Origin of the sequence: Paenibacillus anseongensis (genome assembly GCF_009757995.1) — a bacterium.
Classification (GTDB): domain Bacteria; phylum Bacillota; class Bacilli; order Paenibacillales; family NBRC-103111; genus Paenibacillus_E; species Paenibacillus_E chondroitinus.
The window spans coordinates 230,687-286,156 of record NZ_WSEM01000015.1 but is presented as its reverse complement, the minus strand read 5'-3'; the positions used below and the strand labels follow the sequence as shown (position 1 = coordinate 286,156).

Sequence of the window (55,470 nt, the reverse complement as noted above, 5' to 3'; positions counted from 1 at the left end):
TGCAGAAACCGCGTGATCGGCACTTAATGGTGTGTTTACTTTCTTGACAGAAGTCCACACAGGGTCTTATTCAGCATAAAAGTTACAATTCTTGCGTGAAGAGGAACTACAGGGCCTTATTTCGCCCCGACAACCTAAATATCCACCATATCCATCAAAATAAGGGACCGCAGTTCCCCTCCTACCGTTCAAAGAGTTATTTTGGGCAAAATAGCACCCTGTAGTTCCTCCTGGCACACTAAAAGCGAACTCGCAGCAGAAAAAATAGGCTGACCACAAGGTTTATCTACCTGAGTGGCCAGCCTTTTTTATATTAAAACTGTAGGGAATTCTCGATGAATGCTTTTAACTCTGAAATTGGCATCCGCGTTTGTTCCATCGTGTCACGATCACGTACCGTTACTTGACCATCTGTCTCGGACTCGAAATCGTACGTGATACAGAACGGCGTACCGATTTCATCGTGACGACGGTATCTTTTACCGATTGAACCTGTATCATCATAGTCAACCATGAAATGTTTCGCCAGATCAGCAAAAACAGCTTGTGCGCCATCATTCAACTTTTTGGAAAGCGGGAAAATAGCCGCCTTGATCGGTGCAAGCGCAGGGTGGAAGTGAAGCACTGTACGGCTGTCGTCGCCTTCCAGCTTTTGCTCTTCGAACGCGTCAATCAACAGCGCCAACGTTACACGGTCCGCGCCAAGGGACGGCTCGATGCAATAAGGAACATAACGCTCATTCGTTTCTTGATCGATATAGTTGAAATCTTCACCGGAATGCTCCATGTGCTGTTTCAAATCGAAATCCGTACGATCCGCAATACCCCAAAGCTCGCCCCAACCGAACGGGAATTTGTACTCAATATCAGTCGTAGCATTACTGTAATGGGACAACTCATCTTCATTGTGGTCACGCAGGCGAAGGTTTTCACCTTTCGCGCCCAATGACAGCAGCCAGTTGTGGCAGAAGCTTCTCCAGTACTCGAACCACTTCATATCCTCGCCCGGTTTGCAGAAAAACTCAAGCTCCATTTGTTCAAATTCACGTGTACGGAACGTAAAGTTACCTGGCGTGATCTCATTACGGAAGCTTTTACCGATTTGGCCGATACCGAATGGCAGCTTTTTACGCATTGTGCGCTGTACATTTTTAAAGTTAACAAAAATACCTTGAGCAGTTTCAGGACGCAGGTAAACAACGTTGGAACTTGCTTCTGTCACGCCTTGGAACGTTTTGAACATCAAGTTGAATTGACGGATATCCGTGAAATCTTTGCTGCCACAATCCGGGCAAACGATGTTATGCTCGACAATCAGCTTCATCATATCATCGAACGTCATACCGTCTACGACGATTTCGATGTCTTTTTCAGCTAGTTTGTTCTCAATCAGCTTATCCGCACGGTGGCGCGCTTTACAGTTTTTGCAATCAATCATCGGATCGTTGAAGTTTCCTACGTGACCGGAAGCTACCCAAGCTTGTGGATTCATCAGAATGGCAGCGTCAAGACCTACGTTGTACGGGGATTCCTGAACGAACTTTTTCCACCAAGCGCGTTTGATATTATTTTTCAACTCAACACCTAACGGGCCGTAATCCCATGTGTTGGCCAAACCGCCATAAATTTCAGAACCCGGGAATACAAAACCTCTGTGCTTTGCTAATGCGACAACTTGATCCATAGTAACACTCATTGTTCATTCGCTCCTTCAGCTTATCAAAATGGGGCTAAGCCCTTAGACGTCCGTTTGGATATGAGCACGCAAAAAAAGCTCCACATCCAAAGGCATCAAATCATGCCTAGGGACGAGAGCCTTACGCACCCGCGGTTCCACCCTAGTTGATACACCTGTAAAAGCTTGTATCCCCTTTATCGTATCGGCTCCGGATAGCCTTTTCCTTGAGCTCCTGTCTGGGCTTTCACCGTCCCCAGCTCGCTGAACAAGAAGTTGTTCAAGTACTATTCATCCCTCACTGCCGCAATTGATCATTCAATTGGCTTTAGTTTACAGAAAAACCGACAAAAAATCAAATGCTTACCGCCTAATTCAAAAAAATTAATATAAATGCGGACGGCGGTCCTCGAAGACCGGAATTTTGGCCCTTACACGCACTACTTCCTCCAGATCAATCGTTGCATGTAAAATCGCTTCGTTCTCGTCGCCTTCCACAAGCACTTCGCCCCAAGGGTCAATAACCATGGAGTGTCCGAAGAAGCTCGTTGTACCGCTCGTTCCGACACGATTGCAAGAAACGACGTACATTTGGTTCTCAATCGCTCTAGCCATGAGCAGCGTGCGCCAGTGATGCAATCGCGGATGAGGCCACTCGGCAGGAACGAATAAAATTCTAGCGCCATCCAGCGCTAATTTGCGTGCCAGCTCCGGGAAACGGATATCGTAGCAAATCATTGCGCCAGCCGGTACGCCTTCAAGCTCAAACCGGCCTAGCTGGTCGCCGCTGTGCAGAAATTTCTCTTCGTCCATCAAGCGGAACAGATGAATTTTGGAATACTCCGCAATTTCCGCCCCTTCGCGATCAAACGCATAAATCGTGTTCAGCACACGGTCTTCTTTTTTATCGGCAATCGAACCGCCAATAATATTCACATGGTTCGCTTTGGCAAAATTGCTCAATAGCGATTTTGTCCGCTCGCCGTTCACATCAGCAAGCTGCTGAATCTCCGTTAAGGCATAGCCGGTGTTCCACATCTCAGGAAAAACGATAACATCCGGTTTCGGATCGTTTTGCACAGCCTCTTGGAGCAGCATCTCCAATCGGGCAAAGTTCCTATCTGGTTCACCGATCGTGATATCCATTTGAATGAGTGCCAAGTGAAGCTGTTTGGATTCTGACATACTGTAAATACTCCTTCCAGTGGGCGAAAATAGCCTTTTCTGTTATCCATCATAATCGAAAATCGCTTTGAACCCAAGTGCTGGCTTAAGACGGCCTGAAAGCTTTCGATTGACCTCTTGCTATGCTAAGCGTTTTCCAGCCTTGTTGGCTGGCCAAGTGTTTGCTCAAGAAAACAATTTGTCCCACATGATATCCATAATGAGAAACCTGGCGCTGAATGGCTTGAATGACCGTATGCTCTTGTCCGCGAATGCGAATGATGCGCAAAACATCCTCAGGTGTTAGGGAATGCAGGGCATCAAAAAGCACTTTCCATCCTTCCTCCCACAAAGAAAGAAGCTCCTCCCTCGAGTAACGACTGCTTTCGAATTCCATGTCGCGCTCCCGCGTCTCCTTTTCCCCGTCCGATGTTAGAAAATCGACCCAACGGGATAACATATTCCCATGCATGTGTTTGATCAACACTTCCAAAGAGTTCGACTCTTCATCCAAGGTTTGATAAAAATGCTCATCCGCTGCCTGCGCAAATGCTTGATCCGCCAGTTTTTTCATACTCTCAAAAGCACGAATCGACTCCTGCAAAAAAACTTGAGCAACTTGTGATTGGTCTGACATGGCTCTCATCACCTTTCCACAGCTTTTGAATTAACTGTATGATAAGACTAGTCCATTGTAAAATCGATTTTTTTCATCACTATGAAAAATAGATTAATCATGTTACATTTAGGTTATTAATTAAAATCCCGACCTCCGGAGTGTGAATTAAAGACGTGACTACGCTATCTACACAAACAAGTGCTTTCCCCATACAGCCTGCTGAACGTATGAAAGGTTTGCCTACCCAATTTTTCGCTACGCTCGTAGGCAAAGCGAATGAACAAATTGCATTAGGACATGATGTGATCAATCTGGGACAAGGCAACCCGGATCGCCCAACGCCGCCTCATATCGTAGCTTCGATGCAGGAAGCAGCCGCTAATCCTTTGTATCATAAATACCCGCCTTTCAGCGGTTTTCCGTTTCTGAAACAAGCGATTGCACAACGTTATAAAGAAGATCATCAGGTTGATCTAGATCCGGATACGGAGGTCGCCATTCTTTTCGGCGGTAAAACAGGACTCATCGAGATCGCTCAGTGCTTATTGAATCCTGGCGATGTTTGCTTAGTGCCTGACCCGGGATATCCCGATTATTGGTCAGGTGTCGCATTAGCCGGAGCGGAGATGGCTTTCATGCCTTTGCGAGAAGAAAATAACTTTCTTCCGGATTACTCGGCATTGAAGCAATCGGATTTGGATCGCGCGAAACTCATGTTCATCAACTATCCGAACAATCCGACTGGCGCTACAGCACCCGCTTCCTTCTATGAAGAAACGGTCCAATTCGCGCAGCGCAATGGCGTGGTCGTAGCCAGTGATTTTGCTTACGGTGCTATTGGATTTGACGGTGAGAAACCGATCAGCTTCTTACAGACGCCTGGCGCCAAAGAGGTTGGCATCGAGTTTTATACACTCTCCAAAACGTATAACATGGCTGGCTGGCGCGTAGGTTTTGCGCTGGGTAACAAGGAAGTCATCCGCCTCATCAACTTAATGCAGGATCATTACTATTGCTCCTTATTCGGCGGCATTCAAGTTGCTGCGGCAACGGCGCTTACTGCTTCCCAAGAATGCGTCAGCGAGCTTCGGGATGTTTATGAAAGCCGTCGTAATGCTTTGTACACCGCTCTCGCGAACATTGGCTGGAATGCCCGTCCTTCCCAAGGCTCCTTCTTCTCTTGGCTGCCGGTTCCAAAAGGACACACGTCGCAAAGCCTTGCTGATCTGCTTCTTCAGGAGGCAAAAGTGGTCGTCGCACCAGGCATTGGCTTTGGTACACATGGCGAGGGTTATGTACGTCTCGGCCTCTTATCTTCCGAAGAAAGATTAGCAGAAGCTGTACAGCGTATTGGAAAGCTGAACCTGTTCGGCTAGTAAAACTAGAGGCATCTGCTTCTTTACAAACACTTGTACCCCGTGCTATTCTATATAGAACCAAAAAAGGAAGTCTTCCAAAACTTCTATATCGCAATGTTATGATGGGAATAGTAGGAACGATCAGCACGTAAACAGAGAGTAAGCTCCACCGACTGAGAGAGCTTGCCGTGAACCGATTCCGAACCCGCCCCTGAACCGTCAACGATGAGTTGAACAGTCCCCTGCTGTTATCCAGGGAATCCAGAGTTGGGTGCAGCCTTTTTGGCGTGCGCCAATCTAAGGTGGTACCGCGGAAGCTACAGACTTTCGTCCTTATGTTATGAGGACGGGAGTCTTTTTTTATATCCATTATTTACATATTGCTCAAACAAAGGATGGGATCGTAATGACACAGCGCATCGTCGTGAAAATCGGCAGTTCTTCTTTAACTTCAGATACGGGTGGTTTAAATCCCGATAAAATCCGCTTTTTCGCATCGGAACTGGCGCAATTGCAGAAGGACGGCAACCAGGTCCTGCTCGTGACATCCGGCGCAGTAGCCGCAGGCTTTACTTCCCTTGGGTACCGCACGCGGCCCAAGGTGCTGCACGAAAAGCAAGCTGCCGCTGCCGTGGGGCAAGCACTGCTCATGCAGGCGTACCATGAAGCATTTGCGTCCCACGGTGTCAGCGTGGCGCAAATTTTGCTTACTCGGTACGACTTCTCCAACCGCAAGCGCGTCCAGAACGCGCTGATGACGATCGACGAGCTGCTGCAGCGCGGCGTCGTCCCGATTATCAACGAGAATGACACCGTCTCGGTGGATGAACTTAAATTCGGCGACAACGATACCTTGTCAGCCTTGGTGGGCAATTTGGTGAAGGCCAGCAAATTGATCATCATTACAGATATGGACGGCCTGTACACGGACGATCCCCGCAAGAACGCGAACGCTCAGCGTATCGATCGCGTAGCCGCCATCAGCGACGAGCTGTTCAGCTTCGCTGGTGGTTCAGGGAGCGCGGTCGGCACCGGCGGCATGCGCTCGAAGGTAGAAGCCGCCCGCATCGCGATGCGCGGGGGCGTGCCGGTCTTTATCGGGCGCGTGCTGGAGCCCGGCGATCTGCCCATTGCCGTCGGCGGCAGCGGCAAAGGCACGTACTTCGACACGGCGCTCAATAATCTGCCGGTGAAGAAACAATGGGTCGGCTTCCACTCGCTGCCCCAAGGCCAAATCCTCGTCGATCCTGGCGCGAGATCTGCCTTGATGAGCGGCGGCAAAAGCCTGCTTCCCGCCGGAATCATTGGAGCTACCGGGGACTTCCACCCCGGCGACGTGGTCGAAGTGCTCAGCAACGAAGGTTCGCTGCTCGGACGCGGTGTTGTCAACTACGCTGCATGGCAAATACAAGCAGCAGCAGGATTATCAACCGAAGAAGTCCAGAAGCGCGTCGAAGTGGCAAGAATTGAAGTCATTCACCGAGATGAATGGGTTCCGCTTGCTTAAATTGATTAATGAAAGTGAGGCACACCATTAATGAGACAACAACGCATGCTGATCCCGACTTTACGAGATGTCCCGGGTGATGCCGAAGTCGTTAGCCACAAGCTGATGCTGCGTGCGGGACTGATCCGCCAGTTATCCAGCGGTATTTACTCCTATCTGCCATTGGGGCTTAAAGCCCTTCAACATATTCAAACCATCGTTCGGGAAGAGATGGACGCCGCTGGGGCGCAAGAGATGCTCATGCCAGCGCTTCATCCCTCTGAATTATGGAAAGCTTCCGGCCGTTGGGACGTTTATGGGCCCGAATTAATGCGTCTGGAAGACCGGCATGGGCGTGAGTTTGCTCTAGGAGCAACCCATGAAGAAGTGATTACAACGATTGTTAAGGACGAAATTCAGTCCTATAAAAAGCTCCCTGTCACGCTTTATCAAATCCAAACCAAGTACCGGGATGAACGAAGACCTAGATTTGGCCTGCTGCGCGGACGTGAGTTTCTTATGAAGGATGCCTATTCCTTCGATCGGTCACAGAGCGGTCTCGATGAAAGTTATGAGAGCATGTACAAGGCTTATCATCGTATTTTCACGCGTTGCGGGTTAAATTTCCGGGCGGTTGAAGCAGATTCGGGAGCGATTGGCGGTACGGATACCCATGAGTTCATGGTGCTAGCGGACATTGGGGAAGATACCATCGTTCATTGCCCTTCCTGTCAGTATGCAGCCAATTTGGAGAAAGCGGTTGGCCAATTGCCGGCATTTGCTGATACAGCGAGCAAACAATCAGGCCAGCATGCCGAACCTCAAAAAGTGCAAACACCACAGGTAACCAGCATTAAACAACTAAGCGAGTTCCTTCATATTTCGCCAAAGCAAATCATTAAATCCATCGCAATTGAAGCGAACGGCGAACCGGCGATTGTTCTGCTTCGCGGTGACTGTGAAGTTAATGAGATTAAATTAAAAAATGCCCTGGACGGTACAGAATTCACTATGTTATCGGAAGCCGGCATCCAACAAATAGGTTCCAAAGCTGGATTCATCGGACCCATTGGACTCCAGAACGTCAAAATTATCGCAGATTCCTCTGTAATCGGTATGCAAGACGCTGTCATCGGTGCCAATGAAGTCGATTATCACCTCACGCATGTCCAGGTTGAGCGGGATCTTGCCGGCCTGGCATACTATGACTTGCGAAATGTTACCGAAGGTGAGCATTGTCTAACTTGCGGACATGAACTCTCTTTTGCCAAAGGCATTGAGGTCGGTCATGTTTTCAAACTGGGCACCAAATACAGCCGATCGCTAGGCGCGTCGTTCAGCGACGAAAACGGTGCTTCCGAGCCCGTCATTATGGGCTGCTACGGAATTGGCGTTTCCCGTGTGCTGGCCGCCATTATCGAACAAAATCATGATGAGCGAGGCATCATTTGGCCGGCGTCTGTTGCTCCCTTCGCTGTTCATCTCCTCACGGTTCATGTGCAGGACGAGATTCAGATGGAGTTATCCACAGAGATTTACAAATCATTGACCGATGCCGGCTATTCCGTCCTATGGGATGATCGTGAAGATCGTCCTGGCGTGAAATTCAACGATGCCGACCTGCTGGGCTTCCCGCTTCGAATTACGGTAGGAAAGAAAGCTGCCGAACATATCGTGGAATGTAAAGAACGCCGCAGCGGAGATCAGTATGAACTTACGGCTGAACAAATCATTGCGCATTGCCAAACTTTTTTTCAAACAGGAGGTCGATCTTCCCATGAGTGAAGTCGTTCAAAAGTCCAAATTAGCCAAACAAGCTGCCCAAACCATGGGCAATCTCACAACGGAACAGAAAAACGCAGCGTTGCTGCTTATGGCAGATGCCCTTGTTACTGAGCAACAATCTATTATTGAAGCAAATGCCAAGGATTTGGAGCGTGGCAAGCAGCTGGGCACTAGCGCTTCCCTGCTTGACCGTCTTGCTCTTAACGAGTCCCGGATTGCCGCCATCGCTGAAGGATTGCGTCAAATCGCTGAATTACCCGATCCAATCGGGGATACGCTCGAAGATTTTGAACGTCCGAATGGTCTTCGCATTCGCAAAATTCGTGTTCCGCTTGGCGTGATCGGCATCATCTATGAAGCTAGACCTAATGTTACCGTGGATGCCGCAGGATTATGCCTCAAAACAGGCAACGCCGTTGTGCTGCGTGGCGGCTCTTCCGCTCTATTTTCCAATGAGAAAATCGTCGAGGTTCTGCATGGCGCGCTAAACCGGTCCGCCATCCCGGCTGACGCCCTTCAATTGATCTTAAGTGCAGATCGCAGTTCTGTAGATGAAATGCTGAAACTGAACGGTCTCATAGACGTTCTCATCCCAAGAGGCGGACACTCACTTATTCAAAATGTTGTCAATAACGCCTCAGTCCCTGTCATTGAAACAGGAGCAGGTGTATGTCATACTTTTATAGACGAAAGCGCACAGCTTGAAATGGCTATCTCTATTGGGCTTAACGCCAAAGCTCAACGTCCTTCCGTTTGCAATTCGATGGAAACTCTGCTCGTACATGAAGCTGTGGCAGCCAAACATTTGAACGCCATTGCAGAAGCTTTCACAAGCGCCAATGTCGAGCTTAGAGGAGACGATCGTGCCAGGGACCTGGTCTCTAGCATGCAAACAGCTGCGTCGGCAGATTGGGGAACGGAATACGGAGATTACATTCTTAATGTCAAAGTAGTCAAAGATCTGGATGAAGCGCTTGACCACATTCGCCAATTCGGCACGATGCATTCCGAGTGTATCGTGACGGAAGATGCCGCCAATGCGGAGAGATTCCTGCAGGAAGTCGATGCGGCGGCGGTTTACCACAATGCCTCGACGCGTTTCACAGATGGCTTTGAATTCGGATTCGGTGCGGAAATCGGCATTTCGACTCAAAAACTGCACGCTCGCGGACCGATGGGTCTGCCAGCCTTAACTTCAACCAAATACCGTATCTACGGAAACGGTCAAATACGTCAATAGTTCATACAATTTGAGGAGGAATGTACGATGTCCACAACTTTATCCCAAGCCAAAATTGCTTTTGTCGGTGCAGGCTCCATGTCGGAAGCCATCATCCGAGGTCTGATCCAAACCAAAGTAGCCAATCCACAGCATATCTATGTAATGAACCGTTCTGATCAAGACCGGTTAGCCTTTCTTCGTTCTGAGTATGGCCTGCAAGCCACATCCGATCCTGCTACCAAAGAAGCTTACCTGCGCCAAGCAGATGTCGTAGTTCTTTGTATGAAGCCCAAAGATGTTGTGACCGCATTTGAGGATCTGAAGCCGCTTTTGAATGAAAATCAGCTGCTCGTATCCGTCATCGCCGGCCTATCCATCGCCAAAATGGAAGTTTTGCTGGAATCGAAAATGGCGATCACTCGCACAATGCCGAACACTTCCTCAACGATTGGATTGGGCGCTACAGGAATGAGCTTCTCCGCAAACGTGAATGATACATTCAAGCAGCTCGCAACCCAAATGTTCGAAGCGGTGGGCATTGTATCCATAGTTGAAGAAGAAAAGCTGGAAATTCTTACAGGCGTATCCGGCAGCGGACCTGCCTACGTCTACTATTTCATGGAAGCGATGATCAAAGCTGGTATCGAAGGCGGTCTAACCGAAGAAGATTCCCGCCAGTTAACACTGCAAACCGTGCTTGGCGCCGCTCATATGGTCCAGTATACCCAGGAAGATCCGGCTGAGCTTCGCCGTAAGGTAACATCCCCGAATGGTGCTACGCAGGCTTCCATTGAAGCGTTGGATCATTACCAATTTACCGAAGCTATTACCAAGGCCGTATTCCGCTCGGCTGAACGGGCCAAAGAAATGGGCGAGCAAATCGCGGCCCCAAGCCCAGTGAGCAAAACGTCCTGAATGAACGAGTTTTATTCTAGCAAAGCAGGTGAACATTTACGATGAGTGCATATTGTTTAGCCACATATCGGAGTTTCGATGAGAAAGCCGATTTTCATAAAAAAGCAACGGGCATCGCTGTCGGCCTGACCGTCGGCTCATGGACGGAACTGCCTGAGGCTCAGAAAGCGCAAATGGAAAAACATTTGGGCAAAGTGATTGCCGTGGAGGTTCACGAGCCCGCTCCTGGAGAGCCTATCAGTGCGCGCTATGCGGACATTACGATCGCTTATCCTGACGTCAATTTCAGCCGCGATATCCCTGCGCTGTTAGTCACTGTTTTCGGTAAACTATCCATGGACGGCAAAATTAAACTGATTGACTTGAAATTCTCCACTGACTTCCTTGCGGGCTTCTCCGGACCAAAGTTCGGGATGCAAGGCGTGCGCGACCTTCTCGGCGTGCATGACCGTCCATTGCTGATGAGCATCTTCAAATCCGTTGTCGGCTATGAGCTACCGGCTCTGCGCGAACAATTTTATTTGCAAGCGGCAGGCGGCGTGGATTTAATCAAGGACGATGAGATTTTGTTTGAAAATCCGTTAACTCCTCTGGAGAAGCGGATTGAAATTTGCATGGAAGCTGCAGCGCAGGCATCCAAAGAAACCGGCCAGAAGCTGTTGTACGCCGTGAATTTGACGGGCCCTACTTCGAAACTGGCCGCGCAAGCCAAAAAAGCGATCCGTGCAGGAGCTAATGCCATTTTATTCAATGTATTGGCCTACGGCTTCGACGTCTTGCATGAGCTAAGCGCTGACCCGGAGATTACGATTCCAATTATGGCGCATCCGGCCATGGCTGGTGCAACGTATCCTTCACCGCACTACGGAATCTCCCCTTCTGTGCTGCTTGGTAAATTAATGCGTCTTGCTGGAGCAGATCTGGTGTTATTCCCTTCTCCTTACGGTTCTGTGGTTATGCCAAGAGAAGAAAACCTGGCCATTAAACAAGTCCTATTAACAAATGATTTACATACCGATTACAGCTACAACGCTCCGGCCGACGCTCATTTGAAACTGGCTGCTTCGTTCCCTGTACCATCTGCGGGCATACACCCTGGCTTGGTTCCTCTCATTCTGAGAGACTTCGGTCACGATGTGATTGTGAATGCAGGTGGAGGCATTCATGGCCATCCGCTTGGTACAATCGCCGGAGGGCGAGCATTCCGACAAGCTATAGACGCAACACTGCAAGGGAAACACCTTCGCGATTACGCCCAAACACATCCAGAATTACTATCAGCTATTGACACTTGGGGGATTAGAGAATGAGTAAGGAACGCATCATTTTTTGCGATTTTGACGGTACGATTACCGTAAATGATAACATTGTGGCGATCATGAAACATTTTAACCCGCCAGGTTGGGACGCAATTGTGGAACGCGTTTTGAATAAAAGCATTTCTATTCGTCAAGGCGTCGGCGACATGTTCGCCCTGCTGCCCACTTCGCGCAAGGATGAAATTGTAGAGTATGCCATCAAGAATGCCGTCATCCGGGACGGCTTCAAGGAATTCGTCGACTATTGCAAAGAGAAAAATATCAAGCTATTAATTACAAGCGGAGGCATCGATTTCTTTATTTACCCGCTGCTGAAGCCTTTTCCGATTCCACATGAGAACATTTATAGCAATGCCTCCTCATTCGAGGGCAGCGTCATTGAAATCTTGTGGCCTAATAAGTGTGATGAGCATTGTCAAACGGACTGTGGCATGTGCAAAACAAGCATTATTCGTTCCTATGATGCCAATCGGTATGAGCGGATCATCATCGGGGACAGCATTACAGATTTCGAAGGAGCAAAGCTGGTCGATACGATTTTTGCACGCTCCCATCTTGTCGAGATGTGTGAGAAGCTGGGATACGCGTATTATCCGTTCGATAACTTCTTCGATATTATGAAGCAATTGGAGGCTGAACCTGTAGCATGAGTATTTTACTGGAAGAGAAACAACGCGCATTCGCTGAACTGCGTGAGATTAAAGCCAATTTAGCTGCAAGAGGCTGGTTTCCGGCGACAAGCGGCAATTTATCCGTTCGTGTAGGCGGCTTCGAGCCTGAACAATTCACTTTCGCCATTACGTCAAGCGGCAAAGATAAATCCGTGCAGACACCGGAAGATTTCCTGCTTGTTAATGAGAAAGGTGTTGCTACGGAAGCTACAAGCCTGAAACCTTCAGCTGAAACGCTGATTCATAGCGAGATTTATCGCTTAACAGGCGCTGGCGCTATTTTTCATGTGCATACCATTTTCAACAACTTGGTTTCAGAGCTTTATTGGGAGCGTAAAAGCATTCCTGTCGACGGCGTTGAGCTGATCAAAGCCTTCAACATCTGGGATGAAGAAGCTCAAATTGAGATTCCGATTTTACCGAACTATGCAGAAATTCCACGCATTGCCGCGCTCGTTGAAGATGCCATCGTGCCGCGGATCCCTGGAATTGTCCTGCGCAAGCATGGGATTTATGCATGGGGCGCGAATGCGTTCGAAGCCAAACGTCACTTGGAAGCATTCGAATTCCTGTTTGAGTACGTATATCGCTCTCATTTGCTGAATAAATAATTGGCTGATCTGAAGTTAACCAAAGAGGCTGTCTCCAAGGTCCGAAATGACCCAAGAGACAGCCTCTTCTATTATCTTGATTGCCTGAAACGTTGTGAATATTCCTTCGCTTGATCCACGGTGCCCACTCGATTGCGGCTCCATTCCAGCAGAATGCGGTCAATATATCGGAAATGGACCTTGCCGGCAAAAACAGCTTCCTTCAATGCCGTCATAATGAGCTCTTCCTTGTATTGATCCTTGTCTAACCATCCACTGATCGTTTCCAGCTCCATCGGTGTTAATGGACGTGCAAATTCTTTTTCGAACGTGGTGAAAATATTTCGGGCTCCCTCATCGGTTGGCAACGGCGTGCGCACAGCCGATAGTTTAGCCAGTTCTTGCTCAGCTACCTGTTTGGCTAACTTCCGGTAAAGCGGAGTCAGATTGTATCTTTCACTCCGAATCCCTGTCATTACTTCCATGTCTTCATCAATGGTAATGAATTGCTCATGAATCAACTTCTGCAAGCTGGCAATGACCAGATCAGGAGAAGCCGACATGCGGGATTGAATCTCATCCGGGGTTGGAAAATCGTACTTTTCTTTATCCAAAAAGGAAATGAGATGGATTAGCGTCATGACCTCGATTTCGCTTAACTGGAGGGCACGATAGTTCTTCAGCAGAAGAAGCGGTACCGCGACGCTGCCCTCCTGGAAGCTGGCCAATAGGACGGCCTCGATCTGCAGCTGTGTATGGAACGATTTACTCATCCGGTCTCCTTTCTACCTTTGGTTGATAACGGATTACGGATATAGACGATATAACAAACGTGGGAATGGAATCGTTTCGCGAACGTGATCCAAACCGCAAATCCAAGCAACGGTACGTTCCAGACCTAGACCGAAACCGGAATGCGGCACAGTTCCGTATTTCCGCAGGTCGAGATACCATTGGTAGGCTTCTTTCGGCAGATCATGCTCTTGGAAACGTTGTTCCATCAATTCCGGATCATCAATCCGCTGGCTGCCTCCGATAATTTCTCCATACCCTTCAGGAGCAATCATATCCGCACATAACACGACTTCCGGACGGCTAGGATCTGGTTTCATGTAGAATGCTTTAATTTCCGTTGGCCAATGTGTAATGAACACTGGTGTTTCATACTCTGCAGCAATAGCTGTCTCATGCGGCGCTCCGAAATCTTCGCCCCACTCGAATTCATGGCCGTTCTTTTGCAGGAATTCAACGGCTTGATCGTACGTAATACGCGGGAAGGAGCCTTTGATTTTCTCCAATTTGGACGTGTCGCGCTCTAAGGTTTCCAGCTCTTGCGCACAATTTTTAAGCACCGTTTGTACGATGTGAGATACGAATTGCTCTTGGACTTCAAGGTTTTCAGCATGGTCTACGAAGGCCATTTCCGGCTCGATCATCCAGAACTCAATCAGATGTCTTCTTGTTTTCGATTTTTCTGCCCGGAACGTAGGACCGAATGAATACACGCGACCAAGCGCCATCGCAGCCGCTTCCATATACAGCTGTCCGCTTTGCGTCAGAAAGGCATCTTCATCAAAATATTTGGTGTGGAACAAATTTGTCGTTCCTTCACAGGAGGATGGCGTCAGAATCGGCGGATCAACCAGATGGAAGCCACGATCATTGAAAAACTGCTGAACAGCTTGAATAATCTGCGCGCGAATGACGAGAACCGCACGTTGACGCGGGCTACGAATCCACAGATGGCGGTTATCCATCAAGAAATCGACGCCATGCTCCTTCGGTGTGATCGGATATTCTTCCGTTACTTGAATGATCTCAACGCCAGTAACATCAAGCTCAAAGCCGCCTTTGCTGCGCGTATCCTCTTTCACTTTGCCTGTTATGTACAGCGAGCTTTCTTGTGTCAGCTTGGACGCCGCTTCCCATACGTCTTCTCCGACTTCACTTTTCACTACAACACCTTGTATATATCCTGAACCGTCTCTAAGTTGTAAAAATTGAATTTTACCGCTAGACCGTTTCTTGTTTAGCCAACAGCCAATTGTAACTGACTCGCCGACGTGATGTTTTACTTCACCTATCGTACATTTCATACTGATTAAGTACCTCCTTGAGTTTTCGTGCAAACCTTCTTCAGCCGGGTTGCCCCTGTCGCTAATTTCGGCGCTTTTCTATTGTACACTATTTCAAGCAAAGATTCAGTGTGTCGTTGATTGAACCAAATGATAGGTGTCTCTGGCGATAACCCATTCTTCATTCGTTGGTATGACCAGCACCTGCACTTTGGCATTTACCGTTGAAATACGACGTTCCAGCCCTCTTCCTGTGCGGTTAGCGGTATCATCGAATTCCACGCCGAGATAAGTCAGATGCTCGCAAACTCGTTTGCGTAGCACTTCCGAATTTTCGCCGACTCCTGCTGTAAATATAATGGCATCCACACCATTCATGGCCGCGGCGTAAGCCCCGATGTACTTGCGCAGGCGATACTCGTACATTTCAAAAGCCAACTTGGCGTTTTTGTCCCCAGCCTCCATCGCTTCCGTGATCTCCCGCATATCGCTGGATAACCCCGAGATCGCCTGCAGTCCGCTGTGCTTGTTCAGCATGGACGAGATCTCACCCAGCGTCAGATCCTCCTTGCCCATCGCATAGGGCACGATGGCAGGATCCAGATCGCCGCTGCGCGTGCCCATCATCAATCCTTCGAGCGGGGTCATCCCCATGCTCGTATCCACAGACTTGCCGCCCTCTATAGCGGCGCAGGAAGCTCCGTTACCGATGTGACAGGTAATGAGCTTCAGCTGCTCCAAAGGGCGGCCCAGAAAGGCTGCGGCGCGTTCGCTGACGTAGTTGTGCGAAGTGCCGTGAAACCCGTAGCGGCGCACTTTGTGCTTCCGGTACAGCGCCATCGGTACCGGGTACAGGTAGGCCTGCGCCGGCATGGTCTGATGGAAGGCCGTGTCGAACACAACGGCCTGAGGAACATCCGGCATGTTCGCCTCTACGGCGGATATGCCGAGCATATGCGCCGGATTGTGCAGCGGCGCCAAATCAAAGAGCCGCTTGATCTCCTGCTTCACCTCGTGGTCCACGAGGACGGAGCTCTTGAAGCTTTCACCGCCGTGAACGACGCGGTGGCCGACGGCGTGAATCTCTGCGGTTGACGCGATTACGCCGTGCTCAGGATGAACGAGCAGCGCAAGCACCCTGCGGATCGCGGTGGTATGCTCCAAAATTTCACTGACCTCGTGAACTTCCGTTTTGTCCTTCGGTTCATGCAGCAGGATGGCGGTTTCCATCCCAATCCGCTCCACGCGGCCTTTGGCCAGAACCGTATCATCTTCCATATGAAATAGCTGATATTTGAGTGAAGAGCTGCCTGCATTAATAACAAGAATATTCATAGCCTGTCACCATCCTTGTCATAAAGGAAAAATCCTTCTCCCGTTTTGACGCCTAAATGGCCAGCACGAACCATTTTCTTGAGTAGAAACGATGGCCGATATTTGATATCCCCATAATCGCGGAACATTCCTTCAAGCGCATCATGAACAGCATCCAAGCCGAATCTATCACACATTTCTAATGGCCCGTATTTGAAATCATAACCGATCCGCATTGCGGTATCGATATCTTCTGCCGTTGCTACACCTTCGGATAATGTGTGCAGTGCCTCATTGATGAGCGTACAGATCAATCTCGACGTAATAAAGCCGGGTGATTCATTGACTTTAATGCCTTTTTTATGAATGAACTCATCTACAAATCTTCTCGTTTGTTCAAAGATTTCGTCGGATGTTTTCATCGCCCGGATGATCTCGACGAGATTGACTTTCGCCACCGGATGCAAGAAATGCAGGCCAATGACCCTTTGCGGATGGGTTGTGATGGCAGCAATTTCAGTTACGCTAAGTGTGGATGTATTCGTTGCTAAAATAATAGAAGGATCGCAGATTTGATTCAATTGGAAGAAAACATGCTTCTTGGCATTCAAATCCTCCGTAATGGTTTCTATAACCATGTCGCATGTCGCCATATCCTGCAGGGAATCCGCTTTCTTTATTTTAGTTAAAATGAGCTTCTTCTCCGCTTCCGTCAAAGCCCAGCGTTCGATTTGTTTATCTAAACTAACCTGGATTTGCTCGAGCGCGCGATCCAGCTTCTCTACTGTTTTCTCAACAAGCAATACTTCCAGGCCGCTGGCTGCAAGCATTTCAGAAATGCCTTGCCCCATTGTGCCACCGCCGACTACACCAATCGTTTTAAACATGCCAGATTTCTCCTTCTTTAAGGCTCATTCTTATCATTCACAACTGTAGGGCAATACAACCTAAGGAACCCACTCATATCATACAATTTTTACTTCCAGATTTCATTATCCGTCACAAAACCTTGCGGAACCTTTACGAGCTTTGACACAATTCCCCATAGAAAAAAAGGCTGTCCCGCAAGCAGCCTATTTCTCGCTACTTTTGTGGACAACCTCAAGTCTTATTCTCTATGCACTTTGTATAACTGAAGCATCAAATAACTTACGGAACGTATCGCCTGAAATGACTTCTTCCCCCATTAAAATAGCGAAAGAATGATCAAATACATTTCTCTGCTGCTCCAGCAGCGACTTGGTACGTATCATTAACGCATCAAGAATGGCTGTGTTCTCTTTCATCAGCTGATCCTTGGTAACCATTTCACGGTCAATGATTCCTAGCGACGTCAGGCCGGAATCCATCATATTGCGCACCATAGAAAGAGCTTGCTCAAAGTCATTCCGCGAGCCCGTGCTGCGTCCGCCATAGAAGATTTCCTCCGCCGCGGCCCCGCCTAAAGCGATCATAATTTGCTGCTCGATATAATCCTTCGTGTATAAATAATGGTCCTTCGGAGGATTATGACGCACATAACCGAGCGCTTTCCCGCGCGGGCTGACGGTTACTTGCGAAACCGAGCCAGGACGCACGAGCTCAGCGATAATAGCGTGGCCCAGCTCATGGTACGCAACGCGTTCTTTCTCATCCTGCGCGGTTTCCTTATCGGTCCGCTCACCCATCATAACTTTATCAATCGCGGATGCCAAATGGTGCTGTTCAATTTCCTTTTTATCCTCACGCATCGCATAAATGGCGCCTTCGTTCAGAACGCCTTCCAGCTGCGCACCCGAGAACCCGAACGTTTGTTCTGCGACTGTATCTAAAGAAACGCCAACAGCTAACGGCTTATTTTTCACATGAATATTCAAAATAGAAAGACGGCCTTTTTTATCCGGTAAATCAACCTCAATATGACGGTCAAAACGCCCTGGACGAAGCAGCGCACTATCGAGCATTTCTTTACGGTTCGTTGCCGCCATAATCAAAATACGCGGGGCGTCATTCGTATGAATACCGTCCATCTCAGTTAACAGTTGGTTCAGCGTTTGGTCATACTCGCGCTGTTGCCCTCCGTCACGCTTACCGCCGATAACATCAATCTCATCGATAAAAATAATCGCGTTATCCTTGCCTTCCTTCACTGCGCGGCTTCTTGCTTCCTTAAACAAATCGCGAACACGGCTTGCACCCACACCAACGTACATCTCCACAAACTCACTGCCTGAGGCTGCTAAATAAACAGAATTCGTATAATGAGCTGCTGCTTTTGCCATCAGTGTTTTACCGGTCCCTGGAGGGCCTGTCAGCAGAATCCCTTTGAGAGGACGAATGCCCAACTTCTTAATTTCTTCGTGTTTAATCAAAAAATCAAGAGCCTCGGTTAATTCTTTCTTCGCCCGGTCTTGCCCGCCAATCTCGTCAAACGTGAGAAACGCCGGTGTCCGAGTTTTGCTTTTACGATCGCCCCCACCACCGCCACCGGAAATACCAATGCCGCCGCGGCCTCTAATCATATAAAACAATGAAACGCCCAATACGCCGACAAATAAAATAGGGATAATGTTGACCCCTAAGAAAATTAAGAAAACTAGCAGTACCGGAATAGCGCCTATGCCAATCTCTTTATAAATTTTACTCATTCGGCCACACTCCCATCTGCGTGGATCTAGGAAGCATTATGAATTTAGTGGCATCGCCATCTGTCAATCGAATATAAACATAAGTTTGGTCCATTTCACTTTCAACTTTCATACTAGGCATATCAGAAGCATATTTTTGTAGCGTCGTTGGGATGTCTGCATAATGCTTGGTTTCCATGGCTTGCGCGACTTCAAATAAAGCTTTGGACCACCATTGATCAAGCTTTTCGGACGGATTATCTTTAATTTGAATATTTACTGTCCGTTTGCCAATAATCGATGCGCCATCTTTGTTAATCCGCTCAACAACCGTTCTTAAATTCGCATCCGCTTGTAAACTAACATCTATATCAACACGATCTTTGTCCAATTTCATCGTTGAACTTGTCACACCGGGAACTTTACTGATGATATCTGATAATGGGTTTTCCATAGCGAAACTTGTATACGCGAACCAGCCTCCGAATAATACGCCGGCAGAAATAATTACACTCAGTACAACAGGTAAGAGACGTAGCTTCATCAGTCAACGTCCCCCTTTCTCGATATATTATGTTGCGTTCAATTCCATACGAGTAGTATATCATGCGATATATACTGTGACCTTATGAAATGAGTGGAAACAAAAAAACTCAGCCTATTGCAGGCTGAGTCTGTATGTATCCAAATAGAGTCCATCTTTGAATTTATAATAATCGTAAAAATATCTTGTACCGCTATCGTCTGTCTTTTTATAAAAAACTTCCCAAACGTACTCTTGGCCAAGCTTCCCCGGCATGATACGCTCAATTTCCACACTCGGATTTTTCTTCATAACAGTATCTCGAATTTGGGCTTCCGTGAAGCCTTCAGAAGCCATCTCCGTGTGAACGTCCTTATCGGATACCCATACAATGACACCTTGTCCGAGCTTATCTTCGCCATAGACGATCCGAAAAGGCTCATCTCCATAAAAGAAATCCACTTTTGCCGCTTTCGTCATGATGCTTTTTTCAAAAGCAGTCTCTACCGCCATGCGTTTGTTATCCCAATGATCCTTCTGCACATTTAAGTAGAAGCGGCTGAGCACGACGCCAAGCGTCAATACAATAAACACGCCAAAAGTAATGATTCTCGTTCGCTTTGCACCCATCAGCGCCGTCACCTCCCTAACCAAATTGCCGGCACCTTTTTAACCAATTAATCGGTCAAAGCACAATTCAAATTCACGTTTGATTTTTTCTTCATCCATCGTTAAGCATTCCCCTTTGCGGACAAGCCAATTGCCGTCTACACAGACATCGACGACATCTTTGGCACAAGCGGAATAAACAACATGAGAAACAAAATCTGTTTTTGGCAGGAAATGAGGTTGATCGATATCCAGCGCGATAAAGTCCGCTTTCATGCCTGGCTGCAGTAGTCCTACGTTATCCAACCAAATGGATTCGGCCCCCATCTTCGTACCTAGCATCAATGCTTCAGCAGCGGGTACAGCCAGTGGATCACCAGAAACGCCTTTGTGAATCAGCGCGGCGAGTCTCATTTCTTCAAACATATCCAAATTGTTATTTGAAGCTGCACCGTCCGTACCAAGTGACACCTTCACCCCGGCACGAAGCAATTCAGGCACACGCGCTACGCCGGAAGCAAGCTTCAGGTTGCTTCCCGGATTGTGAGAAACGCGAACATCATATTGTTTGAGGACATTGATTTCTTCATCCGTTAAATGGACGCCATGCGCTACAAGCGTTGGTCGGCTGAATACACCGATCTTCTCCAGATGGGCAACAGGACGCAGTCCGTACTGATCTACATTTCCTTGCACCTCACGGCTTGTTTCCGACATATGCGTATGGATCGGCAAATTCAAATCGTGGGCAGCCTGAACGATTCGTTCAATATAATCCGGAGGACATGTGTAAGGCGCATGAGGAGACATCATCGTCGTGATACGTCCATTTGCAGCACCATGCCATGTTTTTGCAAACTCAGTGGCTTCTTGCAGCTTAGCCGTCTGTACATCAACCGGGCACAGTCCGATCACACCGCGGGCAAGAACGCCGCGCATTCCTGATGTTTCGACAGCCTTCGCCACTTCATTCATATGGTCGTACATATCGACAAAAGTCGTAGTCCCGCCCTTCATCATTTCCAAAATGGACAGACTCGTCCCCCACTTCACATCTTGGGCGGTAAATTTCGCTTCCATCGGCCACATTTTCTCTTCCAGCCAGATTTGCAGGGCTAGATCGTCGCCGTAACCTCTCAGCAGCGACATCGCGGCATGACCATGCGTATTGACTAAGCCGGGCATGTACAATTTGTTCGTACCGTCGATGATTTCGTCGTAGTTTTCCTTGGGTTCAGGAATTTGTTCACCGATATATGTAATCAGATCGCCTTCTATGACCATGCAGCCTTTGATTGATGATTTTCCTTCAATAGTAGAAATGAAATGACCGTTCATAATTAATGTTTTTTTCATACTAAAAAACCCTCTCTATGCTCATTCTAAGTTAAACACCGCTTTATAAACTTTACATCTTAAGGCTTGTAAAATCAAGGAAGTGTGCAATGTTAAGAAATTGTAAAATGTCACGGAATTTTCGTTGCTTTAGGTCCATTTGTTATGATATTTTTAATTTTGTGAGTTTTTTCAACAAGTTGGTCTGTTTATCTTATAAATTCGATCAAAATCTTGTACATATAGTAAATACTAGGAGGCATTTATGACCACGTTATTCACAAAAAAGAACGAAGTCGATTTCTTGCAATTGCTCATCCGCGCTGCAGAAAACGCACTGCAAACTGCACAGCTGTTCCGCACAGCCATGATGGGTGACAAATCCCCTATAGACTACGTTCAGTCCATTCACGATCTTGAACATGCTGGAGACTCCATCACTCACGAAATTTTCAAAGGACTCAATAAAGTGTTCATTACACCGATCGATCGTGAGGACATCATGGTTCTTGCCTCCAAAGTGGATGATGTCACGGATGGTATTGAAGCTACAATCGCTCGTTTTGACTACTTGAACGTCTCGCATACGGATACATATATGAAAGACTTCTCGGCTGTCATCGTGGATTCCTGCCAACATATGCTTGATGCATTCAAATTGCTTGCGAAGAAAAAATATATGCAAATCCCTGAACATACGGTTGCCATTAACTCCCTTGAGAATGACGGCGATCGCTTGATGCGTGAAGGAATCCGTCAAATTTTCATCACGCGCAAAGATGTTTACGAAGACTTTAAGCTAAAAGAAATCTATGAGCGCTTGGAAGAAACAACGGACGCTTGTGAAGACGTAGCCAATATCCTAGATAGCGTAGTACTTCGTTATTCATAAGACTTAACCGGTCTATGTGTACGAAGATAGTTTTCCGAATGGAAAGCTCTTAGGAGGAAATCATGTTAACTTATTTGATCGTAATTGTTGTACTAGCTTTACTTTTTGATTTCATCAATGGATTTCACGATACAGCCAATGCGATTGCCACATCCATTTCTACGCGCGCACTCAGTCCGCGGGTAGCTATTGCCATGGCAGCGACACTTAACTTTGTTGGTGCGATGGTATCCTCCAAAGTGGCCAAAACGGTCGGTGGCAGTATCGCAAACCCTGCCCAAATTGCCAATGGCGTTGAAATCGTAATCGCAGCCCTGCTCGCGGCGATTATATGGAACCTTCTGACATGGTATCTTGCGATTCCCTCCTCTTCTTCCCACACCCTGCTCGGAGCCCTTGCCGGTGCGGTAATCGCCGGTGCCGGTGTGCACGCGGTGAATTGGAGCGGTTTTACGCAAATCATTATCATATTGATTCTTTCACCGATCATTGCGTTCGCCCTTGGTTACCTCATTATGCTTTTAATCAAGTACATCGTCATTTGGTCCGGCAATACGTCCAGATCCAAGCTTAATCGCATTTTCAGGACTTTGCAGATTATTTCTGCCGGGTTGCTCTCCTACTCACATGGCGGCAACGATGCACAAAAAGCGATGGGTATTATTGTATTCGGTCTAGTCGCAGCCGATGTTCAAACGACGCTGGACGTTCCGCTTTGGGTTAAAATCTCAGCAGCACTAGCAATGGGTCTAGGAACTTCGATCGGTGGATGGAAAATCATTAAGACCGTATCCGGAAAAATTGTCAAAATCGAGCCGATTAACGGATTTGCATCCGATCTCACATCGTCACTCGTTATTCAATTCTCTACCCATATCGGAAAACCATTATCCACAACACATGTTATTTCCTCCGCGATTATTGGGACGGGCAGTGTCATGCGTTTCCATGAAGTTCAATGGGGAACCGTCAGCCGCATGTTGATTACTTGGGTCATTACCATACCGATCAGCATTGCGCTCGCTTACTCCATTTACTTCCTTATTTTCAGATTGATCTTCTAAATACAGAAAAACCGTCAGGGAATCCTGACGGTTTCTTTTTATTTCTTAATCTAAATAGTACGCCAAACTCTGCAGCTCCGTTGTGAAATCCGCATAATGCACGCGAACTTCCGGAGGAACCTTAATAATGACCGGCGCAAAATTCAAAATAGCTTCGATGCCGCAAGCAACAAACTGATTGGCCACATTTTGAGCTTCGCTCGCAGGCACCGTTATAATCCCGATTCGCACACCTAACTCCGATAAAACAGCCTTCATTTCCCCCATCGGTTGAACGGTCAAATTATTAATCGTCTCTCCGGCTTTGGAGGGCATCGCATCAAAAACAGCGACAATTTTCATATCGTTCCGCAGATAAGTATTATAATTGCATAATGCGCGGCCAAGATTTCCCGCCCCAACAAGAGCCACCTGGATATGCCGGTCCAGCTTGAGGATCTGTCTTATTTTTTCGATCAAATAAGCAATATCATATCCGATGCCTTTTTTACCGAACTCACCGAAATAGGCCAAATCTTTACGAATCTGGGCCGGATTCAGATCAAGTTTTTGACCCAAATCCTGCGAAGATACCGTTGCGACATTTTTCATGGCAAGCTCGTTCAGGAACCGTAGATAGATGGGCAGTCTGCGAACAACAGCTTCCGATATTTTTTGTGATTTCATTTCTACGCCTCCCCCATCCACTGCTCAATCCTTGGTAACATTTGTTCCGTTGTCATATGCTCGATTTTGGGTCCTGGCAGGGAGTAGAGGAAGTGCTTGCCATAGAAGGTTTCGATGACACGCGTATCGTAGATGATCACAATCCCTTTATCAGATGCGCGTCTAACTAACCGGCCGAAGCCTTGTTTAAATCGAATGACCGCCTGCGGCACAGAAAATTTCATAAACGGGTTCTCGTTCCGTTTCTTAATGTTTTCGCATTTAGCCTCAACGAGCGGATGATTCGGAGGTTGGAACGGCAGCCGGATAATGGCCAAGCAGCTTAGCGCATCTCCAGGAATGTCTACACCTTCCCAAAATGAACTGGTACCAAGCAGCACGCACATCTTATTATCCTGGAACATACGGGTTAATTTACTGCGATTGCCGCTGTCAACCCCTTGGCCAAGCACAGTAATCCCATAGGCTTTCAAGTAGTCTTTCATCCCGGCATAAATCTGTTTGAGCATCCGATTGGATGTGAACAAGATCAGCATTCGCCCTTTGGTCACGATAGCGACTTCACTTAGGGATTCAATGAGGGATGCAATGAAAACGGGATCCCCTGCCCCCTTAATCGTAGGAAAATCTCTTGGAATAACAACCAAAGCTTGCTCACGATAGTTAAAAGGAGAAGGCAATTGAACCGTTTTGAGCTTACCGCTCTCTTCATCCTGCGGAATCACTAGGCCCAATTGATCAGCGGAGTATTGAAAGGATTTGTTCACGGACAAAGTCGCCGAGGTCATGATGATGCTTTCTTTTGTCTCAAAGAAATGCTGCTGAAGCAAGCCGCTGACGTCCGTCGGTACTGAGATCAGCTGAAGCGACTTCGCCCTGGCGTACGTCCCTGCTTCCATCCAGTAGACATAACCATCATCCGCCATTTTCATAAAGAAATGAAGGGCATCTCGATGCTCGTAGAGCTCTTTCACGGTGCCGTTAAGATCCGTCACTAAGCCTTGGACCCCGAACACGTCCTGATGCTCCTTCACATCGCTTAACAATTTATCCAGCGTGCGAAGCAAATCATTCGCGTTCAGATAAATATTGTCTTCCATCGTCAGCAACTCGTGCCAATTAGCAGGCAATGTCTCCGGCTTCATACGCAGGACATACGTGGAATTCTCCGTTTGCGACGGATCGCTTTTGGACGACAGCAGCTCATAGAGTGATTCGCTCAGCCGGTCCCAATCCTCTTTGATTTGCACGATTTTTGGGAAAAGCCCATCAATCGTATGACTCCATGCCGCTGCCCGTTCCTGCTGCTCATCCGATTTCTGCAGCCTAAACCGAAGCATCGGCAGCTGGCCGCTCCGATTATCTTTGTAAAGCCAGGTCAAGGAATGATACATCGCTGAGGAATGCAACTCGATACCGAGATGTTTACTCGCCACTTCTTCGAAATGATGCGCCTCATCAATCACAAGGTGCTTGTAAGCCGGCAGGAGGCGGTTCTCCGCCTTCATATCGGTAAACAGAAGGGAATGGTTCGTGATGATCACATCAGCCGTGTTGGCGTCATTACGTGCGCGATGATAGAAGCACTTTTTGTACCATGGGCACATCCGGTTTAGACACGAGTCTGTATCGCTGGCTACCGAATACCAGAATTGAGCGCCTTTATTCCCAAAATGGATTTCCTCTTCATCCCCGTGTTCTGTTTCACTCAGCCAAACGACCATTTGTGCCGCTGTAATCGGATCCTCTTTGCCATTCTCGTAATCACGCGTTGTCAGTTTCGTCTCAAATTTGCGCAAGCACAAATAGTGACTTCTCCCTTTAAGCACAGCCGCCCTAAAAGGAACCGGAAATATCTCTTTCAGCAGCGGAATATCCCGCTCTCTGAGCTGCTCTTGCAGGTTGATCGTATGTGTGGAGACAACCACTTTCTTCTCATATTTGATGCCATAATATAGGGCTGGTATCAAATAACCAAGCGATTTCCCTGTGCCCGTTCCAGCCTCAATCATCAAGTGTTGATCGTTCTCCAGTGATTTCTCCACTTCGTAGATCATCTGCTCTTGCGATTCCCGCTCTTCGAAAATCTCAAACTTCTGCTGAAGCGCCAGCTTCAAGCCTTGATGAAATTGTTTGAAAGAAGCGCCTAATCCATCTTCATCCGAAGGGCCGCGGATGTCATCCTCTTCGCCCCAATCCGTGACATTCAGCGTAAATTGGCGGAAATAACGATTCGTATCCGTATCTATGCTCGTAATCGATTCTTTATATAAACATATTTCGTCCAAAAACCAACCCAAATCGCTGGAGCTATTTTCAAAAATATGCTGCAACCGCTGGACCGTAAGGAGAGGCAGTCCAATCAGCCTTTCCAGACATCTGATCCAGATTTCAGCAGTAACCTCTGCGTCGCTATCAGCCTGATGAGGCCGTTCATGGTCAATGCCAAACAAACCGGCTACCATACTCAATTGAAGACTGGAAATCGATGGGAATAAGATGCGAAGCATATCCATCGTATCCAGTACTCGGCCTGAGAATGGCGGGTACCCGGTTTTGGTCAGTCCCCTTTGCAAAAAAGAAACGTCAAATGCCGCATGGTGCGCCACAAGCACGCAATCAAACAAAAGTGGGAACATATCCGACATCACTTGATCAAGCGTGGGAGCATCTGCAACCATCTCATCCGTAATGCCAGTAAGTGTCGTAATGGAAGAAGGTATACCCATCCCTGGATGAACCAGAGAAGTATACCTGTCGATAATTTGAAATTGATCTATAATGACCAGTCCAACTTGGATGATCTCATCCGTAGGCTGACTTCCTGTCGTTTCAAAATCCAAAACTGCAAATTTCATGACGTGTATCTTCAATCCCTTCGTCCTGCACTTCTCCTAGCATACCAAATCTTATTAGGAAAAGGGAATACCTGATCGCCATATTGGTTTCAGGACTCGTCCAGATTGATGAGAGGCTCCATACATGAGGGGTCGGTATGGTACGCTTTTTGAAAATACTCGAAAGCTTTTTCTATATTCTGATTCTGCACCTGTATGACTCCCATGGCGTTGTAGGAAATAGCTTTCATCTTGGAATTATCCGTTAGAGGCAGGAGGAATTTGAAGTGCCTGTACGCCTCTCCAAACTCCCCTTTACGCAGATGCCCCATCGCCAAATAGACCCTTGCCAATAAAAAATCAGGCTGCCTGCGAATCAAGACCTCAAACTCCTTGATCGCTTGATCATACATATAAAGCTTGTAGTACCCTTGCCCCCGGACAAATTCATCCGTTTGTTTCCCGGACAGATCAAGATCCATCAGTTCTTTATGAAGGGTTTGGGTACTGATCGGTACGGCCCCATAGAACTTTCCCAGTTTCTCCTCAAAAAGCAGCCACGCCTCAATGAACTCATCACTCATTGTTTTCAACACTTGCAACTGTTCGTCAAGCTCCGCTCTTTTCTCCACATCACTATTCGGATATTCTTTTTGGATTTCTTCCAAAACCTCGTTCATTGTGGAAAATAAATGCTTAAACATTTGGCATCCCACCTTTGCTTCGAAAGCTTACCCTCATTCTTTGTAAACAGAGCCGATTTCATGCATGGAAAGGACCATCTTAAAGGATGGTGGAATGCTCCTCTTCTTTTAACAATTGGGCAACTTTATTATTTGCTCCCATGATCGCAACCGTTGGTTGATGCTTTTTGGCTTCTTCATCCGTCATCATGGCATATGTCATGATAATGACCGTATCTCCTTCTTGCACCAAACGTGCCGCGGCACCGTTCAAACAGACGACTCCAGTCCCGCGAGGGCCTGCAATGATATACGTTTCAAGGCGTGCACCGTTATTGTTATTCACGATTTGCACTTTCTCATTGGGCAGCATGTCAACAAGATCAAGCAAATCCTCATCAATCGTGATGCTTCCAATATAGTTCAAATTCGCTTCAGTTACGGTAGCGCGGTGGATCTTAGCTTTCATCATTGTGCGAAACATAAACTTCACTTCCTCAATTGTATAATGACATTATCGATTAGACGTGTTTTGCCGAATTTAACGGCAAGGGCAAGAATGATTGAATCAATATGAGTGCTGTTCTCAAAAGGTTCCAACGTCGGAAATGCAAGTACTTCCGCATAATCAATAACAGCTAACGGCGCTGTCGCGATATGGTTCCTAACCAGGCTTTCAAGCTCGGCGGCATTGAAGTTAGGGCGAGACTGTACGAATTCCTTTGCTTTATCCAAAGCTTGGGACAAGACTAACGCTTGCTTCCTTTCTTCGTCTGAAAGGTACACATTGCGTGAACTCATGGCGAGACCATCTTGTTCGCGCAGGGTTGGGCAAGGAACGATGTCGACCGGCAAATTCAGATCCTGCACCATCTGCTGTATGACGGCAACTTGCTGGGCATCCTTCAGTCCAAAAAAGGCTTGATCCGGCTGTACGATATGAAACAGCTTGCTAACCACAGTCGCAACGCCGTCGAAGTGCCCCGGCCTCGAAGCCCCGCAGAGCCTCGAGGTAAGCCCTGACACGGCAACTGTCGTACGTGTCGGGGTCGGATACATTTCACTCACAGAGGGCATAAAAACAAGATCAGCGCCGGCTGCTTCCGCCACCTCGAGGTCCCGCTCCGTATTGCGCGGATATCGCTCGAAATCCTCCCCAGGACCAAATTGCAGCGGATTGACGAAAATGCTTAAGACGACAAGCCCGCTCTGTGACCGCGCTTTGCGCAGCAAGCTGGCGTGACCTTCGTGTAAATAACCCATTGTAGGCACAAAACCTACAGATCCATCATTCTTACGTCGGTATTCCCGAATACGGGAACGCAAATCGGCAATCGATTGAATCACTTCCATCGTCTGGATCGCTTTCATGGCCGCTCACTACTCCTTATCGCCGTACAAATATTGAACTACATCATTATCCATGTGGAACGTATTTTCCTGTGTGGGGAACGTCCGCTCTTTCACTTCTTTTACATACTCACGAATGCCCTCACGGATAGTTTCCCCGATATTCGCGTAAGCTTTTACAAACTTTCTGGGCGCACTGTCAGAACCATACTGCAACAGATCATGGTAGACCAGAACTTGCCCGTCGCAGTGAACCCCGGACCCAATGCCTATTGTCGGGATCGATAACTGTTTGGAGATCCATTCGGCCAGCTCATCGGTAACCAGCTCCAGCACAATCGCGAAAGCTCCAGCTTCCTCAATGGCTTTCGCATCGCTAAGCAGCTTCTCTGCCTGCTCGGAACTGCGGCCTTGTACGCGGAAACCGCCGAGTTGATGAACGGACTGCGGGGTTAAGCCAAGATGGCCGACAACAGGCACGCCAGCCTCTGTAATCGCTTTGACCGTTGCTGCGATCTCAGCTCCGCCTTCCAGTTTCACCGCTTTCGCGCCACCTTCTTGCATTAAGCGGGCGACACCTTTGAGGGTAGTATCCAAGCTTCCGTGGTACGTAAAGAACGGCATATCCGCAACGATAAACGTGTTCGAAGCACCGCGTACGGCAGCACGTGTATGATAAACCATATCATCGAGCGTCACAGGCAGGGTCGAATCATACCCCAATACAACATTTCCCAGTGAATCTCCAACGAGGATCACGTCAACGCCGGCTTCTTCCGACAAGCGAGCTGACGGGTAATCATAAGCGGTTACCATCGTAATCGGTATACCGTCCTGCTTCATTTTTCTCATTCTGGCTGTTGTTAGCGGCTTTCGCTTTTCCATTTGTATCCCAGCTTCCTCATATAAAATAAAAAAACCTTTTAGCTAAGAGCTAAAAGGATCGCATGCAGAAAGAATCCAATGATTCTTCTGTCTCGGTCCCGTAGGCTCAGAGCAGAATCCAACCTCTTGTTTACTCATTATTTGGCTGAGTTGAACATGTTACTACGCTTGTATAGCAGCAAGTGCAGTTCCTTTAAGGATACCGCCTCGTTATTCAATTATACCAAATGTAGCTTCCAATTGATACCTCAACTTTTCTACCGCAGTTCAATATCGCCGGAATAAACTTTGATTCTTTCTCCGTCCCCTTTAATCACCGTTAACGCGCCAGTATCATCCAAAGAGTCTGCAATACCCTCAATTACACCCATAGGTGTGTGCGTGCGGATAGGACGCTTGAGCGTGACACTCAATGCTTCCCAAAGCAATCGGATCGGGGAGAAACCTTCTTGCAAATACAAAGCATACAGCTCTTCGAATTCTAAAAGAAAGGCTTGTACCAACGTTTCTCTTTTGATATCCGTTCCAGATTCAATCGCCAAGGAAGTTGCAACTGAACGCAATTCCTCCGGATAGTCTTCGACTTTCAAATTCACGGAGATCCCAATCCCGGCAATGACGTATTTCAGCCGTTCATCCTCGCCGCTGCTTTCCAGCAAAATACCGCTGACTTTCTTTCCTTTGATCAGCAAATCATTCGGCCATTTGATCCCAATGTCCACGCGGCATACTTTCTGAATCGCCCGACAGAGGGCGACTGCGCTCAGCAAGGTTAGTTGAGGCATGAAATACACTGGCACCTTTGGCGTCAGCACCAGACTCATCCAGATCCCTTTGCCTGCGGGAGAATGCCACGCACGCCCCATTCGGCCGCGCCCGGCTGTTTGTGCCTCGGCAAGCACAAGCGTGCCTTCAGAAGCCCCTGAAGCCACCAGGGCGTGTGCAATCGTCTGAGTGGAGTCTACTTCTCCGTACACATGCACTTTTTGCCCGAGCACTTTCGTCTTCAATCCTTGCAGCAGCTCGGTTACCTGCCATTTATCCGGTTTGCTCACCAACCGATATCCTTTACGAGGTGCTGCCTCAAATTCATAACCGGCGGCCCGCAGCTCTTCAATATGCTTCCAAATCGCCGTACGGCTCACATTTAATCTTCGGCTGATCTCCTCTCCAGACACATAAGCTTCCGGAGTCTCTTGAAATAGTTCTAAAATCCGCTCATTCATCTTTTTCACTCCAATTAAAGACTAGTTGGAAAAACAAAAGTAAAAAACCACGCGCACTGCTACTTTGCAGCACGCGCGGCTTGTAAAAGCTTTTCTCGCTCGTTCGGCAATTCGCCGAGCGCGGTTCGTTCCAGCAGGTCCTGCAGCAGCTTACCCATCCATGGGCCCGGCTGCATGCCCAGCTCTGACGCCAAATCCTTGCCGGATATGGCGAGTTCTTTCAGGCTGAAGCAAGGTACCTCGCTCAGCCACTCCTCCCCGCGGCGCACCAGCTCCGGCGCGGTGGTTTCAAGAAACAGCGCGAGCTCGCCGCGCTGGCCGGCTATGGGCTGCAGCGCACGCAGCAGCCGCAGCAGTACGCGGGCGGCGGCTATGCCGCGGCGCACCGCGCCAAGCTTCCAGACCCGCTCCAGCGGAGCAGGGTCTGCAGGTGAGGCGGCCACTGCTTCGCGCAGGGCCAGCACAGCCTCTACCGCGTCGCCGTCGGCGCGGGAGAAGGTCAGCTCCTGGAGCGCCGTGCGGACTACGTCCGCCGGCACCTCCAGGAGCATCAGCAGCATGGACCAGCGGTCATGCTGCTCTTCCAGCGCGCTGACCGCGTCCAGCGCGTCATCCCAGGCGAGCCAGCGCTCATAAGGCAGCGGAAGCTGCTTTTTGAGATGCGCCGTCAGGCGGCTCGCCAGAAGCAGCCGGACCGCCCGCGCAGGGGCTGGGCCGTCAATCATGCGCTGGAGCTCGCTGCGCACGCGCTCCATAGCGATGTGGCGCAGCAGCGGAGCTTGCTCGAGCAGCGCCTGCCACGTGCTCTCCTCGACCTGCAGATCATAGGTCGAGGCAAAACGAATGCAGCGAAGCATGCGCAGTGCATCTTCGCCGAAGCGTTCCTCCGCTTTGCCTACGCATCGGAGCACGCCTAAAGCGAGATCCTTTTGCCCTGCAAACGGATCGATCACTTCGCCTCCGCGGTCCATCGCCATCGCGTTCATGGTGAAATCGCGCCGCTTCAGATCCTCCGTCAAGTCGGAGATATAGGCGACGGAAGCCGGGCGGCGAAAGCCCTCATACTCCGCCTCCTGGCGGAACGTCGTCACTTCATACGTCCCCTGCTGCAGGATGACGGTGACCGTTCCGTGTTGAAGCCCTGTCGGCGCCGTCCGCGGGAAGATGGCAATCACTTGCTCCGGCAAGGCTGACGTTGCAATATCAATATCTTTAATCGGTCGATCAAGCACAGCATCCCGTACGCAGCCGCCTACGAGGTAAGCTTCATAACCTGCCTCCGTAAGCTTAGCCAGCACATAGGAAGCGCCACGATCTTCCCCCAAAATTTTTCCAGCATCCAACATGTTACTCCTAACCAGCGTACATCCTCTTATTGACAGGACGACGCTGTAATCCGGTGAGATTCCGGAAGTTCTCTTCCCAATACGCGATAATAAATTTCTTCATACTGCTGTGTGGTGATATCATTACAAAACGTGTATCTAGCACGGTCCAAACAATTTTGCACCACTTGCTCATACAGTACTTGGTTGCTAAGCAGGTTCACGACATGATCTGCCATCGCATCCGTATCGCCGACCTCGGCTAGATAACCGGTTTCCCCATGTGTAATCAGTTCTGGAATTCCTCCAGCATTTGAACCGATGGTAGGCACACCGCAAGCCATAGCTTCCAGGGCAACCAATCCGAAGCTCTCTTTCTCCGAAGGCAGAAGCATAACATCCGCCAGGGATATCACCTGGGAGACGTCATCCTGCTTGCCACAGAACGTAACCTTATCGGTAAGTCCCAGTTCCTTTACCTTGGCAATCATTTTAGACAAATCAGGACCTTCTCCGACAAACAGAAGCCTAGAAGGAATTCTCTTGCTTACATTCGCAAAGATATCCACGACATCCTGAACACGTTTGACCGGTCTGAAATTGGAAATATGAATGAGGATCTTCTCTTCCGGTCTGGCAAACTCCCCGCGAAGTTTCGTAACATCTCTCGGGTAATACACCCTTTTATCAACAAAGTTATAGGTCAAATCGATATCACGTTCAATATCCAGTAATTCCCTAGTTTCCTTAATTAAATCCTTCGATACTGCCGTAACCGCATCGCTCTCATTAATCGCATATTGAATTAAATCTGAAATGGATTGATCTTGGCCCAATACGGTAATATCCGTTCCGTGAAGCGTAGTGACGACCTTCAGCTTGCTTCCAACCATTTGTTTGGCAAGCAGTGCACACACGGCATGTGGAATGGCGTAGTGAACATGAAGCAGATCAAGCTCTTCCATCTTGGCCACTTGGGCAAGTTTACTTGCAAGGGAAAGATCATAAGGTGGGTAACGGAATACATAATACTGACTGACTTCCACTTCATGATAAAATATATTTTTATGGAATTTACCCAGGCGAAACGGCATGCTGTGCGTAATAAAATGAACCTCATGCCCTTTTTCGGCAAGCAGCTTGCCGAGTTCTGTTGCTACAACGCCTGAACCGCCTAACGTCGGATAACACGTAATTCCAATTTTAAGTTTATCGCTTTTACGTTTGTCGCTCATTTTGCACCTCTTTTCCAGATCAATCGAATCGATCAACCACCATAGGCAGTTTAGAAACAAAACCTTCTGCATACTGAAGCATCCGCTTTTGTCCCAATAAATGGTCACGGGCCACTACTCGTTCTACATAGCCTTGATTCAGCGGTGTCACTACGGTACCTTGCCCCGTTGTAAACTGCGAACGATAAGCGCTCAGCGCAGCCTTTTTGGTCTCATAATAATCGGTTACATTGACAATAAAGTCTGCTTCATACACATCATTTATAAAATAAAAATACATGTTCTCCACATGGACTGGATCAGACTCCGGCAAATATTTACGCAGTTTGGCATTAAAGACAGCTTCTTGAACAAGCGCCGAGCAAGCAATATGATCGGGATGGCGATCCTGCCAATAAGGAGCGAAGACGATTCTAGGTTTGTATTTTCGAATTTCCGCCGTAATTCGTTCAATATGGTCGGGTGTCACGAACAAACCACGATCCGGCAACCCCAGATTGGTTCGCACGGTCAATCCTAGCTGTTGTGCCGCTTGCTCCGCTTCTTCTTTCCTCGTCTCGACCGTCCCATTGGAGGACATCTCTGCATAGGTTAGATCACAAATACCCACCCGGTAGCCGAGTGAGGTATGCTTCGCAATCGTCCCGGCCATTCCAATCTCAGCATCGTCTGCATGTGCGCCAAAAATAAGAATATCTAATTGTTCACTCATCTTATTCAAGACCCGGTTTATATTTATGTACGAGTTCTCTCCAAGCAAAATCCCCGCGATCTAGAGCTTTAACGAGAATTTCCGCCGTGGCAATATTGGTGGCGCATGGGATTCCTTGAACATCGCATAAACGCAATAAAGCAATGATATCCGGCTCATGCGGCTGCGCCATTAAAGGATCTCGCAAAAAGATGATCAAATCCATTTCATTTTGAGCAACCAAAGCACCGATTTGTTGGTCACCGCCAAGTGGACCCGACATAAAGCGATGGACATCAAGCTTCGTATTATCCATGATTCTCTGTCCTGTCGTGCCTGTTCCATATAAGTTATGACCTGCAAAGACATGTTCATACGCCGTAACGAAATTGACCATCTCATCTTTTTTACGGTCGTGAGCGATTAGCGCGATATTTAACATTCTGACTTCCACTCCCCTAGGTCTTTCTTAATCTATAAAATGCTCAAATCCATAAATCATACCGCTATATGTCATTACTTTGCGAACAGCAATCGCTACTCCTGGCATGTAGGCAGCACGGTCATAAGAGTCATGTCTAATCTTAAGTGCCTGCCCTTGTTCAGCCATAATGACTTCCTGTTGAGCAAAAATACCCGGCAGACGTACGCTATGTATTCTAAACCCATTGTAATACCCGCCGCGCGAACCTTCAATCGTTTCTTCTTCTTTCGGATTACCCTGTCGGATCTCTTCTCTTACTTCAGAGATCAGTTCAGCGGTTTTCACGGAAGTTCCCGAAGGCGCGTCGAGCTTCTGGTCACCGTGATATTCGATAATTTCCAAGTGAGGAAAGTATTTGGACGCTTGCGCAGCAAATTTCATCATCAGAATAGCTCCAATGGAAAAGTTAGGAGCAATAATTCCACCGATTCCTTTATCCTGACACTGCTTGTCCAACTCAGCAATATCCTGCGGAGTAAAACCCGTAGTCCCCATTACGGGACGGATGCCCAACCGAATCGCTAAACTTGTATGCGAAAAGGCTGTGTGCGGACCTGTAAAATCTACTAATACATCCGGTTTGGATTCGGTTAGCGCAAGCTCCAAATCATTGCTCATTTTGACGCCGCATTCTTCAAATCCTACCATTCTTCCAAGATCAATTGGGCCTGAGGAGCGGTCTACCCCCGCCACCAATTCCATATCGGACTCCGTGAGCACGGTCTTAACGACCTCTCTCCCCATTCTTCCACTTGCCCCAATGACGGCTACTCGAATTTTACGATCCATGACGATGTTTCTCCTTTGTGTATGTTTCAGACTCTATTTTTCATCTTTTGCTGGTAGCGAGCAGCCTGCTGCTTGGCTAGTTCGTGATTCGGCTCCAGTCGAACGGCTTCCATAACCGTTTGATAGGCTCTCCCGTAATCATTTCGGAAAGCGAAGGCTTCCCCAAGTATTAGATAAGCTTCAATCGTCAAAGGATCGAGCACAATCGCTTCCTTCAGCAAGAAAATCGCTCGTTCTGCATGTTCGGATTCTGTGCTTAACTGCCTGCGAGCTTTATCGACTAATTCTCTTGCATGCAGTACTTGCAAATGATAACGGTACACTTGATTTTCTTGTTCCAACTGAGTAGCTATTGACGCGTGTTCAATGGCATTACTCAGCTTATTGCTTCTTCCATAAGTTATCGATAGTTTGTAGTGATAGGCAGCATTGTCGGGTTCTGCGATTATCGCTTTTTCAAACCATTCGATGGCTTTTTCGAAGTCTTGTGAAAGTATAGATTCGTACGCTTTCTGTATTTGATCTTCTCCATTCATCTGCCCATCCTCCTTATCGAAAGAGAGTCTCCCTTCAGAGGGGATGGTATAGTTTATGAAGCTTATGTAATTTCGGTGTTAATTTTAGTCCATCTACCCGCATCTCTCGTATTGAACTTATGCATGATTTTATCATGAGCTTCCGTCAAATCAATCCCCAGTGAGTTCGCGAAACAGATCGTAATAAACATAATATCGCCGAGTTCCAACTCAATGGAGTTGTCCGCTTCCGTGCTTTTTTTCGGTTTCTCACCATAAGTATGGTTCACTTCGCGGGCTAATTCTCCCACTTCTTCGGACATTCTTGCGAGCATAGCTAGAGGACTGAAATATCCTTCCTTGAACTGGGAAATATAAGTATCGACTTCTTTCTGTATATCTTTCAGCGTGCGTTCCGACATGTTCACCCTTCTTTCCTTCTTCTTCACCAAGATATCATTACTATGTTAAACTAAACAAGAAAAGTTGACAAATTTTTTTGACAGAACCGAAGTATGAGGTTTGGAGGAATCGAAATGATTTTCAAGGAAAGATTATCCGATCAATTTACAAATGTACTTGCCATTACGATTGGCACCGCAATTTATGCATTTGGTTTACATTACTTTGTCATTTCAAATGAGCTCATGGAAGGCGGCGTTACGGGTGTAGCTTTGCTGCTGAAATATGTGTTTAATGTTCCTCCATCTATATCAACCTTGGTATGTAATATCCCCTTATTTTATCTCGGGTGGCGTGTTTTCGGAAAAGGCCCGATGCTGTACACGATTTATGGCGTAGTTTCCTTGTCGTTTTTCCTTTGGGTGATGGAACAGCTCATACATAACAATTGGATAATCCCATTTCATACCACCCAGGATTACTTTCTGGCTACATTATACGCCGGGCTTACGCTCGGGACCGGACTTGGCTTAGTCTTCCGGTTCGGTGGCACAACAGGCGGTTCAGACATCCTGGCTCGTATCGGCAATAAGAAGAGGGGCTGGAGCGTCGGACAAGTCATCTTAATTATTGACGTTATCGTCATTGGATCTTCCTTTCTCTATTTGCCGAAGGAAAAAGTCCTCTACTCACTCGTAGCCGTCTTTGTTACTTCTCGCCTCATTGATTACATTTCCGAAGGCGCTCATGCTGCTAAGGCTTTTACAATCATAAGCGATCAAGCCGTGCCTTTATCTGAAGCTATCACAAAGGAATTAGACAGAGGCGTGACTTTGTTCCCTGCCAGGGGCGCTTATTCGGGTAACAACAAAGAAGTATTGTATTGCGTCGTGTATCGCCATGAAACAAGACGTCTTCGCGAGCTCATCCAATCCATCGATGCTCGCGCTTTTATCATCATTGGGGAAGTCCATGACGTGATAGGCGAGGGCTTCAAAACACAATAAAAAGGTTGAGCAGAATTGGCTATCTGCTCAACCTTTTTATTTTAATCGCCAAACTCCTGCTCCTGCGCTCGCGTGTTCTTGATTGGAACGATATGCCGACCGGATTGGTACATTCGCCAGCCCACGAAAGATAACACGCTAACGATGATCAGTCCAATCCCAGCAGACCAGATGATCGGATGCTTAGGATCAGTGATAGGGACGAAAGCAATGGCATCTTTATTTTTCAAAAATAATTCGTCCAGCACTTGGCCCAAATGTTCCAGTCCCGTTTCTACTTGACGACCAATCATCGGTTGGCTATTAATGTTTTTCCTTAAAAACACAATGACGGAGTCAAGTTTCTCGACAGAGGAAGCATCCCTGCTAATCAGTAATGATGGATGAATAATGGCGATATGCTGAGAAAGCTTACCGAAGTCCGCAATGCTCTCTTGCTGTTTGCCCGCTTTGACAGCTTGTGTCAATGCAGCCGTGTCATTTTGCAGCACTTTATAATATTGCAGCCACATGGGCTGATTTTTATGGGTTAGGGCATCCGTTGCAAGTCGAATTTTGGCTACAGCCATCTGAGCTTCTTCCGGTGAGTAGCTCGCGGCGCTATAGACTCTCTTGGCCTGTGTAATTGTTTCGGTAAGCGCATTAAGCCCCTCTACGGAGGTTATTCCTTCAAATTGTATCTTTGGAATTTGATCTGACATTTGCATCAGCTTATTCCGTGCCTCAAGCACTTGGCCATCCATCGTTTGCTTGTACATTTCATCAGCAATTTGATTCAAGAACTCAACCCGCTTCAACTGTTCCGGATCTACGGGTTTAGCAGCTTGTCCTATCGTGCTGGTGCTGGCTGCGCATGCAGAGCTTATACTTACGACTGCTGCCAGCAAAAGCGTGACCGTCAGTCGTTTAATTCCCCCGGTAAACATAAACATGGGACATCCCCTCCTTCACCATCATCATATGGAGGTTCGTCCCAATTTAGACCATCGGTTATGTGATTATCGTTGTTTCTTCTGACGCAAACCCAAACAGATGAAAGCTATCAAAATACCTATAACGCTTAAGCTGATTGTAAACCCTTCTATGGTTCTATAGTAGTTGTTTACAAGCACTTCAGGCAATCTGGGGAATACCCCTCGTTCATAATCCATGAAGTCGTTCCACAACGTCCAGCAGGCAACAAGCAGGATAGCCGGGATCCGGAATGTATACCATCTCACAAATAATAGCGCTTCCACTGCCATAGCCAAATGGGAGCACGTAAGCATCCAACCATCCCAGCCAACAGGAACTCCTTGCCAAGCGCCTGCCCAAATCATGGTTACTGCCCATACGCCATATTTAAATGAAGTGATAAGAGCAAAGGCTTCCACAAAGCCTCTAATGGCTTTATACACTTTCCCGGACCGGCTGCCTCTTGAACGATCTAAGATTAAATAACCGACCGACAAAGTGAAGAACAAACTGGCTGTCGGGCTATCTGGTACAAAATAGACGTACCAAAGTGGTTTTTCGGCTATGGTGTCCACCATTTGAAGCCAATACCACTCATAACCATACACAGTGCCAAGCAGATTCATAATAAAAAACAGCCACAACATCGTTTTGCTTAACAAAAAATCCCTACTCCAAAAATATGAAATGGACACGCCTTGATGCAAGTAAGCTCCTCCTCCGGTGATTTAAAAAAACCTGACCGCTTTCGCGATCAGGTTTCCCTATTTTATTGGGCCTTTTGTTTGGATAACCATTCAGTCAGCTTTGTGATATCGGCATCTGTTAAGCCTTTATCAATGTTGGCTTGATATTGTTTACCCATGTTCCCTTTACCGTTCTTAACAATGTTCAAAATCTCATCTTGCGAGTGCTTGTCACCTACGCCAAGCAATGCCGGTACGCCTGAAGCCGGCATCCCTTTAAGTCCAGCACCGTGACAGGACAAGCAAGTTGCTTTTTTGTAGATTTCAGCACCCGGATCATCTGCTGCTACGATAGCAGGAGCTTTCTTCGTATCCTTCGCCGCGCCGCCGCCAGCAGCTGCGCCTTTGTTCGCGTGCAATTCTTCTTCACGCTTGATGTGCTCAGGAATGATGTTTTTCTCTTTCAACTCAAATTGGTAGTGATCCCAAGATGTGTACGTCAGGTATGTACAAGCGATTAGAGATAAAATCATCAAGCTTGAAGCGATTGGTCTTCTGTAGAAGCGACGCTCTTTGCCTGTATCCAAGAAAGGAGCCAGCATCAAGCCACCGAACAGCAAACCAGGTACAACAACCGCTCCAAGTACTACGTAATCTCCGGATGTATACGGATATTTCAACAATTGATACATGAACAAGAAGTACCAGTCAGGCATCGGAATAAACGCTGTATTCTTAGGATCCGCAGGATAACCTAGCGGAGCCGGATCGGACATGACTAACACTAACATTCCGACTAGTACAACGACCCCTACCATCCACTCTTTTAACAAGAAGTTTGGAATGAAGGCTTCCGATTTTCCCGGATACGCAGAGTAATCGCGAGGGATTAATCTTTGTTCTTGTGTTTTCTTAATTACGCGGGAATCCCCAACGTAAACGATTTTCTCGTCTGACTTATGACCATGCGCCACGCTATTCGCCCCTCCCTAATTTATAGCGGTCCGGAAATACCTTGTTTGCGAATCATGAAGAAGTGTCCAGCAAGCAAAGCGAGCAGAACGCCAGGCAGGAAGAACACGTGAATGGCAAAGAAACGAGTTAGTGTTTGCGCACCAACGATGCTTCCGCCTTGCAGCAACGTTTCAATGTACGGACCCGCTAAAGGTACGGACGCTGCAATTTTCATACCTACTTGTGTAGCAAAGTATGCTTTGTTATCCCATGGAAGCAGGTATCCCGTAAAACCTAGACCTAACATAACGAAGAAAATGAGCATGCCTACTACCCAGTTCATTTCACGTGGTGCTTTATAAGAACCTGTGAAGAACACGCGCAGGGTATGTAAGAACATCATTACGATAACTAAACTAGCTCCCCAGTGGTGCATACCTCTGACGATAACACCGAAAGCTACTTTATGTTGTAAGTAGTCAACGCTTGCATAAGCATTGATGATATCAGGTGTGTAATACATTGTTAAGAACATACCTGATAAGATTTGAATGACTGTAATGAAAAACGTCAATCCGCCGAAGCAATACACGAAAGCGGAAAAATGATGAGCAGGGTTTACGTGTTCTGGAACCTCATGATCTGCTACATCCCTCCACATAGGCGTAATATCAAGACGTTCGTCAATCCAGTTGTATACGTTTTTAAACATCTGACTGTGACGCCTCCTTATACTCTTGTGTTAGCATGCAGTTGTCCCACATAAACGAACCCATTCTCAACTTTGGTTGTGTATTCATCCAATGGTTTTGGTGCGACAGCAAGGTTTTTACCATCTTGCGTATAGTGAGCACCATGACAAGGACAGAAATACTGATCTTTGTAAGCCGGGTTATCGTTCCAGTTGACCGTACATCCAAGGTGCTTACAAGTAGGATTCAATGCAAAGAGCTTGCCGCTGCTGTCTTTGGAAATCCACGCAACCAATTCAGCGTCACTTTCGTACCAACCATCCACTTGATGAACTTGGAACGTAAACGATTGTGGTACATTTGTAATTTTACTTTCTTCGACAACTTTAACCCAATCCGATTCTGACTTCTTCTGAAGCACAGGATCTACCGCAAACCGAATCATCGGAATAATGATGCCGGCCCCCATGAATCCTCCAGCGCCACCTAGGGTGTAGGATAGAAATTGTCGACGAGACATTTCGCGTTTAGTCCCGGGTTTCTTCCCATGCTGTTCTTCATTGTGATTGTTATGATCACTCATTCTCAGGTCTACCCTCCTACATTGGCCGATGTCCAACCCTCTCGGACGTCAGTTACCTCTATCACGTGTCGTTCGACATTACACTACATAACTAGGACATTACTAATAATATCCTACGACTACTAGGTCGTCAAGAATCCAGAACTCCTTTTGAGCCATTGAAAACTTGGCGTTTGGACAAATTTTAACGAAATTGTCACAACTTTTTGGCAGCCAATGTACGCCATTCCTTCCCTTATCCTGTGCAATTTTTTTTCCAATAATACGCTTACCAGCTAAAGTTAATCACTATGCTGCCATAAGTGCTGAACTTGCTTAGAAATACTGGCTTTGATCTGTTCGGCTTTGCTCTCCCACTGCTCCATGTCGACAGCGATCAACAAATCGGTTTGATCTGCCTTCCAGCTTGCAGCTTCCGTATGTATGGTCAGTACGATGACGTACCGGAATCCCATCCTTTTTAAATGAAGAGAAAGGGCTTCTAGCTGGTCCTTCATGCTCACCGCCGTCATATAATGAAGCGCCGGGTACGTTACTACCCTACCTTTGTATGGAATTTCGATGGTTTCCAGTGCATCTCGGAGCTGTTCCAACGCCAAGGTTACTTGTGCGGGGTCTTCGAATCCGGTCAACCCCGTTACTGGCAGCAAACATGTGTCCAAGTATGGTTTTAAATCGTACCATTCTTGCGCAGAAATCTCATTAAACTTCAACCGTGCTTCCCCCTCTATCTTTTACCAAAAATGCGTTTGCTATGTAGCAATAGCCATCGCTTCTTGTACACTTTAATCTGTCTGCAAATGGCTGTCAATTGAACTGTCGATCGAGCTGTCGAATGAACTGTTATTCAAGCTGTCCGTTTGTCCGCGCAACGCTTCAAGCGCTTCCTCCAAATCCTGCTGTTTCACGACCAGGTAAGGACTCTCCCATGTCCCATCCAGGTGAATATACTGAACATTAGCCGGCTTATACTCACGGTACGATTTGGTTAATGTGCGAAGTTCGTCTGCCGGGATGTCTGTTTTAATGGAACTTCCCATAATATCAAGCACTTTCCCCCACGCGGTTACTCCATTAAGTGAAGTTAATTTATCAAGTAATTCATTGAGCACAAATTGTTCTCGCTGATTCCGTTCCAAATCGGACGATTCCGCTGTACCCATATTCGATTTGCGGTAGCGAATATAATCAAGCACTTGTTTGCCATTTAAGCGCTGCGTGCCTTTATTCAAATTAATATTTGTTCCGTCACTCTCATCTTGGTATTTCATATCCATATCGACATCAACCGTCATACCGCCTAACTGATCGATAAGCTTGCGAAACCCATCAAAATTAATAACAGCCATGTGATCAATCGGAACTTGATAAATCTTGCTGAACAACTGCTTTGTCTCATCAAGAGCCGTTTCTTTGTTTTTATTATAGTTATAAGCATAGAAATAATTAGCTTTATGCGAGGTTTCTAAACCGGACTTTTCTGCTGATACCTCAAGGTCTCTAGGAATCGAGACTACTGTACCCTGATGCGTTACCGGATCAATACGAAAAAGCATCATGACATCCGTATTTAACGATCCTTCGCTACCTGACCGCTCGTCAATTGCCGTTAATAGCAGGGTAAGCGATTTCTCTTCCTTCTCTGTCGCATCGGATGTTTGGGACGTCTGCGATACAGGATAATTGCTTGTGTCGATTTCATTTGAAGCAGGCGCGATAGGAGCGGCTATTTGATCCAAGGCATGGTTCCATTTATTCATCAGAAAAGCGGCGTAGCCGGATGCTGCCCCGACAACGAGTAATGTAAATAGAAGAAACGATGATAAGACTTTCCGTTTCCGCATGGTTTTCAAGAGCTTTCTCATTTGTATTCTCCTTTTGCGTCGCAATATAGTCTAACTAATCGACGTATGGAGTAACAAAATAGTTCTTTTTTGTCGTCTTTCCAGCAAAAAAAGACATGTGAACTGGATTCACATGTCTTTCGTCCCTATTGTGGCTGCCACCACGATCATTATCCTGAAGTTTTCAGCATTTTAAGCTCAGATGTAAGAGCAAGGAATGTCGGTTGATCCCCTTTTGCTAACGCAAGATCAATCTCTTTGTAGAGATTCTGTTCTTTATATTTGCGAATGGCATCATCCCAAACCATTTCCGCGAAAAGTGCCAGCAGCGCGTTGTTAGATACATTCATTTTTCCCATGAGACCTACCTCCAAATGTGTACGCGGTTTGTCAGGAGCTTCTTTTTCGCAAAAACATGAAAGTCCGTTCCTAGGTGTCTGCCAACCCCTGTGTGCTCCTACTTTTATCATATTCAATCCGTACATTCGCGCTTCGTTCAAAAGCCCGATTGATTAGGAATGTGTCTTTACCTACTACTTAATATCCCCTTTGAACCTTGCACTCTCTTGGTCCAGAAAAAGGACCACCTTGTCTTCTTCCGCAACAAAAGTACCTTGAATCACTTTAGAGCCCATCTTAGTCGCTTGCACGACCATGCCGTTCTCTAGATCTTCACCAATACGTATAAGCCCAAGATGCATCATCATTTGTAAAATACGCTGTTCTACGATGGATTCCGAACTGTCATAATAAAAGGGCTTGACCAATTTACATAACACTTCGCTTAAAGAGGCTAAAGTGACCCACTGGCCGCTTAGGCGGTCAACCCATCCCGCGAGGCTTTGTACATTGGGAATAGGGTTCTTATAGAGCCTGAGCCAGAACTTATACACATCCGCCAGATTCTCTTTTTTCCCTTCCAGCAAACGCGATTTTCCTTCCTCCGTCAAACTGAGCACTTGGCCTTGCTCACTAATTAGCTGCCGATAATAGCAGTAATCATAGATGAATGAAAATCGGTTCGGATAGTCTTTGAACATGCGTCCGTATCCGAAGCGCCAAGCTCCTTTGGACACCATTTCCTCCTGCACAGACATGCGATCCAGTATTTGCTGGAGCTGCCTCTTGTACATGGATCCTTCAACTGTTAGAGGCAATTCCTGCACCTGAGAAAGGAACGTCAAAAAATGAAAGATATCCTCAATAATGAGTAACTGCTCGTCTCGATAAACGTTAGGCTCAGAAGTTTGTTTCAAGCTCTGTTTGAACTGTCCCGTAAGCACATCGCTAAATTTCCGTTTCAAATCATTAGGCACATGAAACAAAAATTTGGTTTGCTGGGAATACCCATTAAACAACCAGCCGAGTTTCTTAAATTTAATGACCATGTCGCGGGGATTCCATTCAACGGATTCATCTTTCTGAAACCGTGACTGTTGAACTCTAGCGATCAGTTCTTCAATACTGAATGCGTTGCGAGGATCGAAGAGGAGAGAATTCAAAAATCGGATGTCCTCCAAGTTCAAGCTTTGAATGTGCTTCTCGAAAATCTCTCTGCGCAGGGCTGTACTCAAAATCGACTGAATCAACTCGTTTTTTGAATGGCCATTGCACTCACACTCATAGGTGTTAGCGATTCGGCCTAGCTCGTGGATATCGGCGTAGCTGAGCATGTCCGCTAGGTTCATTTCCATCTACATCCCCCATTTGGCGAAGCTTTCAGCTCCGTGGTTTCTAGTAACCATTATGGGAATTTTTCCCGAAAATATTCCAAGCCATGCAAAAAAAGCATGACTCTATAACAGAGTCATGCTTCTTATCTCGCAATTATTCGTGTACGATTTCCAGATGAGATAAACAATTGTACAGCTGGAGCTCCCACCCTTTTTCCTGACGCAGCAGGATGGTTAGGGACGTATTTTGCAGGAATTGTTCGCTATCCATGCGCAATACTCTGAGCACCTGCACAATGAATCCCCCGTGTGAAACCAATAATATTTTCTTACTCGGATAAGCTTCTAGCAGTTCACTTTCTAATTCGGACCATCGTTTCCACAGTTCATCATCTGACTCCTGGCCTAAATCCTGAAGCTTCCATTCTGGCCCCCAACGTTCTTCTCTTTCGGCTACTGTCGTTCCTTCGACCTGGCCATATCTCCGCTCGCGAAGCCGGCTATCCGTCCCGATAATGGGAATTCCCGATAGCTGTGACACGATTTGGGCCGTTTCCTTAGCTCGTTTTAAATCACTCGAGATGATCCCGTCCCAGGATTCGTTGGCTAATCGGATTCCAAGCAGCCTGGCCTGCTCTCTTCCTTCATCCGTCAAATCCGTGTCCAACTGCCCTTGCAGCTTCCCTAAACGATTCCATTCCGTACTTCCATGCCGGATAAATCCAATCGTTGTCATTACCAATTCCTCCATCAGTCAATAAAATGAAAAATGCCCCTTCCGGAGCACTAGGCTTTTGTTCGCGATAACCAGTTCATAATGATGATTGTTGCAATTAGACCCAAAATGGATACAACAAGCAAATAATGCGGATATGAATGAATTGGCCCTACATGGAATCGCAACGGCTCCATAAAGCTAGGGTTAAGGCTTGCTACGGCATCTACCATCTTATGGCCATTCATCGTTTCTGAGCCCGTCGACTTCATAGCTTGCGGCGCTTGCAAATCAAATAGCGTATTGTCGGCCGCAGCTATCGACGACTTGGGCGTACCGTCATAGACAACAGCGAATAAAAAGCTGAATACGAATAACGCTAAACAAAAAGCAATGACAGCCGTAAGGTTGCGGCGAAGCTTGTAAGAGATCGTATACATGCGCTCGGAAACCGGAATACGCCATGATTCATCATCATAAATTCGACTCATGACCTTGCCTGAGACCATCGGTTCATAATCAGGAAGCTCGCTCTCGATTGCAGCAGTACGTATGAGGATCGTACTTTCTTCCCAAATCTGAAATTCTTCCGCACATTCGGCGCATGTTGCAATATGCTCATCCACCGCGGTACGTCGCAGGTCATCATTCGGCAAGTCCCAATAAACCCCAAATAATTCCTGGATCTCACTACACTTCATGGCTGTTTCATCCCTTCGATTCTTCGAATATCGGTTCACTGAAGTAAGGGTCCAACTGTAGCTTGACGGATGCTCTAGCCCTAAATAAAAGAGACTTCACGGAGCTTACGGTTTGACCTAAAATGTTGGCGATCTCCTGATAATCCATCTGATCATACTCTCTTAAGATCAAAGCAGATCGTTGTTTCTCTGGCAAACTATTAATCGCATCTCGAACCATCGATACTTTCTCGTTTCGCAGCATGGCTTGCTCCGGCATGGCATCAAACGAAGCATGGGGCGTCAATCCGCTTTGCTCTAACGAGACTTGCACACTTTTATTTTTGCGCAGCTCACTCAATACTGTATTCCGGGCAATTGTATACAACCAGGTAGAAAAGGAGGCTTCAACTTCTCGAAAAGAGTGCAAACTGCGGTACGCTTTATAAAACGTTTCGTTACACAAATCTTCAGCAATAGCTTCCATTTGTGTACTTTTGAGCATATGAAAGATGAATGCAAGGATTTTACGCTCGTAACGACGCATAAGCTCGTCATAAAGCTGAACATTTCCATCCTTGATTTCTCTGATCAACTGGGAATCGGTCATTACGTGGCGACCCTCCTAACGGTTCCCGGGTACCACTCCAACTGCTCATACATGTTGTACTGCAATTAGAGTGAAAAGTTGCGTTCATTTGTAAAATAAATGTGAAAGGATCAATATGTAAATTATGACCTATTAAATTCTTCTCGATGAATTGCGAAATTCCTGCTCTATTCGACAATTTGTTGAAAAAAATTCACATTCTAAGCTTGTCTGTTGAAAGCAACAACCCACCCTATCCATTATATATGAATATCAGAAAAATATGGTATTTATGAACAAAAAAAAACCGCCAAATTGGCGGCTGCACTTATGGTGCGATTATCGGATAGGAGTGGAGAGAAACCATACTGTACTTTTATTATATGTATACGGTTTCATTCTGTCAACACTTTTTTGAAAACGTTTACCTGATCTTTTTTTGCTTGAAGAACCGGCCTATTTCAGTTGATGCCTTATGGCTTGATTGATTAAATTATTAATGGAATGAGGTCGAATATATGGGCTGCCTGCATTAATTCGCGGGATCTGCATCGGATCCGTTTGTTTGGAAGTTAATCCCGCTTTGGTCGTGAACGCATATTTAACTCCGACTTCATTCAGATAGGAAATCGTAAAATCATCATAGCTGCCAAAAGGGTAAGCATAGGAATCAATAGATTTAGCCCCATCCAACTCCCGAAGCTTTGCCATACATGTTTTCGTATCCGAAATAACCCTTTGTTTAAGATCTTCCTGGGTCTCGGTTACGCCATTCGTTGTTATTCTGTTGTTCAGCATCGGCTTGCCATCTTTCATTGCATGCAATTGATCCGAATGAAGCTGAAAATCAATATTTGAGAATTCTTTTCTCATTTTCCGAATTTGATCCCTGGACAAGGATGGCAGCAACGTCGCTGTCGGGTTATCCAAATCTTTGGTAATCACAAAGTTCACCGCTGGTATACGCATTTTTTTGAGAATCGGATACGCATTCGTATAAAAACTTTCATACCCGTCATCAAAAGTGATGAGAACAGCGTTATCCGGTATTTTCGCCCCATCTTTCATAAAACTCTTGAACTGATCCATCGTGATAAAATTGTACCCTTGACGCTGTAATGCACCTAGCTGCCGCTCAAATAATTTGGTTGAAATGGTCACAGAGCCCTCGACCTGATCATCGATGTGATGATACACGAGAACAGCCACTTCCTTCGAGTAGATGACATTGTTCGCACTTACAAATGAGGGGAAAAAATTAACAAAAATAACAATAACAATTAACGTGCTTTTTACCATCATCCACAGCTTCATCTCGTTCGCCCCACACTTAGAAGTTTGTAATATTAATATGAACGATGTCATTATAGCACGAAGTTTTTTATTTGAGAATCGATTTCAATAGAATAAAAAATAAGCTGATTTCTTCTCTTTTGGGACGTTCTTCAAGAGGAGAAATCAGCTTATTTGTGTGTACAAGTTCAGTTATACATGAACCGCGTAAGGCCCGCTCAGCAGCTCTGAGGCGCGATCTGCATCTTCCTGATTGCGGAAGGACAAACGCAAAATGCCAGGCACATCTTCGCGACTCTCAATAATTTGGATATTACTCAAGTTAATTCTAGCATTACCTAATAATGTTGTAATTTGACCAATAATGCCGGGATGATCCGGAATATCGACATAAATATCAAACAATGAGGTGATCATGCCTTTTCTGCGCTCCGGCAGTTGGCTTCTGAATTCACCGGCAATGCGGAATTGTTCAACAATTCCTTCGCCATCACTATTCTCAATAAGCTCAATGAACCGAGAAATCTCAAGATTCCAATCCGCAAGCAATTTGAGCAGCACCGGCCGATTGTTCACTAAAATATCTCGCCAGATCATCGGCTCGCTTGAGGCAATGCGCGTGATGTCTCTGAAGCCCCCAGCAGCCAGATTCTGATATAACGGGTTGGTTTCGTTATATCCTCTGACCTGGTTAACCAGCGCAACCGCAATAATGTGCGGCAGGTGGCTGATCGCACCAACGATATCGTCATGCTCCCGTGCTCCGACCTGCACGATTTGTGCTTTCGTCGTCTTGAGCAGCTCGGTTAAGCGGTCAACCTCTGCCTGCGGTGTCCCCTCTGCCGGGGTCAACACATAGAAGGCATTTTCAAAAAGATGCGAAGACGCTGCCTCAACGCCGTGACGTTCGGAGCCTGCCATCGGATGACCGCCAATAAAGAAAACGCCATCTTTTACCATAGTTTCTGCGCTTTCCGTAATGGTTGCTTTCGTGCTCCCCACATCCGTGATGATACAGCCTTTCTTGAGCGGAAGATTCATCAACTGCTGAACATACTCTTCTAACATCCCAACCGGCACGCATAGAAAAATGTAGTCAGCCCCGTCTACCGCCTCAGCCATATTCGTTGTTGCAGCATCAACCACGTTTCGTTTGAGCAGTTTCTCAACGGATTTCGGATTCGGAGAATGGCCGACAACGGTAAAACCCGGTTTTCCTTTGTAACATAAGGCCAGTGAACCGCCGATAAGCCCTACACCAAATATCGCAATTTTCGTCATAAGAGATCAACCTTTAATTTGTATTAGGCTTGAACGGCAACCTCAGCCAGCACTTGCTGCAAAGCTGCAATGAATTTCTCATTTTGTTCACGTGAGCCGATGGTAACGCGGATGGACGTCGGGAATCCAAGCATATGTCCGCCACGGACAATAATGCCTCTACGCAGCAAACCATTAAATACTTCTGCCGCTGGGCGTCCGACATTAACCATAACGAAGTTACCGTGTGCAGGGAAAGCCTTTAACCCCATTTCGTTAAACTGCTCCGTTAAATAATTCAAACCTGCTGTATTCGCTTCGCGGCAGCTTGCGATGAAGTCTTGATCTTTAATCGCAGCTAAAGCAGCAGCTTGAGCAAATCTGGTCGTGTTAAAAGGTTCACGAACTTGGTTAATGGATCGGATCACATCGGGGTGCCCAATGCCATAACCGATTCGTAAGGAAGCCAAACCGTATATTTTCGAAAAAGTACGCAGTGCGATGACATTGCGGTACTGACCAATCAGCTCAATGCTATCCGGGAATTCTCCCGTTGTATTGTACTCGCAGTAAGCTTCATCCAGAACGACCAATACATGCTCAGGAACTTTGGCTAAAAAGGCTTTGATTTCCGCATCCGTATTCATCGTACCTGTCGGATTGTTCGGATTACAGATCCAGACGATCTTCGTACGTTCTGTAATTGCAGCCAGCATGCCGTCCAGGTCATGAGTGCCATCTTTCAATGGGATCTCGATGGATACAGCTCCCTCAATCTCACAATTGTGCTTATATTGCGGGAAGGTATGAGAAGCCATCACCGTTTCATCGCCTTGTACGAGGAAAGCACGTGCCAGCATGAGGATAACCTCATCAGAACCTGCACCGAAAATGAGTTGATTCGTCGCAACGCCAAGATACTCAGCCACTGCTTCTGTCAGCTGTACAGCCCCACCGTCAGGGTACAAGCTGATGTTAGCGATTTCCGCTTCAATCGCCGCTTTTGCTTTTGGCGACGAGCCAAATGGATTTTCGTTGGATGCGAGTTTAATCACTTCCGTTAATCCCAGCTCTCTTTTTACTTCTTCAATAGGTTTACCCGGTTGATAGACCGGCAAATGTACAATCGTTTGTTTCGGTTTCATTGGTAGCCACCTCATCAATTAGTTGTCCGAATTTTGTAATTGTCCCACAAAACTAGTGCTGTTGTAAAATGTGGTTCCTTTTTATGTAGAAGGAATATTGCTTTAGCCACTCATTAGAGACAAAAGTCTCAATGATCAACACATAATAGTGTACTGCTTTAACGCTTAACAGTAAATAGGTAATTTTAGAAAATCCCCCTAGACTAGTGTCTAGAGGGATTTCATTATCTGCCTTTTAGCTGGCCTACAAAGCCGCCAATTTGCTGTAACCCTTCTGGATGAGCAGCATCTTCTTGGAAATGGTGCAGCGCGCTTTCAATCGTGCGGACAATCGCACTCCCTACAACAACACCATCGCACAGCTTCTCGAACCGCTCAACCTGCTCCCGGTTGGAAATACCGAATCCGACAACGATCGGCACATTCGCCGCTTCTCGCACCGTAGATAGGAAATCTTCAATCCCGCCGAAAAATTCAGCCCGTTCACCGGTTACACCAAGGGAAGAAACACAGTAAACGAATCCGCGAGCTCCAGCTGCAATACGTTTCACACGTTCATTCGAAGTCGGCGCAACCAATGGAATCAAATGGACACCATAAGATTCTGCAATCGCTCTCGTCTCGCTATCTTCTTCCAATGGTAGATCTGGAATAATAATGCCGCTGATTTCATTTTCCTGCATCGTTTTGAAAATGCGTTCCAGCCCAATTTGCAGAACAGGGTTGTAGTAAGTGAATAAAATGAATGGCAGCTTGGAACCCCTGCTCCTCGCCTGGCGAGCAACATCTATAACGTCAAATATCGTAATCTTACGAAGCAGTGCACGCTCAGATGAACGTTGGATGACAGGGCCATCGGCTAATGGATCCGAATATGGAACACCCAGCTCGATTAAATCAGCGCCTGCCCGCTCCATTTCAAGAATAAGCTCTAGTGAAGCTTCAATCGTTGGATCACCAATGGTCAGGAAAGGGATCATAGCTGTTTCCCCACGCTCTTTAAGCTCAGCAAAACGCTTATCAATTAGGTTCATGGCTTATTCCTCCCCTGTGCCAAGATAGCTCATAATGGATTCCACATCTTTATCGCCACGGCCAGATAGGCTTACGACAATAATTTGATCCTTAGACATCGTTGGAGCTAGTTTTACCGTATGTGCAATCGCATGAGCGCTCTCTAAAGCTGGGATAATACCTTCCGTACGGCTTAACAATTGAAGAGCGTCGAGCGCTTCCTGGTCAGTAATTGGATAGTACGTGGCGCGCTCAATATCTTTCAAGTAAGAATGCTCAGGTCCGATGCCAGGGTAGTCTAACCCCGCCGAGATGGAATGAGCCGGCAGCACTTGCCCGTATTCATCCTGCAGCAGGTAGCTCAGCGAGCCCTGAAATACGCCAGGTGAGCCTTTGGTCATCGTCGCGGCGTGCTCTTCCGTATGGATACCGCGTCCAGCAGCTTCAACGCCGATGAGTTTAACCGTTTCATCCTGAACGAACGGATAAAAAATCCCCATGGCGTTACTACCGCCGCCTACGCAAGCAACAACGGCATCCGGCAACCTGCCTTCTGTTTCCAGAATTTGTTCACGCGATTCGTCACCGATAATTCGCTGAAAATCACGGACCATCATCGGGTAAGGATGAGGACCTGTAACGGAACCCAGGATATAATAAGTATCCTGTACATTGCTAACCCAATAACGCAGCGTTTCGTTGCACGCATCTTTCAGTGTACGAGTACCTGAAGTAACGGGAATGACTTCAGAACCAAGCAATTTCATCCGAAAAACGTTCAATTGCTGTCTTTTCGTATCTTCTTCGCCCATGAAGACTTTGCATTCAAAGCCCATCAATGCGGCGACCGTTGCCGATGCAACACCGTGTTGACCTGCTCCGGTCTCAGCGATGATTTTCTTTTTCCCCATCTTTTTCGCGAGCACGGCTTGTCCGATGGTGTTATTAATTTTATGAGCGCCCGTATGATTCAGGTCTTCTCGCTTTAAGTAAATTTTGGCTCCACCCAGTTGCTCAGAGAGTCTCTCTGCGTAATAAAGGGGAGTTGGTCTGCCGGAATATTGCTTTTGCAAATAGCGAACTTCTGCAATAAATTCAGGGTCGTCTTTATATTGGTTATAAGCCTCTTCCAGCTCCGTCAAAGCATTCATCAATGTTTCTGGTACATAACGGCCGCCGAATTTTCCGAATCTGCCGTGTTTATCAGGTACTTGCGTCACTTTCCGGTCACCCTTTCCACAAATGCGGTAATTTTCGCAATATCTTTCACACCATCTGTCTCTACACCGCTGGACACGTCCACACCGTCAGGACGATAGGCTTCCACTAGTTGATCCACATTGTCAGGCTGCAATCCGCCTGCTACTAGCAATTTGACACCTGCTGTACGAGCCCACTCCTGATAAACAGGAATACAGTCCCAGGCAAATGTTTTTCCGGATCCTCCGCCATATACGGGGTCAAAAGTATCAAGCAACACGGCATCAACCGATCCGATGTACGGATCCAACTGAGCAGCTACCTCTGCGCTGGACGGAATTTTATTCTCTGATTTGGAAATGGACACGGACTTGAACACCTGGACATCGAACTGTTCACGTACCCATTTACAGAACTCAGGAGTTTCCTGACTATGCAACTGAACGACATCAAGGGGAGCAACCGCCATGATTTCCGTAAGCTGCTCTTGGCTCGGATTCACGAACACACCTACGGTTAGTGGAACGGAAACACCTTGATCCGCTTCACTTCTCAAGTAGGAAATAAGCTCCGCAGCCTTGTCTGGCTTGACTTGACGTTTGCTTGGAGCAAAGACCAATCCGATATGATCAATTGGCAAATGTATGACTGATTTTAACACTTCAACGCTTTGAAGTCCACAGATTTTAACCGTTGGCATCGTGTCTGTTGGCATCCTATTCGCCTCTTTCTAAACCGTCTGATTCGTTGTATTGACAATTGACCCCATCAGATCGTGAACCGCTTGCTCAACAACAGGCTGGCGCATGAAATGTTCGCCGATCAACACGGCTTGCGAGCCGATTTGTTGCAGATAAGCCATGTCTTGGACTGACGAGATTCCACTCTCACTGACGATGGTTTTGCCGGCCGGAATGTATTGAATCAATTCTTCCGTTGTTTTCAAATCGGTAACGAACGTCTTCAAATTCCGGTTATTGATCCCAATTAATTGGGTATCCAGTTCGAGCGCGCGCTCCAATTCTTCACGGTCATGCACTTCAACCAAGGCATCCAAACCAAGATCGCTTGCGAGCTTCAAATATTGCTTCATCTGGTCAGTCGTCAAGATGGCCGCAATCAGTAAGATCGCATCTGCCCCAATTAAGCGCGCTTCGTAGATTTGTTTCGGATCGATCGTGAAATCTTTCCGCAGCAAAGGCACATTCACCGCTTGGCGTACGGCCTTCAAGTAGGCATTGCTTCCTTGGAAGTAATCCACATCCGTAAGCACCGAGATGCAGTCAGCGCCCGCACGTTGATAGGAGCTGGCCAGTAATACCGGATCAAAATCCTCACGGATCAAACCCTTGGACGGAGACGCCTTTTTAACTTCAGCAACCAAACCCATCGCACGATTTTTACGTGTCGTCAAAGCTTTTTCAAAACCTAAGCAAGACGGCATCTCCGAAATGGTTTTCTCCGCTTGCGCAATGGAAAAGCTGCTCATGGCTTCAACTTCAGTTCGTTTAGTGGCAACAATTTTATCAAGAAACATGGCATAGTTCTCCTGTGAAATGGATTAAGTCGTTCAACTTTTGTTCCGCACGGCCCGAATCTATGACGTCAGCCGCAAATTTAACCCCTTGCTGTAAGCTTCCAACATGACCAGTCACGTAGAAGCATGCGGCTGCATTAGCAAGCACGATATCGCGATGAGGCCCCCGCTCGCCGGCAAAAATATGACGGATGATTTCCGCATTCAGTATCGCATCTCCACCGCCTACATCCTTAATACTGTGAGCCCTTAAGCCAAGATCATCAGGGGTAATAGAGTATGTGCTAATCCGATCTGCTTTCAGCTCCGTAACTTTAGTCGGCGCCGAAATGCTGAATTCATCCAATCCATCTTCGCTCGCTACAACCAAAGCCCGCTTAAGCCCTAAAGCTTGCAGCGCTTGTGCGACTAATTCCGTTTTCGTACGATCGAACACGCCTAGCACTTGACGATCCGCTCCCGCAGGATTCGTAAGCGGGCCCAGCAAGTTGAATACCGTACGGAAACCCAACTCTCGGCGTGGTGCCGCGACATGCTTCATGGATTGATGATAAGCTTGCGCGAACATGAAACAAATGCCCGTTTTATCCAAGCATTTCGCCGCCTGCTCGCTGCTTAGCGTGATCTTCACACCAAGAGCTTCCAACACATCCGCGCTGCCGCTTTTGGACGACATCGCTCGATTGCCATGCTTGGCTACACGAATGCCCCCCGCTGCAGCAACAATCGCCGCTGTCGTTGAAATGTTGAACGTCTCTGCTCCGTCGCCGCCTGTGCCGCATGTATCCAACAGATCATGCTGCCGCACATTCACCTGGATTGCTTTGTTCCGCATTGTTTCAGCAAAACCTGTAATCTCTTCCAGCGTTTCGCCTTTAATGCGAAGAGCTGTCAGCAGACTGCCGATTTGAGCCGGCGACGCCGCGCCTTCCATAATTTCCGACATGACGCCGCGCGCTTCCTCCCTGGAAAGATGGCTGCCGCTAATTACTTTACCAAGCGCTTGCTGTATCTGAATAAGTTCACTCATGACGTTATTCCTCCTCTACTTCTTCCCTTAAGAGTTAACAAAGTAATCTTTGTTAATATCGCTTACAGGCCTAGGTTCTGGACTAAACATGGCTTCTGCCATTCGAATCGATTTGAGCAAAGCTGTCGCTTTATTCACCGTTTCCTGGTATTCGCTCTCCGGTACGGAGTCCCACACAATTCCCGCGCCTGCTTGCACATAGGCTTTGCCGTGTTTGAAAACAATCGTACGAATCGTGATGCATGTGTCCAAGTTCCCTGAGAATCCTAGATAGCCAATAGCCCCAGCATAAGTGCCTCGTGCC

The 55,470-nt window shown here is 47.1% G+C and carries 57 protein-coding genes (1 of these 57 running past the window's edge); 11 read left to right on the top strand and 46 right to left on the bottom strand.

Annotated elements, in window-relative coordinates; genetic code table 11:
• Positions 1–313 precede the first annotated feature (313 nt).
• The 3 genes from GON05_RS16265 to GON05_RS16255 form a co-directional block, all read right to left on the bottom strand.
• The gene (locus GON05_RS16265) at positions 314–1,696 is read right to left on the bottom strand and encodes a glycine--tRNA ligase (protein ID WP_157320039.1); all 1,383 of its coding nucleotides are present in this window, start codon (positions 1,694–1,696) and stop codon (positions 314–316) included.
• A gap of 363 nt (positions 1,697–2,059) precedes the next feature.
• Positions 2,060–2,860 (bottom strand): carbon-nitrogen family hydrolase, encoded by an 801-nt coding sequence (locus GON05_RS16260; RefSeq protein WP_246239178.1) that lies wholly within the window; start codon positions 2,858–2,860, stop codon positions 2,060–2,062.
• Between the two features lie 85 nt (positions 2,861–2,945).
• Entirely contained in the window at positions 2,946–3,476 is a 531-nt protein-coding gene (locus GON05_RS16255) for a DUF1572 family protein (RefSeq protein WP_157320038.1), read from the bottom strand.
• Positions 3,477–3,631: 155 nt separating this feature from the next.
• On the opposite strand from GON05_RS16255, the gene GON05_RS16250 reads away from it, so the two are divergent.
• From GON05_RS16250 to mtnB, 8 genes are all read left to right on the top strand, one after another.
• On the top strand, positions 3,632–4,834 hold the full coding sequence (locus GON05_RS16250) for a pyridoxal phosphate-dependent aminotransferase (protein ID WP_181646564.1): 1,203 nt from the start codon (positions 3,632–3,634) through the stop codon (positions 4,832–4,834).
• 388 nt (positions 4,835–5,222) lie between these two features.
• Complete coding sequence (gene proB / locus GON05_RS16245) at positions 5,223–6,323, top strand: glutamate 5-kinase (RefSeq protein WP_220138880.1); 1,101 nt, start codon at positions 5,223–5,225, stop codon at positions 6,321–6,323.
• Between the two features lie 30 nt (positions 6,324–6,353).
• Positions 6,354–8,087, top strand: coding sequence for a proline--tRNA ligase (locus GON05_RS16240; protein WP_157320035.1), 1,734 nt, complete (start codon positions 6,354–6,356; stop codon positions 8,085–8,087).
• Positions 8,080–9,327: a glutamate-5-semialdehyde dehydrogenase gene (locus tag GON05_RS16235; RefSeq protein WP_157320034.1), complete on the top strand. Its 1,248-nt coding sequence runs from the start codon at positions 8,080–8,082 to the stop codon at positions 9,325–9,327. Before GON05_RS16240 ends, GON05_RS16235 begins: the two co-directional genes overlap by 8 nt.
• A 27-nt stretch (positions 9,328–9,354) precedes the next feature.
• Positions 9,355–10,224 carry a pyrroline-5-carboxylate reductase gene (gene proC / locus GON05_RS16230; RefSeq protein ID WP_157320033.1) on the top strand — a complete coding sequence of 290 codons (870 nt, stop codon included), beginning with the start codon at positions 9,355–9,357 and terminating at the stop codon, positions 10,222–10,224.
• 41 nt (positions 10,225–10,265) lie between these two features.
• Positions 10,266–11,534 (top strand): 2,3-diketo-5-methylthiopentyl-1-phosphate enolase, encoded by a 1,269-nt coding sequence (locus tag GON05_RS16225; protein ID WP_157320032.1) that lies wholly within the window; start codon positions 10,266–10,268, stop codon positions 11,532–11,534.
• Positions 11,531–12,193: a 2-hydroxy-3-keto-5-methylthiopentenyl-1-phosphate phosphatase gene (locus GON05_RS16220; RefSeq protein ID WP_157320031.1), complete on the top strand. Its 663-nt coding sequence runs from the start codon at positions 11,531–11,533 to the stop codon at positions 12,191–12,193. Before GON05_RS16225 ends, GON05_RS16220 begins: the two co-directional genes overlap by 4 nt.
• A complete protein-coding gene (gene mtnB, locus GON05_RS16215; protein WP_127451470.1) occupies positions 12,190–12,825 on the top strand; it encodes a methylthioribulose 1-phosphate dehydratase in 636 nt (211 codons plus the stop codon). Before GON05_RS16220 ends, mtnB begins: the two co-directional genes overlap by 4 nt.
• A gap of 71 nt (positions 12,826–12,896) precedes the next feature.
• Here mtnB and GON05_RS16210 read toward each other — a convergent pair whose 3' ends face one another.
• The 8 genes from GON05_RS16210 to GON05_RS16175 all read right to left on the bottom strand — a co-directional run bounded on the left by GON05_RS16210 (position 12,897) and on the right by GON05_RS16175 (position 21,287).
• Positions 12,897–13,577 carry a DnaD domain-containing protein gene (locus tag GON05_RS16210; RefSeq protein WP_157320030.1) on the bottom strand — a complete coding sequence of 227 codons (681 nt, stop codon included), beginning with the start codon at positions 13,575–13,577 and terminating at the stop codon, positions 12,897–12,899.
• 33 nt (positions 13,578–13,610) lie between these two features.
• Positions 13,611–14,906, bottom strand: coding sequence for an asparagine--tRNA ligase (asnS, locus tag GON05_RS16205; RefSeq protein WP_127451466.1), 1,296 nt, complete (start codon positions 14,904–14,906; stop codon positions 13,611–13,613).
• Between the two features lie 99 nt (positions 14,907–15,005).
• The gene (locus GON05_RS16200) at positions 15,006–16,214 is read right to left on the bottom strand and encodes an acetate kinase (RefSeq protein ID WP_157320028.1); all 1,209 of its coding nucleotides are present in this window, start codon (positions 16,212–16,214) and stop codon (positions 15,006–15,008) included.
• A complete protein-coding gene (locus GON05_RS16195; RefSeq protein WP_157320027.1) occupies positions 16,211–17,080 on the bottom strand; it encodes a 3-hydroxyacyl-CoA dehydrogenase family protein in 870 nt (289 codons plus the stop codon). The genes GON05_RS16200 and GON05_RS16195 overlap by 4 nt, the downstream gene beginning before the upstream one ends.
• 228 nt (positions 17,081–17,308) lie before the next feature.
• The gene (locus GON05_RS16190) at positions 17,309–18,820 is read right to left on the bottom strand and encodes an AAA family ATPase (RefSeq protein WP_157320026.1); all 1,512 of its coding nucleotides are present in this window, start codon (positions 18,818–18,820) and stop codon (positions 17,309–17,311) included.
• Positions 18,813–19,343, bottom strand: coding sequence for a hypothetical protein (locus tag GON05_RS16185; protein ID WP_157320025.1), 531 nt, complete (start codon positions 19,341–19,343; stop codon positions 18,813–18,815). Before GON05_RS16185 ends, GON05_RS16190 begins: the two co-directional genes overlap by 8 nt.
• Before the next feature lie 114 nt (positions 19,344–19,457).
• Positions 19,458–19,952: a cell wall elongation regulator TseB-like domain-containing protein gene (locus tag GON05_RS16180; RefSeq protein ID WP_157320024.1), complete on the bottom strand. Its 495-nt coding sequence runs from the start codon at positions 19,950–19,952 to the stop codon at positions 19,458–19,460.
• Positions 19,953–19,991: 39 nt separating this feature from the next.
• Complete coding sequence (locus GON05_RS16175; protein ID WP_127451454.1) at positions 19,992–21,287, bottom strand: amidohydrolase; 1,296 nt, start codon at positions 21,285–21,287, stop codon at positions 19,992–19,994.
• Between the two features lie 244 nt (positions 21,288–21,531).
• Between GON05_RS16175 and GON05_RS16170 the strand changes: the two genes are divergently transcribed.
• Positions 21,532–22,158, top strand: coding sequence for a DUF47 domain-containing protein (locus GON05_RS16170; protein WP_127451452.1), 627 nt, complete (start codon positions 21,532–21,534; stop codon positions 22,156–22,158).
• Between the two features lie 62 nt (positions 22,159–22,220).
• Positions 22,221–23,222 (top strand): inorganic phosphate transporter, encoded by a 1,002-nt coding sequence (locus GON05_RS16165; RefSeq protein WP_157320023.1) that lies wholly within the window; start codon positions 22,221–22,223, stop codon positions 23,220–23,222.
• A gap of 45 nt (positions 23,223–23,267) precedes the next feature.
• Here GON05_RS16165 and GON05_RS16160 read toward each other — a convergent pair whose 3' ends face one another.
• From GON05_RS16160 to GON05_RS16095, 14 genes are all read right to left on the bottom strand, one after another.
• Entirely contained in the window at positions 23,268–23,888 is a 621-nt protein-coding gene (locus GON05_RS16160) for a redox-sensing transcriptional repressor Rex (RefSeq protein WP_127451448.1), read from the bottom strand.
• A gap of 2 nt (positions 23,889–23,890) precedes the next feature.
• Positions 23,891–26,746 (bottom strand): ATP-dependent DNA helicase DinG, encoded by a 2,856-nt coding sequence (dinG, locus tag GON05_RS16155; RefSeq protein ID WP_157320022.1) that lies wholly within the window; start codon positions 26,744–26,746, stop codon positions 23,891–23,893.
• An 89-nt stretch (positions 26,747–26,835) separates the two neighbouring features.
• Positions 26,836–27,429, bottom strand: coding sequence for a tetratricopeptide repeat protein (locus GON05_RS16150; RefSeq protein WP_127451445.1), 594 nt, complete (start codon positions 27,427–27,429; stop codon positions 26,836–26,838).
• Between the two features lie 79 nt (positions 27,430–27,508).
• Positions 27,509–27,892 (bottom strand): aspartate 1-decarboxylase, encoded by a 384-nt coding sequence (gene panD, locus GON05_RS16145; protein WP_127451443.1) that lies wholly within the window; start codon positions 27,890–27,892, stop codon positions 27,509–27,511.
• A gap of 5 nt (positions 27,893–27,897) precedes the next feature.
• A complete protein-coding gene (gene panC / locus GON05_RS16140) occupies positions 27,898–28,761 on the bottom strand; it encodes a pantoate--beta-alanine ligase (protein ID WP_157320068.1) in 864 nt (287 codons plus the stop codon).
• A gap of 27 nt (positions 28,762–28,788) precedes the next feature.
• Positions 28,789–29,643 (bottom strand): 3-methyl-2-oxobutanoate hydroxymethyltransferase, encoded by an 855-nt coding sequence (gene panB / locus GON05_RS16135; RefSeq protein ID WP_157320021.1) that lies wholly within the window; start codon positions 29,641–29,643, stop codon positions 28,789–28,791.
• A 257-nt stretch (positions 29,644–29,900) separates the two neighbouring features.
• The gene (locus GON05_RS16130; RefSeq protein WP_157320020.1) at positions 29,901–30,869 is read right to left on the bottom strand and encodes a biotin--[acetyl-CoA-carboxylase] ligase; all 969 of its coding nucleotides are present in this window, start codon (positions 30,867–30,869) and stop codon (positions 29,901–29,903) included.
• 59 nt (positions 30,870–30,928) lie between these two features.
• Positions 30,929–32,212 carry a CCA tRNA nucleotidyltransferase gene (locus GON05_RS16125; protein ID WP_246239176.1) on the bottom strand — a complete coding sequence of 428 codons (1,284 nt, stop codon included), beginning with the start codon at positions 32,210–32,212 and terminating at the stop codon, positions 30,929–30,931.
• Between the two features lie 29 nt (positions 32,213–32,241).
• Positions 32,242–33,429, bottom strand: coding sequence for an N-acetyl-alpha-D-glucosaminyl L-malate synthase BshA (gene bshA, locus GON05_RS16120; protein ID WP_157320018.1), 1,188 nt, complete (start codon positions 33,427–33,429; stop codon positions 32,242–32,244).
• 19 nt (positions 33,430–33,448) lie between these two features.
• The gene (bshB1, locus tag GON05_RS16115) at positions 33,449–34,141 is read right to left on the bottom strand and encodes a bacillithiol biosynthesis deacetylase BshB1 (protein WP_157320017.1); all 693 of its coding nucleotides are present in this window, start codon (positions 34,139–34,141) and stop codon (positions 33,449–33,451) included.
• A 1-nt stretch (position 34,142) separates the two neighbouring features.
• Positions 34,143–34,562, bottom strand: a complete 420-nt coding sequence (locus tag GON05_RS16110) for a methylglyoxal synthase (protein ID WP_157320016.1) — start codon at positions 34,560–34,562, stop codon at positions 34,143–34,145.
• A gap of 27 nt (positions 34,563–34,589) precedes the next feature.
• Positions 34,590–35,393 (bottom strand): 4-hydroxy-tetrahydrodipicolinate reductase, encoded by an 804-nt coding sequence (gene dapB, locus GON05_RS16105; protein WP_157320015.1) that lies wholly within the window; start codon positions 35,391–35,393, stop codon positions 34,590–34,592.
• A gap of 26 nt (positions 35,394–35,419) precedes the next feature.
• The gene (locus GON05_RS16100; protein WP_157320014.1) at positions 35,420–35,929 is read right to left on the bottom strand and encodes a tetratricopeptide repeat protein; all 510 of its coding nucleotides are present in this window, start codon (positions 35,927–35,929) and stop codon (positions 35,420–35,422) included.
• A gap of 62 nt (positions 35,930–35,991) precedes the next feature.
• Complete coding sequence (locus GON05_RS16095) at positions 35,992–36,330, bottom strand: nucleotide pyrophosphohydrolase (protein WP_127451427.1); 339 nt, start codon at positions 36,328–36,330, stop codon at positions 35,992–35,994.
• A 114-nt stretch (positions 36,331–36,444) separates the two neighbouring features.
• Here GON05_RS16095 and GON05_RS16090 point away from each other — a divergent pair, with 114 nt between their 5' ends.
• Positions 36,445–37,317, top strand: coding sequence for a YitT family protein (locus GON05_RS16090; protein ID WP_157320013.1), 873 nt, complete (start codon positions 36,445–36,447; stop codon positions 37,315–37,317).
• Positions 37,318–37,358: 41 nt separating this feature from the next.
• Here the strand turns inward: GON05_RS16090 and GON05_RS16085 are convergent, their stop codons facing one another.
• From GON05_RS16085 to trpE, 21 genes are all read right to left on the bottom strand, one after another.
• Positions 37,359–38,249 carry a sporulation protein YpjB gene (locus GON05_RS16085; protein ID WP_157320012.1) on the bottom strand — a complete coding sequence of 297 codons (891 nt, stop codon included), beginning with the start codon at positions 38,247–38,249 and terminating at the stop codon, positions 37,359–37,361.
• Between the two features lie 66 nt (positions 38,250–38,315).
• Positions 38,316–38,933, bottom strand: coding sequence for a DUF1405 domain-containing protein (locus GON05_RS16080; RefSeq protein ID WP_246239171.1), 618 nt, complete (start codon positions 38,931–38,933; stop codon positions 38,316–38,318).
• Positions 38,934–39,040: 107 nt separating this feature from the next.
• Positions 39,041–39,931, bottom strand: a complete 891-nt coding sequence (locus GON05_RS16075; protein WP_181646563.1) for a menaquinol-cytochrome c reductase cytochrome b/c subunit — start codon at positions 39,929–39,931, stop codon at positions 39,041–39,043.
• Between the two features lie 20 nt (positions 39,932–39,951).
• Positions 39,952–40,623: a menaquinol-cytochrome c reductase cytochrome b subunit gene (gene qcrB, locus GON05_RS16070; RefSeq protein ID WP_127451419.1), complete on the bottom strand. Its 672-nt coding sequence runs from the start codon at positions 40,621–40,623 to the stop codon at positions 39,952–39,954.
• A gap of 17 nt (positions 40,624–40,640) precedes the next feature.
• Positions 40,641–41,186, bottom strand: coding sequence for a QcrA and Rieske domain-containing protein (locus GON05_RS16065; protein WP_127451417.1), 546 nt, complete (start codon positions 41,184–41,186; stop codon positions 40,641–40,643).
• A 281-nt stretch (positions 41,187–41,467) separates the two neighbouring features.
• A complete protein-coding gene (locus GON05_RS16060; protein ID WP_157320011.1) occupies positions 41,468–41,899 on the bottom strand; it encodes a DUF2487 family protein in 432 nt (143 codons plus the stop codon).
• Positions 41,900–41,971: 72 nt separating this feature from the next.
• Complete coding sequence (locus tag GON05_RS16055; protein WP_157320010.1) at positions 41,972–43,051, bottom strand: LCP family protein; 1,080 nt, start codon at positions 43,049–43,051, stop codon at positions 41,972–41,974.
• A 149-nt stretch (positions 43,052–43,200) separates the two neighbouring features.
• Positions 43,201–43,389, bottom strand: coding sequence for an IDEAL domain-containing protein (locus GON05_RS16050; protein WP_157320009.1), 189 nt, complete (start codon positions 43,387–43,389; stop codon positions 43,201–43,203).
• Positions 43,390–43,563: 174 nt separating this feature from the next.
• Positions 43,564–44,718, bottom strand: a complete 1,155-nt coding sequence (locus GON05_RS16045) for a hypothetical protein (protein ID WP_157320066.1) — start codon at positions 44,716–44,718, stop codon at positions 43,564–43,566.
• A gap of 139 nt (positions 44,719–44,857) precedes the next feature.
• Positions 44,858–45,439 (bottom strand): histidine phosphatase family protein, encoded by a 582-nt coding sequence (locus tag GON05_RS16040; protein WP_157320065.1) that lies wholly within the window; start codon positions 45,437–45,439, stop codon positions 44,858–44,860.
• Positions 45,440–45,489: 50 nt separating this feature from the next.
• Positions 45,490–46,119, bottom strand: coding sequence for an anti-sigma factor family protein (locus GON05_RS16035; RefSeq protein ID WP_157320008.1), 630 nt, complete (start codon positions 46,117–46,119; stop codon positions 45,490–45,492).
• A 7-nt stretch (positions 46,120–46,126) separates the two neighbouring features.
• Positions 46,127–46,708 carry an RNA polymerase sigma factor gene (locus tag GON05_RS16030; RefSeq protein WP_157320007.1) on the bottom strand — a complete coding sequence of 194 codons (582 nt, stop codon included), beginning with the start codon at positions 46,706–46,708 and terminating at the stop codon, positions 46,127–46,129.
• A 435-nt stretch (positions 46,709–47,143) separates the two neighbouring features.
• Positions 47,144–48,001, bottom strand: a complete 858-nt coding sequence (locus GON05_RS16025) for a polysaccharide deacetylase family protein (protein ID WP_157320006.1) — start codon at positions 47,999–48,001, stop codon at positions 47,144–47,146.
• A 171-nt stretch (positions 48,002–48,172) separates the two neighbouring features.
• Complete coding sequence (locus tag GON05_RS16020; protein ID WP_157320005.1) at positions 48,173–49,261, bottom strand: prephenate dehydrogenase; 1,089 nt, start codon at positions 49,259–49,261, stop codon at positions 48,173–48,175.
• A 23-nt stretch (positions 49,262–49,284) separates the two neighbouring features.
• Complete coding sequence (gene hisC, locus GON05_RS16015) at positions 49,285–50,385, bottom strand: histidinol-phosphate transaminase (protein ID WP_157320004.1); 1,101 nt, start codon at positions 50,383–50,385, stop codon at positions 49,285–49,287.
• A 224-nt stretch (positions 50,386–50,609) separates the two neighbouring features.
• On the bottom strand, positions 50,610–51,419 hold the full coding sequence (gene trpA, locus GON05_RS16010) for a tryptophan synthase subunit alpha (RefSeq protein WP_157320003.1): 810 nt from the start codon (positions 51,417–51,419) through the stop codon (positions 50,610–50,612).
• A gap of 3 nt (positions 51,420–51,422) precedes the next feature.
• Complete coding sequence (gene trpB, locus GON05_RS16005) at positions 51,423–52,619, bottom strand: tryptophan synthase subunit beta (RefSeq protein WP_127451395.1); 1,197 nt, start codon at positions 52,617–52,619, stop codon at positions 51,423–51,425.
• On the bottom strand, positions 52,616–53,314 hold the full coding sequence (locus tag GON05_RS16000) for a phosphoribosylanthranilate isomerase (RefSeq protein WP_246239169.1): 699 nt from the start codon (positions 53,312–53,314) through the stop codon (positions 52,616–52,618). Before GON05_RS16000 ends, trpB begins: the two co-directional genes overlap by 4 nt.
• Before the next feature lie 15 nt (positions 53,315–53,329).
• A complete protein-coding gene (trpC, locus tag GON05_RS15995) occupies positions 53,330–54,136 on the bottom strand; it encodes an indole-3-glycerol phosphate synthase TrpC (RefSeq protein ID WP_157320002.1) in 807 nt (268 codons plus the stop codon).
• Positions 54,126–55,166, bottom strand: a complete 1,041-nt coding sequence (gene trpD / locus GON05_RS15990) for an anthranilate phosphoribosyltransferase (protein ID WP_157320001.1) — start codon at positions 55,164–55,166, stop codon at positions 54,126–54,128. Before trpD ends, trpC begins: the two co-directional genes overlap by 11 nt.
• Before the next feature lie 27 nt (positions 55,167–55,193).
• A protein-coding gene (gene trpE / locus GON05_RS15985) for an anthranilate synthase component I (protein WP_157320000.1) crosses the window boundary here: on the bottom strand, positions 55,194–55,470 show its end. The gene runs 1,271 nt beyond the window's last position; 277 of the gene's 1,548 nt are visible here — the last part of the coding sequence; its start codon lies beyond the right edge, outside the window — the gene reads right to left on this strand; the stop codon is at positions 55,194–55,196.

What these genes read in the sequence shown, in the direction of transcription:
- GON05_RS16265 (WP_157320039.1), bottom strand. Translation starts at nt 1,696, where the DNA reads ATGAGTGTTACTATGGATCAAGTTGTCGCATTAGCAAAGCACAGAGGT.
- GON05_RS16260 (WP_246239178.1), bottom strand. Translation starts at nt 2,860, where the DNA reads ATGTCAGAATCCAAACAGCTTCACTTGGCACTCATTCAAATGGATATC.
- GON05_RS16255 (WP_157320038.1), bottom strand. Translation starts at nt 3,476, where the DNA reads ATGTCAGACCAATCACAAGTTGCTCAAGTTTTTTTGCAGGAGTCGATT.
- proB (WP_220138880.1), top strand. Translation starts at nt 5,223, where the DNA reads ATGACACAGCGCATCGTCGTGAAAATCGGCAGTTCTTCTTTAACTTCA.
- GON05_RS16240 (WP_157320035.1), top strand. Translation starts at nt 6,354, where the DNA reads ATGAGACAACAACGCATGCTGATCCCGACTTTACGAGATGTCCCGGGT.
- GON05_RS16235 (WP_157320034.1), top strand. Translation starts at nt 8,080, where the DNA reads ATGAGTGAAGTCGTTCAAAAGTCCAAATTAGCCAAACAAGCTGCCCAA.
- proC (WP_157320033.1), top strand. Translation starts at nt 9,355, where the DNA reads ATGTCCACAACTTTATCCCAAGCCAAAATTGCTTTTGTCGGTGCAGGC.
- GON05_RS16225 (WP_157320032.1), top strand. Translation starts at nt 10,266, where the DNA reads ATGAGTGCATATTGTTTAGCCACATATCGGAGTTTCGATGAGAAAGCC.
- GON05_RS16220 (WP_157320031.1), top strand. Translation starts at nt 11,531, where the DNA reads ATGAGTAAGGAACGCATCATTTTTTGCGATTTTGACGGTACGATTACC.
- mtnB (WP_127451470.1), top strand. Translation starts at nt 12,190, where the DNA reads ATGAGTATTTTACTGGAAGAGAAACAACGCGCATTCGCTGAACTGCGT.
- GON05_RS16210 (WP_157320030.1), bottom strand. Translation starts at nt 13,577, where the DNA reads ATGAGTAAATCGTTCCATACACAGCTGCAGATCGAGGCCGTCCTATTG.
- GON05_RS16200 (WP_157320028.1), bottom strand. Translation starts at nt 16,214, where the DNA reads ATGAATATTCTTGTTATTAATGCAGGCAGCTCTTCACTCAAATATCAG.
- GON05_RS16195 (WP_157320027.1), bottom strand. Translation starts at nt 17,080, where the DNA reads ATGTTTAAAACGATTGGTGTAGTCGGCGGTGGCACAATGGGGCAAGGC.
- GON05_RS16190 (WP_157320026.1), bottom strand. Translation starts at nt 18,820, where the DNA reads ATGAGTAAAATTTATAAAGAGATTGGCATAGGCGCTATTCCGGTACTG.
- GON05_RS16185 (WP_157320025.1), bottom strand. Translation starts at nt 19,343, where the DNA reads ATGAAGCTACGTCTCTTACCTGTTGTACTGAGTGTAATTATTTCTGCC.
- GON05_RS16180 (WP_157320024.1), bottom strand. Translation starts at nt 19,952, where the DNA reads ATGGGTGCAAAGCGAACGAGAATCATTACTTTTGGCGTGTTTATTGTA.
- GON05_RS16175 (WP_127451454.1), bottom strand. Translation starts at nt 21,287, where the DNA reads ATGAAAAAAACATTAATTATGAACGGTCATTTCATTTCTACTATTGAA.
- GON05_RS16170 (WP_127451452.1), top strand. Translation starts at nt 21,532, where the DNA reads ATGACCACGTTATTCACAAAAAAGAACGAAGTCGATTTCTTGCAATTG.
- GON05_RS16165 (WP_157320023.1), top strand. Translation starts at nt 22,221, where the DNA reads ATGTTAACTTATTTGATCGTAATTGTTGTACTAGCTTTACTTTTTGAT.
- GON05_RS16160 (WP_127451448.1), bottom strand. Translation starts at nt 23,888, where the DNA reads ATGAAATCACAAAAAATATCGGAAGCTGTTGTTCGCAGACTGCCCATC.
- dinG (WP_157320022.1), bottom strand. Translation starts at nt 26,746, where the DNA reads ATGAAATTTGCAGTTTTGGATTTTGAAACGACAGGAAGTCAGCCTACG.
- GON05_RS16150 (WP_127451445.1), bottom strand. Translation starts at nt 27,429, where the DNA reads ATGTTTAAGCATTTATTTTCCACAATGAACGAGGTTTTGGAAGAAATC.
- panD (WP_127451443.1), bottom strand. Translation starts at nt 27,892, where the DNA reads ATGTTTCGCACAATGATGAAAGCTAAGATCCACCGCGCTACCGTAACT.
- panC (WP_157320068.1), bottom strand. Translation starts at nt 28,761, where the DNA reads ATGGAAGTGATTCAATCGATTGCCGATTTGCGTTCCCGTATTCGGGAA.
- panB (WP_157320021.1), bottom strand. Translation starts at nt 29,643, where the DNA reads ATGGAAAAGCGAAAGCCGCTAACAACAGCCAGAATGAGAAAAATGAAG.
- GON05_RS16130 (WP_157320020.1), bottom strand. Translation starts at nt 30,869, where the DNA reads ATGAATGAGCGGATTTTAGAACTATTTCAAGAGACTCCGGAAGCTTAT.
- bshA (WP_157320018.1), bottom strand. Translation starts at nt 33,429, where the DNA reads ATGAGCGACAAACGTAAAAGCGATAAACTTAAAATTGGAATTACGTGT.
- bshB1 (WP_157320017.1), bottom strand. Translation starts at nt 34,141, where the DNA reads ATGAGTGAACAATTAGATATTCTTATTTTTGGCGCACATGCAGACGAT.
- GON05_RS16110 (WP_157320016.1), bottom strand. Translation starts at nt 34,562, where the DNA reads ATGTTAAATATCGCGCTAATCGCTCACGACCGTAAAAAAGATGAGATG.
- dapB (WP_157320015.1), bottom strand. Translation starts at nt 35,393, where the DNA reads ATGGATCGTAAAATTCGAGTAGCCGTCATTGGGGCAAGTGGAAGAATG.
- GON05_RS16100 (WP_157320014.1), bottom strand. Translation starts at nt 35,929, where the DNA reads ATGAATGGAGAAGATCAAATACAGAAAGCGTACGAATCTATACTTTCA.
- GON05_RS16095 (WP_127451427.1), bottom strand. Translation starts at nt 36,330, where the DNA reads ATGTCGGAACGCACGCTGAAAGATATACAGAAAGAAGTCGATACTTAT.
- GON05_RS16090 (WP_157320013.1), top strand. Translation starts at nt 36,445, where the DNA reads ATGATTTTCAAGGAAAGATTATCCGATCAATTTACAAATGTACTTGCC.
- GON05_RS16085 (WP_157320012.1), bottom strand. Translation starts at nt 38,249, where the DNA reads ATGTTTATGTTTACCGGGGGAATTAAACGACTGACGGTCACGCTTTTG.
- qcrB (WP_127451419.1), bottom strand. Translation starts at nt 40,623, where the DNA reads ATGTTTAAAAACGTATACAACTGGATTGACGAACGTCTTGATATTACG.
- GON05_RS16065 (WP_127451417.1), bottom strand. Translation starts at nt 41,186, where the DNA reads ATGAGTGATCATAACAATCACAATGAAGAACAGCATGGGAAGAAACCC.
- GON05_RS16055 (WP_157320010.1), bottom strand. Translation starts at nt 43,051, where the DNA reads ATGAGAAAGCTCTTGAAAACCATGCGGAAACGGAAAGTCTTATCATCG.
- GON05_RS16050 (WP_157320009.1), bottom strand. Translation starts at nt 43,389, where the DNA reads ATGGGAAAAATGAATGTATCTAACAACGCGCTGCTGGCACTTTTCGCG.
- GON05_RS16045 (WP_157320066.1), bottom strand. Translation starts at nt 44,718, where the DNA reads ATGAACCTAGCGGACATGCTCAGCTACGCCGATATCCACGAGCTAGGC.
- GON05_RS16040 (WP_157320065.1), bottom strand. Translation starts at nt 45,439, where the DNA reads ATGACAACGATTGGATTTATCCGGCATGGAAGTACGGAATGGAATCGT.
- GON05_RS16035 (WP_157320008.1), bottom strand. Translation starts at nt 46,119, where the DNA reads ATGAAGTGTAGTGAGATCCAGGAATTATTTGGGGTTTATTGGGACTTG.
- GON05_RS16030 (WP_157320007.1), bottom strand. Translation starts at nt 46,708, where the DNA reads ATGACCGATTCCCAGTTGATCAGAGAAATCAAGGATGGAAATGTTCAG.
- GON05_RS16025 (WP_157320006.1), bottom strand. Translation starts at nt 48,001, where the DNA reads ATGAAGCTGTGGATGATGGTAAAAAGCACGTTAATTGTTATTGTTATT.
- GON05_RS16020 (WP_157320005.1), bottom strand. Translation starts at nt 49,261, where the DNA reads ATGACGAAAATTGCGATATTTGGTGTAGGGCTTATCGGCGGTTCACTG.
- hisC (WP_157320004.1), bottom strand. Translation starts at nt 50,385, where the DNA reads ATGAAACCGAAACAAACGATTGTACATTTGCCGGTCTATCAACCGGGT.
- trpA (WP_157320003.1), bottom strand. Translation starts at nt 51,419, where the DNA reads ATGAACCTAATTGATAAGCGTTTTGCTGAGCTTAAAGAGCGTGGGGAA.
- GON05_RS16000 (WP_246239169.1), bottom strand. Translation starts at nt 53,314, where the DNA reads ATGCCAACAGACACGATGCCAACGGTTAAAATCTGTGGACTTCAAAGC.
- trpC (WP_157320002.1), bottom strand. Translation starts at nt 54,136, where the DNA reads ATGTTTCTTGATAAAATTGTTGCCACTAAACGAACTGAAGTTGAAGCC.
- trpD (WP_157320001.1), bottom strand. Translation starts at nt 55,166, where the DNA reads ATGAGTGAACTTATTCAGATACAGCAAGCGCTTGGTAAAGTAATTAGC.